The 57,148-nt window shown below is 72.5% G+C and carries 52 protein-coding genes and 4 pseudogenes (1 of these 56 cut by a window edge); 37 read left to right on the top strand and 19 right to left on the bottom strand.

The window, feature by feature from the left end:
* Positions 1-94, top strand: the 3' end of a protein-coding gene (locus tag Phou_RS34965; protein ID WP_173064378.1) for a flavodoxin family protein. Its footprint begins 512 nt before the window's first position; 94 of the gene's 606 nt are visible here — the last part of the coding sequence; its start codon lies off the left edge, out of view; the stop codon is at positions 92-94.
* A gap of 15 nt (positions 95-109) precedes the next feature.
* Here the strand turns inward: Phou_RS34965 and Phou_RS34960 are convergent, their stop codons facing one another.
* Positions 110-829, bottom strand: a complete 720-nt coding sequence (locus tag Phou_RS34960) for a MerR family transcriptional regulator (RefSeq protein WP_173064375.1) — start codon at positions 827-829, stop codon at positions 110-112.
* Between the two features lie 102 nt (positions 830-931).
* On the opposite strand from Phou_RS34960, the pseudogene Phou_RS56090 reads away from it, so the two are divergent.
* The 4 genes and pseudogenes from Phou_RS56090 to Phou_RS34950 form a co-directional block, all read left to right on the top strand.
* Positions 932-1,291 (top strand): annotated as a pseudogene (locus tag Phou_RS56090) (excinuclease ABC subunit UvrA); the annotation flags it as partial.
* 108 nt (positions 1,292-1,399) lie between these two features.
* Positions 1,400-1,747: a hypothetical protein gene (locus Phou_RS56085; protein WP_443094377.1), complete on the top strand. Its 348-nt coding sequence runs from the start codon at positions 1,400-1,402 to the stop codon at positions 1,745-1,747.
* A 5-nt stretch (positions 1,748-1,752) separates the two neighbouring features.
* Positions 1,753-3,444, top strand: coding sequence for an excinuclease ABC subunit UvrA (gene uvrA, locus Phou_RS34955; RefSeq protein WP_218579351.1), 1,692 nt, complete (start codon positions 1,753-1,755; stop codon positions 3,442-3,444).
* Positions 3,441-4,340, top strand: coding sequence for an SMP-30/gluconolactonase/LRE family protein (locus Phou_RS34950; RefSeq protein WP_173064372.1), 900 nt, complete (start codon positions 3,441-3,443; stop codon positions 4,338-4,340). The genes uvrA and Phou_RS34950 overlap by 4 nt, the downstream gene beginning before the upstream one ends.
* A gap of 22 nt (positions 4,341-4,362) precedes the next feature.
* Here the strand turns inward: Phou_RS34950 and Phou_RS51525 are convergent.
* From Phou_RS51525 to Phou_RS34920, 8 genes and pseudogenes are all read right to left on the bottom strand, one after another.
* Positions 4,363-4,913, bottom strand: a pseudogene (locus tag Phou_RS51525) (AbfB domain-containing protein).
* A 35-nt stretch (positions 4,914-4,948) separates the two neighbouring features.
* Positions 4,949-6,691, bottom strand: a complete 1,743-nt coding sequence (locus Phou_RS34945; protein WP_218579349.1) for a glycoside hydrolase family 2 protein — start codon at positions 6,689-6,691, stop codon at positions 4,949-4,951.
* A 26-nt stretch (positions 6,692-6,717) separates the two neighbouring features.
* A complete protein-coding gene (locus Phou_RS53510; protein WP_371872228.1) occupies positions 6,718-8,076 on the bottom strand; it encodes an RICIN domain-containing protein in 1,359 nt (452 codons plus the stop codon).
* 305 nt (positions 8,077-8,381) lie between these two features.
* A pseudogene (locus tag Phou_RS53505) lies at positions 8,382-9,503 on the bottom strand (beta-L-arabinofuranosidase domain-containing protein); the annotation flags it as partial.
* A 57-nt stretch (positions 9,504-9,560) separates the two neighbouring features.
* Positions 9,561-11,138 carry an ABC transporter permease gene (locus tag Phou_RS54710; RefSeq protein WP_281365116.1) on the bottom strand — a complete coding sequence of 526 codons (1,578 nt, stop codon included), beginning with the start codon at positions 11,136-11,138 and terminating at the stop codon, positions 9,561-9,563.
* On the bottom strand, positions 11,039-11,515 hold the full coding sequence (locus tag Phou_RS54705) for an ABC transporter permease (RefSeq protein ID WP_173058972.1): 477 nt from the start codon (positions 11,513-11,515) through the stop codon (positions 11,039-11,041). The genes Phou_RS54710 and Phou_RS54705 overlap by 100 nt, the downstream gene beginning before the upstream one ends.
* Positions 11,508-13,061: a sugar ABC transporter ATP-binding protein gene (locus Phou_RS34925; RefSeq protein WP_173064369.1), complete on the bottom strand. Its 1,554-nt coding sequence runs from the start codon at positions 13,059-13,061 to the stop codon at positions 11,508-11,510. The genes Phou_RS54705 and Phou_RS34925 overlap by 8 nt, the downstream gene beginning before the upstream one ends.
* A complete protein-coding gene (locus tag Phou_RS34920) occupies positions 13,061-14,125 on the bottom strand; it encodes an ABC transporter substrate-binding protein (RefSeq protein ID WP_246274060.1) in 1,065 nt (354 codons plus the stop codon). The genes Phou_RS34925 and Phou_RS34920 overlap by 1 nt, the downstream gene beginning before the upstream one ends.
* Before the next feature lie 199 nt (positions 14,126-14,324).
* On the opposite strand from Phou_RS34920, the gene Phou_RS34915 reads away from it, so the two are divergent.
* The 3 genes from Phou_RS34915 to Phou_RS34905 all read left to right on the top strand — a co-directional run bounded on the left by Phou_RS34915 (position 14,325) and on the right by Phou_RS34905 (position 18,712).
* A complete protein-coding gene (locus Phou_RS34915; RefSeq protein ID WP_218579345.1) occupies positions 14,325-15,137 on the top strand; it encodes a DeoR/GlpR family DNA-binding transcription regulator in 813 nt (270 codons plus the stop codon).
* Between the two features lie 156 nt (positions 15,138-15,293).
* On the top strand, positions 15,294-16,793 hold the full coding sequence (locus Phou_RS34910; protein ID WP_173064363.1) for a sugar ABC transporter ATP-binding protein: 1,500 nt from the start codon (positions 15,294-15,296) through the stop codon (positions 16,791-16,793).
* Between the two features lie 56 nt (positions 16,794-16,849).
* Positions 16,850-18,712 carry a glycoside hydrolase family 15 protein gene (locus Phou_RS34905; protein ID WP_173064360.1) on the top strand — a complete coding sequence of 621 codons (1,863 nt, stop codon included), beginning with the start codon at positions 16,850-16,852 and terminating at the stop codon, positions 18,710-18,712.
* Positions 18,713-18,730: 18 nt separating this feature from the next.
* On the opposite strand, the gene Phou_RS34900 is transcribed toward Phou_RS34905, so the two are convergent.
* Entirely contained in the window at positions 18,731-19,426 is a 696-nt protein-coding gene (locus Phou_RS34900; RefSeq protein ID WP_173064357.1) for an SDR family oxidoreductase, read from the bottom strand.
* A gap of 94 nt (positions 19,427-19,520) precedes the next feature.
* Between Phou_RS34900 and Phou_RS34895 the strand changes: the two genes are divergently transcribed.
* Both Phou_RS34895 and Phou_RS34890 read left to right on the top strand, forming a co-directional pair.
* Positions 19,521-20,078, top strand: a complete 558-nt coding sequence (locus Phou_RS34895) for a TetR/AcrR family transcriptional regulator (RefSeq protein ID WP_173064354.1) — start codon at positions 19,521-19,523, stop codon at positions 20,076-20,078.
* Between the two features lie 28 nt (positions 20,079-20,106).
* Positions 20,107-21,327 carry a beta propeller repeat protein gene (locus tag Phou_RS34890; RefSeq protein WP_173064351.1) on the top strand — a complete coding sequence of 407 codons (1,221 nt, stop codon included), beginning with the start codon at positions 20,107-20,109 and terminating at the stop codon, positions 21,325-21,327.
* A gap of 14 nt (positions 21,328-21,341) precedes the next feature.
* Here Phou_RS34890 and Phou_RS34885 read toward each other — a convergent pair whose 3' ends face one another.
* Positions 21,342-22,244, bottom strand: coding sequence for an RNA polymerase sigma-70 factor (locus tag Phou_RS34885; protein WP_246274059.1), 903 nt, complete (start codon positions 22,242-22,244; stop codon positions 21,342-21,344).
* A 65-nt stretch (positions 22,245-22,309) separates the two neighbouring features.
* Here Phou_RS34885 and Phou_RS34880 point away from each other — a divergent pair, with 65 nt between their 5' ends.
* A complete protein-coding gene (locus tag Phou_RS34880; protein WP_218579344.1) occupies positions 22,310-22,537 on the top strand; it encodes a Rossmann-fold NAD(P)-binding domain-containing protein in 228 nt (75 codons plus the stop codon).
* Positions 22,538-22,563: 26 nt separating this feature from the next.
* Here Phou_RS34880 and Phou_RS34875 read toward each other — a convergent pair whose 3' ends face one another.
* Entirely contained in the window at positions 22,564-23,121 is a 558-nt protein-coding gene (locus tag Phou_RS34875; protein WP_173064345.1) for a hypothetical protein, read from the bottom strand.
* Between the two features lie 55 nt (positions 23,122-23,176).
* On the opposite strand from Phou_RS34875, the gene Phou_RS34870 reads away from it, so the two are divergent.
* The 4 genes and pseudogenes from Phou_RS34870 (at position 23,177) to Phou_RS34855 (ending at position 26,885) form a co-directional block, all read left to right on the top strand.
* Positions 23,177-23,788, top strand: a complete 612-nt coding sequence (locus tag Phou_RS34870) for an acetoacetate decarboxylase family protein (RefSeq protein WP_246274058.1) — start codon at positions 23,177-23,179, stop codon at positions 23,786-23,788.
* An 87-nt stretch (positions 23,789-23,875) separates the two neighbouring features.
* On the top strand, positions 23,876-25,027 hold the full coding sequence (locus tag Phou_RS34865) for a M20 family metallopeptidase (RefSeq protein WP_246274057.1): 1,152 nt from the start codon (positions 23,876-23,878) through the stop codon (positions 25,025-25,027).
* Positions 25,028-25,080: 53 nt separating this feature from the next.
* Positions 25,081-26,199 (top strand): carboxylate-amine ligase, encoded by a 1,119-nt coding sequence (locus Phou_RS34860; RefSeq protein ID WP_173064339.1) that lies wholly within the window; start codon positions 25,081-25,083, stop codon positions 26,197-26,199.
* 120 nt (positions 26,200-26,319) lie between these two features.
* Positions 26,320-26,885: pseudogene (locus Phou_RS34855) on the top strand (nitroreductase family protein).
* Positions 26,886-26,895: 10 nt separating this feature from the next.
* On the opposite strand, the gene Phou_RS34850 reads toward Phou_RS34855, so the two are convergent.
* Positions 26,896-28,425, bottom strand: coding sequence for an NAD(P)-binding domain-containing protein (locus Phou_RS34850; protein WP_173064336.1), 1,530 nt, complete (start codon positions 28,423-28,425; stop codon positions 26,896-26,898).
* Positions 28,426-28,500: 75 nt separating this feature from the next.
* Positions 28,501-29,445, bottom strand: coding sequence for a hypothetical protein (locus tag Phou_RS34845; RefSeq protein WP_173064333.1), 945 nt, complete (start codon positions 29,443-29,445; stop codon positions 28,501-28,503).
* A gap of 268 nt (positions 29,446-29,713) precedes the next feature.
* On the opposite strand from Phou_RS34845, the gene Phou_RS34840 reads away from it, so the two are divergent.
* A complete protein-coding gene (locus Phou_RS34840; protein ID WP_173064330.1) occupies positions 29,714-32,695 on the top strand; it encodes a 3-keto-alpha-glucoside-1,2-lyase-like domain-containing protein in 2,982 nt (993 codons plus the stop codon).
* Between the two features lie 50 nt (positions 32,696-32,745).
* On the opposite strand, the gene Phou_RS34835 is transcribed toward Phou_RS34840, so the two are convergent.
* Positions 32,746-32,946: a hypothetical protein gene (locus Phou_RS34835; RefSeq protein WP_173064327.1), complete on the bottom strand. Its 201-nt coding sequence runs from the start codon at positions 32,944-32,946 to the stop codon at positions 32,746-32,748.
* Positions 32,947-33,044: 98 nt separating this feature from the next.
* Here Phou_RS34835 and Phou_RS34830 point away from each other — a divergent pair, with 98 nt between their 5' ends.
* The 9 genes from Phou_RS34830 (at position 33,045) to Phou_RS34790 (ending at position 39,359) form a co-directional block, all read left to right on the top strand.
* Positions 33,045-33,515, top strand: a complete 471-nt coding sequence (locus tag Phou_RS34830; RefSeq protein ID WP_173064324.1) for a VOC family protein — start codon at positions 33,045-33,047, stop codon at positions 33,513-33,515.
* Positions 33,516-33,528: 13 nt separating this feature from the next.
* The gene (locus Phou_RS34825; RefSeq protein WP_173064321.1) at positions 33,529-33,873 is read left to right on the top strand and encodes a YciI family protein; all 345 of its coding nucleotides are present in this window, start codon (positions 33,529-33,531) and stop codon (positions 33,871-33,873) included.
* Complete coding sequence (locus Phou_RS34820) at positions 33,870-35,066, top strand: RNA polymerase sigma factor (RefSeq protein ID WP_173064318.1); 1,197 nt, start codon at positions 33,870-33,872, stop codon at positions 35,064-35,066. The genes Phou_RS34825 and Phou_RS34820 overlap by 4 nt, the downstream gene beginning before the upstream one ends.
* A gap of 67 nt (positions 35,067-35,133) precedes the next feature.
* Positions 35,134-35,652 carry a hypothetical protein gene (locus tag Phou_RS34815; RefSeq protein WP_173064315.1) on the top strand — a complete coding sequence of 173 codons (519 nt, stop codon included), beginning with the start codon at positions 35,134-35,136 and terminating at the stop codon, positions 35,650-35,652.
* Positions 35,653-35,716: 64 nt separating this feature from the next.
* Positions 35,717-36,562 (top strand): DUF4097 family beta strand repeat-containing protein, encoded by an 846-nt coding sequence (locus Phou_RS34810; protein ID WP_173064311.1) that lies wholly within the window; start codon positions 35,717-35,719, stop codon positions 36,560-36,562.
* A 31-nt stretch (positions 36,563-36,593) separates the two neighbouring features.
* Positions 36,594-37,550 (top strand): ATP-binding cassette domain-containing protein, encoded by a 957-nt coding sequence (locus tag Phou_RS34805; protein ID WP_173064308.1) that lies wholly within the window; start codon positions 36,594-36,596, stop codon positions 37,548-37,550.
* On the top strand, positions 37,547-38,338 hold the full coding sequence (locus Phou_RS34800) for an ABC transporter permease (RefSeq protein WP_173064305.1): 792 nt from the start codon (positions 37,547-37,549) through the stop codon (positions 38,336-38,338). Before Phou_RS34805 ends, Phou_RS34800 begins: the two co-directional genes overlap by 4 nt.
* 20 nt (positions 38,339-38,358) lie before the next feature.
* Complete coding sequence (locus Phou_RS34795; RefSeq protein WP_173064302.1) at positions 38,359-38,700, top strand: hypothetical protein; 342 nt, start codon at positions 38,359-38,361, stop codon at positions 38,698-38,700.
* Positions 38,697-39,359 carry a nucleotidyl transferase AbiEii/AbiGii toxin family protein gene (locus Phou_RS34790; RefSeq protein WP_173064299.1) on the top strand — a complete coding sequence of 221 codons (663 nt, stop codon included), beginning with the start codon at positions 38,697-38,699 and terminating at the stop codon, positions 39,357-39,359. The genes Phou_RS34795 and Phou_RS34790 overlap by 4 nt, the downstream gene beginning before the upstream one ends.
* Before the next feature lie 611 nt (positions 39,360-39,970).
* Here the strand turns inward: Phou_RS34790 and Phou_RS34785 are convergent.
* Positions 39,971-40,357 (bottom strand): hypothetical protein, encoded by a 387-nt coding sequence (locus Phou_RS34785; RefSeq protein WP_173064296.1) that lies wholly within the window; start codon positions 40,355-40,357, stop codon positions 39,971-39,973.
* Between the two features lie 142 nt (positions 40,358-40,499).
* Between Phou_RS34785 and Phou_RS34780 the strand changes: the two genes are divergently transcribed.
* From Phou_RS34780 to Phou_RS34755, 6 genes are all read left to right on the top strand, one after another.
* Positions 40,500-41,324 (top strand): alpha/beta fold hydrolase, encoded by an 825-nt coding sequence (locus tag Phou_RS34780; protein ID WP_173064294.1) that lies wholly within the window; start codon positions 40,500-40,502, stop codon positions 41,322-41,324.
* A gap of 44 nt (positions 41,325-41,368) precedes the next feature.
* Positions 41,369-41,902: an AAA family ATPase gene (locus tag Phou_RS34775; RefSeq protein ID WP_173064291.1), complete on the top strand. Its 534-nt coding sequence runs from the start codon at positions 41,369-41,371 to the stop codon at positions 41,900-41,902.
* Positions 41,903-41,939: 37 nt separating this feature from the next.
* Positions 41,940-43,151, top strand: coding sequence for a hypothetical protein (locus Phou_RS34770; RefSeq protein ID WP_173064288.1), 1,212 nt, complete (start codon positions 41,940-41,942; stop codon positions 43,149-43,151).
* A 180-nt stretch (positions 43,152-43,331) separates the two neighbouring features.
* Entirely contained in the window at positions 43,332-44,240 is a 909-nt protein-coding gene (locus Phou_RS34765; protein ID WP_173064285.1) for a hypothetical protein, read from the top strand.
* Between the two features lie 78 nt (positions 44,241-44,318).
* The gene (locus tag Phou_RS34760; protein ID WP_173065024.1) at positions 44,319-44,666 is read left to right on the top strand and encodes a YciI family protein; all 348 of its coding nucleotides are present in this window, start codon (positions 44,319-44,321) and stop codon (positions 44,664-44,666) included.
* Positions 44,667-44,668: 2 nt separating this feature from the next.
* On the top strand, positions 44,669-45,868 hold the full coding sequence (locus tag Phou_RS34755) for an RNA polymerase sigma factor (RefSeq protein ID WP_178134990.1): 1,200 nt from the start codon (positions 44,669-44,671) through the stop codon (positions 45,866-45,868).
* Between the two features lie 124 nt (positions 45,869-45,992).
* Here Phou_RS34755 and Phou_RS34750 read toward each other — a convergent pair whose 3' ends face one another.
* From Phou_RS34750 to Phou_RS34740, 3 genes are all read right to left on the bottom strand, one after another.
* A complete protein-coding gene (locus tag Phou_RS34750; RefSeq protein ID WP_173064281.1) occupies positions 45,993-48,158 on the bottom strand; it encodes a glycoside hydrolase family 15 protein in 2,166 nt (721 codons plus the stop codon).
* A gap of 50 nt (positions 48,159-48,208) precedes the next feature.
* Entirely contained in the window at positions 48,209-48,466 is a 258-nt protein-coding gene (locus Phou_RS34745; protein WP_173064278.1) for a hypothetical protein, read from the bottom strand.
* A 164-nt stretch (positions 48,467-48,630) separates the two neighbouring features.
* Positions 48,631-48,882, bottom strand: coding sequence for an NHL repeat-containing protein (locus tag Phou_RS34740; protein WP_173064275.1), 252 nt, complete (start codon positions 48,880-48,882; stop codon positions 48,631-48,633).
* 142 nt (positions 48,883-49,024) lie between these two features.
* On the opposite strand from Phou_RS34740, the gene Phou_RS34735 reads away from it, so the two are divergent.
* The 6 genes from Phou_RS34735 to Phou_RS53495 all read left to right on the top strand — a co-directional run bounded on the left by Phou_RS34735 (position 49,025) and on the right by Phou_RS53495 (position 56,582).
* Positions 49,025-50,422: a cellulase family glycosylhydrolase gene (locus Phou_RS34735; RefSeq protein WP_173064272.1), complete on the top strand. Its 1,398-nt coding sequence runs from the start codon at positions 49,025-49,027 to the stop codon at positions 50,420-50,422.
* A 63-nt stretch (positions 50,423-50,485) separates the two neighbouring features.
* A complete protein-coding gene (locus Phou_RS34730; RefSeq protein ID WP_173064269.1) occupies positions 50,486-51,040 on the top strand; it encodes a protein-tyrosine phosphatase family protein in 555 nt (184 codons plus the stop codon).
* Positions 51,041-51,533: 493 nt separating this feature from the next.
* Positions 51,534-52,907 (top strand): ABC transporter substrate-binding protein, encoded by a 1,374-nt coding sequence (locus Phou_RS34725; protein WP_173064266.1) that lies wholly within the window; start codon positions 51,534-51,536, stop codon positions 52,905-52,907.
* A gap of 4 nt (positions 52,908-52,911) precedes the next feature.
* Positions 52,912-53,811: a carbohydrate ABC transporter permease gene (locus Phou_RS34720; RefSeq protein ID WP_173064263.1), complete on the top strand. Its 900-nt coding sequence runs from the start codon at positions 52,912-52,914 to the stop codon at positions 53,809-53,811.
* On the top strand, positions 53,808-54,635 hold the full coding sequence (locus Phou_RS34715; protein ID WP_218579343.1) for a carbohydrate ABC transporter permease: 828 nt from the start codon (positions 53,808-53,810) through the stop codon (positions 54,633-54,635). Before Phou_RS34720 ends, Phou_RS34715 begins: the two co-directional genes overlap by 4 nt.
* Positions 54,636-54,644: 9 nt before the next feature.
* Complete coding sequence (locus Phou_RS53495; protein ID WP_246274056.1) at positions 54,645-56,582, top strand: Ig domain-containing protein; 1,938 nt, start codon at positions 54,645-54,647, stop codon at positions 56,580-56,582.
* The last annotated feature ends 566 nt before the right edge of the window (positions 56,583-57,148 follow it).

Genomic DNA, 57,148 nt, shown 5'->3' with positions numbered 1-57,148 from the left:
GTGGTCGGACAGGACCGGCCGGGCGATGGCGGCCAACCTCGTCACCGTGGCGGAGGCGTTGCGGGCCCACCCGATGGGGCCGCCGCCGGACTGACGGGCCACAACCCGCTCACCCCGCGGGCAGCCACGCGGTGAGGTAGCCGCTGAGGCGCGCGGCACCCTCCAGCAGCGCCGCTGAGCGGCGGGTCAGCTCGGACCCGCGGCGGGCGACCGCCTCGCGCAGGGCGTCGCTGCTGCCGGTGCGGCGCAGGCCGTCGAGGACGGGTGCGATCTGCGGCAGCGGGTACCAGCTCTGCCGCAGCATCCGGATCACCCGGGCGTCGCGGACCTCGGCCGGGCCGTAGCGGCGGTAGCCGGTGACCCGCTCGCGCCGCGGCGACAGGAGCCCGGCCGCCTCCCACACCCGCAGCGCCGACGGCCGCACCCCGATCTCGGCGGCCAGCTCGCCCACGCTCAGCTCAGGCCCGCCCGCCACGGACCCCGTGACATCCGGACCTGCCACGCCCCCACCCGCCACCGCTTCCAGGGCGGCGGCCGTCGTGCGCAGCGCGGCCCGTTCCTGGTGGAGGGCGGCGTGACCGGCGTCGACAAGCGCGAGGGCCGCCGGCACGTCGCCGGCCAGCACCGCGTGCATGATGCGCCGCGCCGCCTCCGGGCCGTGCCCGGCGGCCAGGGCCCGGTAGGCGAGCACCGCGTGCAGGTGGATCTCCTCGAACGTGCGGTAGCCGCTGCCGGTGCGTGGGACCGGGGGCAGCACGCCGGCATCCTCGTAGTTGCGGACCTGCTGGGTCGAGACGCCCGCCGCGCGCGCCAGGTCGACCGTCCGCATCGCCCCTCCCCCTTCACCCCCGTGTTGAGGGTTTTGTGTGCAGCATACGAGCCCAGCCGGCGAGAAAGTCTCTACAGGAGGTTCAATGAGAAACTTGAAGGCATGGAGTGGATCACGGTTACCGGCGCTCGCCTGCACAACCTCAAGAACGTCACGCTCGCCGTGCCGAAGCGCAAGCTCGTCGTCCTCACCGGGCTGTCCGGCTCGGGCAAGTCCACACTCGCGTTCGACACCCTGCACCGTGAGGGGCAGCGGCAGTACATGGAGTCGCTCGGGATCGTCACCGCGTTCGTGAGCAAGCCGGCCGTCGACTCGATCACCGGCCTCTCGCCCTCCATCAGCATCGACCAGCACCTCACCAACCGCAGCCCGCGCTCCACAGTGGGCACCGCCACCGAGGTGTTCACCTACCTGCGGCTGCTCTGGGCGCGCATCGGCCACCGGCCCTGCCCGGCCTGCGGTGCGGACGTCCCGCCGGCGTACGACGTCGCGAGCGAGGACGACTGGGACGAAGCGGCCGTCGACGCGCTCCCCTGCCCGCACTGCGGCGCGGCGGTACCCAACCTGGTGATGGGCGACTTCTCGTTCAACAAGCCGGCCGGCGCCTGCCCGACCTGCACCGGCATCGGCACCGTCCACCGCGCGAACGCCGGCCGCCTCGTGGACGAGGAGCGCAGCGTCGAGGGCGGCGCGGTCCTCGGCTGGCCGCCGGCCCTCGTCGCGCACAACATCCGGGTGCTGCGGGCCGCCGCCGGACACTACGGCTTCGCGTTCGCACCGGGCACGCCGGTGAAGGCTCTGGCACCCGCCGCCCGCGACCTGCTGCTGCACGGCGTCGGGAGCGCCGAGTTCGACCGCTACTTCCCGGACACGCCACCGCCCGCGACGGCCGCCAAGGGCCGCTTCGAGGGGTACTGACAAACGTGCTGCGCCGGTACGCGGACCGGGTCGAGGACACCGCCTACCGCGAGAAGATGGAGCAGCTGCTCACCACCGAGACGTGTCCCGACTGCGAGGGCACCCGGCTGCGGCCGCAGAGCCGCCAGGTCACGGTCGCCGGCATGTCCATCGTGGACGCCGCCCGGATCCCGCTCGCCAGCCTCGTCGCGTGGATCGACCGGATACCGGGCCAGGTGTCCGAAGAGGAGCACAAGTTTGCCGAGCCGGTCATCGACGACCTCCGCGAGCGGGTGCGGCGCCTCGTCGACGTCGGTGTGGGGTACCTGACGCTGGAGCGCGCCACACCCACCCTCTCGGCCGGCGAGGCGCAGCGGCTCCGGCTCGCCGCCCTGCTCGGCTCCGGCCTGACCGGCGTGCTGTACGTGCTCGACGAGCCCACCATCGGCCTGCACCCCGCCGACACCGAACGGTTGGTCGAGGTGCTGCGGCGGCTGCGCGACCTCGGCAACACGGTGCTGGTCATCGAGCACGACCTGGACGTGCTGCGCGCGGCCGACCACGTCATCGACGTCGGCCCCGGAGCCGGGCGGGACGGCGGGCGGATCGTGGCCGCCGGTACCCCGGAGGATGTCGCCGCCACCGCGGGCTCGGTCACCGGCGACCACCTCGCGGGCCGGCGGACCGTGCCGGTGCCCGCGCAGCGGCGGGTGGCCGGCGACCGCGCCCTCACCGTCCGCGGTGCGAAGGCCCACAACCTCAAGGACGTCACGGTACGGCTGCCGCTCGGCCTGCTCGTCGCCGTCACCGGCCCGTCCGGCTCGGGCAAGTCGTCGCTGCTGCTGGACATCCTCGACCGCGCGGCCCGCCGGCATTTCCACGGCGCCGGCGACCCGCCCGGCCCGCACGACGGGATCGACGGGTGGGAGCACCTGGACAAGGTGGTGACGATCGACCAGCAGGCGATCGGCCGGGTGCCGAGGTCGAACGCGGCGACGTACTCGGACCTGTTCACCCCGATCCGGGAGGCGTTCGCGGCGACGGCGGGCGCGCGCCGCGGGAAGCTCACCGCCGGGCACTTCTCGTTCAACGTCGCGGGCGGGCGGTGCGAGCGGTGCACCGGCGCGGGCGTGCTGAGCGTGTCGATGCACTTCCTGCCGGCGGTGGAGGTGCGCTGCCCGTCCTGCCGCGGCCGCCGCTTCAAGCGCGAGGTGCTGGACGTGCGGTACAAGGGGCACGACATCGCCGAGGCCCTGGACATGACGGTGGCCGACGCGCTCGACGTGTTCGCCGACGTGCCCGGCGCGGCGACCCGGCTGCGGCTGCTCGCCGACGTCGGGCTCGGCTACCTGCCGCTCGGGCAGCCGGCCACCACGCTGTCCGGCGGCGAGGCGCAGCGGATCAAGCTGGCCAAGGAGCTCGCCAGGAGGTCGACCGGCCGGACCATCTACCTGCTGGACGAGCCGACGACCGGACTGCACCCGGCCGACACGGCCCGGCTGCTCGGCGTGCTCCAGCGGCTTGTCGACGCGGGCAACACCGTGCTCACCATCGAGCACGACCTCGACGTGATCCGCGCCGCCGACTGGGTGATCGACCTCGGCCCGGGCGGCGGATCGGCGGGTGGCGAAGTGGTTGCCGAAGGCACGCCCGAGCAGGTGGCGGCCAGCGGGTCCCGGACCGGCGGGTACCTGGGCGTGGCAAGCTCGGAAAGATGAACGACAGGGTGGAGGCACGTTTCGAGGTCCTGGACGAGCGCTTCGCGGGTTACGGCGGGGACGCCTGGCTCACCAGCCTGCACACCGGCGGGCGCTGGCTGGAAGGTCCGGCGTACTTCGCCGCCGGCCGTTACCTGCTCTTCAGCGACATCCCCAACAACCAGCTGCTGCGCTGGGACGAGACCACCGGCGCGGTGGGCGTCTTCCGCGCGCCGTCCGGCTACGCCAACGGCAACACCGTCGACCGGCACGGTCGCCTGGTCACCTGCGAGCACGGCGCCCGGCGGGTCACCCGCACCGAGCACGACGGCACGGTCACCGTGCTCGCCGACCGGTACCTCGGCAAGCGGCTCAACAGCCCGAACGACGTGGTGGAGCGCGCGGACGGCTCGATCTGGTTCACCGACCCCAGCTACGGCATCGACAGCGACTACGAGGGCTACCAGGCGGAGAGCGAGATCGGCGCCTGCAACGTCTACCGGGTCGACCCGGGCGGCGGCGAGGTGCGGCTGGCCGCCGGCGACTTCGTCCGGCCGAACGGGCTCGCGTTCACTCTCGACGAGCGCCAGCTGTACATCGTGGACACCCGCGAGAAGCACGTGCGGCTCTTCGACGTGGACGACGAGGGCGCGCTCAAGGACCGGGGCGTCTTCGCGACCTGCGCGGCGGGCAGCTTCGACGGCCTGCGCCTCGACCACCGGGGCAACGTGTGGATCTCCGCGGGCGACGGCATCCACGTCTTCGCACCCGACGGCACGCTCATCGGCAAGCTGCTGGTGCCGCAGGTCGTTTCCAACCTCACGTTCGGTGGGCCACGACGCAACGACCTGTTCATCACCGCCACGAGCGCCGTCTACACGCTGCGACTCAACGTGACGGCGGGCCGCTACCCGTAGGCGGCGGCCCGCCGTTTCACGCTTACGGGGCCCAGGGCGCGACGATGTTCCAGGTCGCGTCCGCGGCCCACGGCGTCGGCCCGTTGTACGCGGCGCCGCCCGAGCCGTCACTCAGCCACACCTCGGCGTTCGCGTGCCGCAGGTACGAGCCGCGGAAGTTGTACGACTCCAGCGACACCCCGCCCCGGTCAGCCCGCTCCGCGCGCACCAGGTGGCGTCGGCCCGCAGCAGCGCGCTGCCGTCGTTCACCGCGTTCTGCACCCGCGAGTTGGCGTGCCGCAGGAACTGGCCCGGGAAGTTGACCGACTCGAACGAGTAGCAGTTGCCGTCCGCGAGGCCGGCCCGCACCGTGTACGTAGCGTCGCTCTTCAGCACCGCCGCGCTGGCCGCGTCGACCACCTCCGTGTACGCGAGGCTGTTCTGGTGGCGCAGGTACCGGTTGGTGAAGCCGGGCGTGGTGACCTGGAACGACACGCGGCCGTTGACCGGAAGCTGCACCCGCGCGGTGCTCGGCAGCGCCCGGGAGGCGTTGACGAGCGCCTGGTTCGCCGCCCGCACCCGGGCCTGGTCCATCTTGACCACCTGCCGGTCGTACGTGACGAAGCCGTTCAGCTCCCCTCCAGGTCGGTGATCTCGGTGTAGATGGCCGCGCTCAGCCCCTTGCCGATCATCAGGTTCTGCACGCCCTGCACCAGGCCCACGTACCGGTTGGTCAGCGCGGTCGAGTCCGGCTGCCACTCGTACGCGAAGAAGCCGCCACTGGGGCTCCACTCGTGGCCCGGCGTGTGCAGGCCGAGCCCGCCGAACTCGCCGAGCACCGCGATCCGCGACCCCGACGGCAGCGGGGAGGCGGGACCGAGGTACATGTGCCAGTCGTCGATGTCGCCGTTGCCCGGGTTGCCCAGCGACTGGCAACAGTTGTACCCACTGTGGACGTTGACGAGGCGGGTCGGGTCCAGTGACTTGATCGCGTTGCCGACCCGCTGCGTGTCGCCGAGGGCCCGCTCGCCCCAGCCCTCGTTGTAGACGGTGTACGCGACGACCGACGGCGAGCTGCGGTGCTCGTTGACGATCTCGCGCGCCTCCGCCTCGAACTGCGCCTGCTGCGCGTTGTCCGGGTTGATGTCCTGCGCGGTCAGCGACGGGACGTCCTGCCACACGAGCAGGCCGAGCCGGTCGGCGTGGTAGAACCACCGCTGCGGCTCCACCTTGATGTGCTTGCGCACCATGTTGAAGCCCAGGTCCTTGTGCTTCTGCAGGTCGAAGGCGAGCGCCGCGTCGGTCGGCGCGGTGTAGACGCCGTCCGGCCAGTAGCCCTGGTCGAGCGTGCCGGTCTGGAAGACGAACTGCCCGTTCAGCAGCGGCCGGAGCACCCCGTTGACCATGCCGACGCTGATCTGCCGCATGCCGAAGTAGTGCGTCGTCCGGTCCACCTGCGCGCCGGAGGCGTTGCGCAGCGTGACCCGCAGGTTGTAGAGGAACGGGTCGTCGGGCGTCCAGCGGCGGGCGTTCGGCACCGGTACGGCGAACTCGGCGAACCCGCCGGTCGCGCTGCCCACGACGGTGGTGCCGTTGAGCGCCTCGGCGAGCACGGTGTGCCCGGTGACGTCGCCGCGGGTGAAGACGCGTACCCGGATGGTGTTGTTGGAAAGGTTGGGGTAGAGGTCGACGCTGCTGATCGACGAGGTGGGCGTCGGCTCCAGCCACACCGTCTGCCAGATGCCGGAGCTGGGCGTGTAGAAGATGCCGTTCGGCGTCTTGGTCTGCTTGCCGATCGGCGGGAGGCTGCCGTTCTGGCGGGTGTCGCTCGGGTCCCACACCTTGACGACGACCTCGTTGGTGCCGCCGTTGAGCTGCGGAGTGACGTCGAACGTGAACGCGTCGTAGCCGCCGCTGTGCGTCCCGACCTGCACGCCGTTGACCCAGACGGTGCTCTGCCAGTCGACGGCGCCGAAGTGCAGCTGCACCCGCCGGCCGGACCAGCCCGCCGGCACCGTGAACGTGCGGCGGTAGAACAGGTAGTTGCGGTTGTCGTTGGCGGCGCGCATCACGCCGGAGAGGGCGGACTCGACCGGGAACGGCACGTTGACCCGCTCGGGCAGGTTGGTGTTGAACTGCGGTGCGTCGTTGGTGGCCGACTGGCGCAGCTGCCACTCGCCGTTGAGGTTCAGCCAGTCGGGGCGGGTCATCTGGGGGCGGGGGTACTCCGGCAGGGGCGTGCCGTTCAGTGCCTGGGCGGTCCAGGGGGTCGTGAGGGGCGGGGTCTTGGCCGGGGCGGCCTGTGCGGGCGATGGGACAGCCAGCAGGCCGGCAACCAAAGTCATGACCGCGAACAAGGGTCTGCGTCTCATGGGGAAGTCCTTAAAGGGGCTCAGTCTTAGAGGATCAACCAGTTGTGGTCGGGGGTCCCGTTGTCCTGGTACTGCTCCACGTCGGCCGAGTCCAGCGTGGACATGTCGTGTACGGCCAGCACCTTGCCGCTGTGCCGGTTTTCGATCCGGAGGGTGCCCGGGCCGCCGGCGACCACCCGCAGCCGCCACTGGTGGTCCGCGGTGCCGTTGTCGTCGAACTGCACCACCTGCGCCGCGTCCGCGGTGGACATGCCGGCGACGCCGAGCACCTTCCCGGAGTGCTGGTTGCGGATCCGGTACCACCCGTCGCCGTCGGGCAGGAAGGACCAGACGTGGTCCGCGGCGCCGGTGTCCGCGTACTGCTGCACCCGCGCGGAGTTCACTGTGGACGCGCCCTCCACGGCGAGCACCTTGCCCGAGTGCCCGTTCAGGATCTTGACCGGGCCGTCGGGTACGAGCCGCCACTCGTGGTCGGCGGTCCCGTTGTCGTCGAACTGCACCACCTGCGCCGAGTCCGCCGTGGACATCCCGGCGACGCCGAGCACCTTGCCGGAGTTGGCGTTGCGCAGGCGGAAGTGGCCGTCGCCGCTGTCGACGAGCTGCCACCGCTGGTCCGCCGAGCCCACGTCGGCGAACTGCTGCACGCGGGCGGAGTTCGCCGTGGACATGCCCTCCACGGCGAGCACCTTGCCCGAGTTGGCGCATTGGAGCTTGACGTGGCCGCCGCCGGCGTCGACGATCCGCCAGAGGTGGTCGGCGGTGCCGCTGTCGGCGAACTGGACCACGTTCGCCGAGTCGCCGACGGACATGCCGTCGACGCCGAGCACCTTGCCCGAGTGCTTGTTCCAGATGCGGAAGGCGGCACCCGGCCGCCGCCACGCCGCCGTGCCGCCGGTCTGCGGAAAGCTGCTGATCCGCAGCCGGGCCGCACCCATCGGGATGAGCGTGACCTGCTCGACCGGTGCGGTCGAGGCGACCGGGCCGTCCTGGAGCGGCCCGACGACCCGCTGCTGGTCGGCCTGCCAGGAGGCGATGCGCCGCGCGCTCGTGGTGAGCCGCACCGGCGCGTTCGCCACGGTGAACGGGTCGGCCAGGCTGCCGCCGGTGGCGACCGTGATCGCGGCGCCCGGCACGAGCCCGTAGTTCCACGGCGAGCCGGCGTGCACGTCGTACTCCGGGAACTGGTCGGTGCCGCCGGTCCGGCTCCAGCTCTCGGTGATGCGCAGCGAGAACGCGAGCGCGCCGTAGTGGACGGACACCGCGTTGTGCTGGCGCGGCCAGGTGCGCACGACCGGCCGCATCGGCAGCCGCAGCGTGATGGTGTCGCCGTCCCGCCAGGTGCGGTGCACCCGGACGTAGCGCGGTCCGGGGCCGGCCGAGACCACCGCGCCGTTGATCCGCAGCTCGGGGTCGATGCACCAGCCGGGATCCGCGCGGAGAAGGGGAAGCCGACGGCCGCCGGCGTGCGCAGCCGGAACGTCACGGTGTCGCCGAACGGGTAGCCGGTCTCCTCGGTCACCGTGACGGGGACGCCCGTGCCGACCCGCGCGGTCACCGTGGACGGGCCGAGCAGGGCGGCGCACAGGCCGCCGTCGGGGGTGCCCAGCCACATCTCCTCGACGTAGTAGGGCCAGCCCATGCCGTAGTTGTGCGGGCAGCAGCGGTACTGGTCGACGCCGGCCCGGTACGACTGCATGGCGAACGCGTTGCTGTACTGGCCCTGCGACTTGGTGACGTTGTCGAGGTCGACGCTGTTGGCGCTGGTGACGTAGTGGACGGCGCGGCCGGACGGGTCGAGCGCGGCGGGCAGCGAGTTGAACGCCAGCTCCTCGGTCCGGTCGCCCCACACCGGGTCGCCGGTGATCCGGGTGAGGATCTCGTGGCTGAGCATGTACTCGACGATCCCGCAGGTCTCGAAGCCCTGGCGCGGGTCGACGAGCGCCGGCCGCATGTTCTCGTCGCCGGCGAAGCCGCCGCCGGGAAACTGGCCGTAGTCGCGCTGGATCGTGTCGTACAGCGTGTAGGTGGCGGCCCGGTCGGCGTCCACTCCGGACAGCACCCAGTACTGCGCCGGCTCCCGGAAACCCTGCGTGACGTTGACGTTGTGCAGGTTGGGCAGGCCGCCCGACCAGTTGGCCGAGTTGGCGTGGATCTTCCGGACGAGGTCGAGCAGGAACGCGGCGCCGGTGCGGTTGTAGAGCCAGTAGACGACGTCGATCGTGTCGCCCCACCGCCAGGTGCCCCAGCCGTCCCGGAAGACCGCCGCCGGCTGGGCGTACGTGTACTGGAAGAAGCGGGTCAGGAACCCGTCGACGCGGGTGTCGCCGGTGTACTCGGCGTGCGAGCGGAGCGCGGCCAGCATCGGCATGTGCGGCCACAGGTCGGCGTGGCCGGCCAGCGACGTGCGCAGCGCGTTGGGGCCGAAGAAGCCGTCCGCCGCCTGGGTGGCGAGCACGCCGTCCATCCAGCGGCGGGCGGTCGCGAGGAGGGTGGGGTCACCGGTGACGTAGGCGAGGTCGACGAGGCCGCGCAGCCAGTACGGCACCTCCTCCCAGCCGCCCAGCGACGGGTTGGTCCAGCCGGTGCCCTCGTACCGCAGGAAGTGCGAGACCTGGTCGAGGCGGCCGCCCAGCCCGGTCACCTGGCGCGCCAGCTGAGTGCTCAGCCAGCCCTGCGCCCGGACCGCGCCGGGCGGCAGGCGGTGGAAGGCGGCCGGACGCAGCGGGGACCGGTTCGCGGCGGCGGGTGTCGCGGGCAGGGCGGTGGCGGCGAGGCCGGCGGCGCCGACCACGAGCAGCTGACGTCGATTCATTGACATGTCCAGATCCCTTCGGGAGAGGGCTCCGCCCTGGTGGGCGGAGCGGCTGGGTCAGGACAGGCGCTGGGCGCGGTGCAGCACGCGCTGCACGACGACGACGAGCGCGAGGAAGGCGCCGCTGACGACCTGCTGGAACGAGGACGTGAGCGTGCCGACCTGGTTGATCAGGCTCTGGATGACGCCGAGCAGCAGGACGCCGGCCATGGTGCCGGTGAGCCCGCCGGCGCCGCCGGTGAGCAGCGTGCCGCCGATGACCACGGCGGCGATGACGTCGAGCTCCAGCCCGACGCCGAGGATGGTGACGCCGGAGGAGAGGCGGGCCGCGTTGAGCGCGCCGGCGAGGCCGGCCAGGAGCCCGGAGATGAGGTACACGAGGGTCTTGACCCGCGCGACGGGCACGCCCATCAGGGCGGCCGCCTCCTCGTTGCCGCCGATCGCGTACACGCTCTGGCCGAAACCGGTGCGCTGCAGCAGGATCGCGCCGAGCGCGAAGAGGCCGAGCGTGATGTAGACCGGCACGGTCAGGTTGAACAGCGACGCCTGCCCGAGCGCGGCGAAGGCGTCGTCCTCGACGAGGTACGTGTTGGCGCCCTCGCCGGAGACGGCGAGCATGAGCCCGCGCATGCCGAGCAGCCCGGCGAGCGTGACGATGAACGGCGCCATCCCGGTGCGCGCGATGATCAGGCCCTGGAGCAGGCCGATGGTGCCGCAGACGGCGAGCGGGAGCAGCAGCGCGACGAGCACGCCGTAGCGGGAGCCGTAGGCGGCGAGCACGCCGGCGAGCACGAACGACGAGCCGACCGACAGGTCGATGCCGCCGCTGACGATGACGAAGGTCATGCCGATCGCGATGATGGCGATGAACGAGGACGAGACCGCGATGTTCGCCGCGTTCTGCGGGGTGGCGAAGGAGTCGAACGCGATCCCTCCGACGAGGACGGTCGCGGCGAGCACCATCAGTGCGCCGTGGTGCTGCAGGATCTGGCTGGCCCGCTCCCCTTGGCGGGCGCGGCCGGCGCCGACGCCGTGTCGACTGTGGTGGTCATTGCTTCCTCCCCGGGCGGCGTAGACGGCGGCGAGGATGATCACGGCCTGGACCATCTGGGTCCAGGACTGCGGCAGGTTGTGTTTGATGAGCGTGGCCTGCAGCAGCTGGATCAGCAGGGCGCCCATCACGGTGCCGAGCACCCGCACCCGCCCGCCGGTCAGCGGGGTGCCGCCGACCACCACGGCGGTGATGGCGGACAGCTCCATGAGCAGGCCGAGCGAGGTGGGGTCGCTGGCCTGCAGGCGGGCGGTGGCCAGCACGCCGGCGACGGCGGCGAGCAGTCCACTCAGGACGTACACGGTGACGAGGATGCGGCGTACCGGAAGGCCGGAGAGCTTGGCGGCGGCCCGGTTGCCGCCGACGGCGACCAGCTGCCGGCCGAAGATCGTGCGCTTGACGACGAACGCCACGACGGCCGTGAGCGCCGCCGCGATGATCACCACGAGCGGCAGCCCGAGCACCGAGCGGCTGCCCAGCGTGATCAGCGTGGGGTTGCGAAACTCGGTGAGCTGCGGGACCAGCACGTTGGCCAGGCCGCGGATGCCGACCAGCAGCGCGAGCGTGGCGACGATCGGCTGCACCCCGGCGTACGCGACGAGCGCTCCCCGCCGGCGCCCACCGCGGCACCGGCGGCCAGCGCGGCGACGATGGCGACCGGCGCGCCGTACCCGAGGTAGAGCACCACCATCGCCGACGACAGCGCCATCACCGAGCCGACCGACAGGTCGATCCCCTCGGTGCCGATGACCAGCGCCATGCCGAGCGAGACGATGACGATCGGCGCGACCTGGATGAGCTGGGTGCGGAAGTTGGCGACCTCCAGGAAGTGCGGGGTGAACGCCACGTTGAACAGGAACAGCGCGAGCACCGAGGCGTACACGCCGTACCGCTGCAGCCACGCGAGCACCCGGGTGCGGCTGCCGAGCGGCTGCGGCAGGCGGGCCGCCGTCTCAGCCATCGCCGGTACCCCCGTCCGCGATCGCTTTCATGATCGCCTCCTCGGTCACCTCGTCGCCGGCGAGCTCACCGACGACCGCGCCGTCGCGCAGCACGACGACCCGGTCCGAGCCCTCGACAAGCTCCTCCAGGTCGGAGGAGATCAGCAGCACGCCCAGCCCTTCGGCGGCGAGCTCGTCGATGAGCGCCTGCACCTCGGCCTTGGCGCCGACGTCGATGCCGCGGGTGGGCTCGTCGAGCAGCAGCACCTTGGCGCCGGTGGCGAGCGAGCGGGCGAGCAGCACCTTCTGCTGGTTGCCGCCGGACAGCTCGGAGACCTTCTGGTGCGGGCTGGTCGCCTTGATCCGCAGGCGGCTCATCAGCGTGGCGACGACGCGGTCGACCCTGGCCTCGGAGACGATCCCGGCCCGGGACAGGCGGGGCAGAGCGGCGAGCGCGATGTTGTCCCGCACCGACATCGTCGGCACGATCCCCTCGGCCTTGCGGTCCTCGGGCAGCAGGCTCGCGCCGGCCCGGATCGCGGCCGCCGGCGAACCTTTGCGCAGCGCCTGCCCGGCGACGACCACGGCTCCGCCGTCGAACGGCAGCGCGCCCGCGATCGCCTTCGCGGTCTCGCTGCGCCCGGCGCCGAGCAGGCCGCCGAGGCCGACGACCTCGCCGGGGCGTACCCGGATGGAGACCTCGTGCAGCTGGTGGCGCCGCGACAGCGCGCGGGCCTCGACCACCGGTTGCCCGTTTTTCGCGGTGTGCTCGCCCGAGAACTCGGTCTGGCCGTGCAGCCGCACGTCCACGGTGTCCCGGCCGAGCATGAGCGCGATCAGCTTGACCCGCTCCAGCTCACCGAGCGGGCCGGTGTGCGCCACCCGCCCGTCGCGCAGCACGGTGACCCGGTCGCAGATGCGGTACAGCTCCTCCAGGCGGTGGCTGACGTACACGACCGCGATGCCGCCGGCCCGGAGCTGGTCGATCACGCCGAAGAGGGTGTCGACCTCGCGCGGTTCGAGCGCGGAGGTGGGCTCGTCCATGATGACCACGCGCGCGTCGACGGAGATCGCGCGGGCCAGCGCGACCATCTGCTGCGCGCCCATGCCGAGCGAGCGCAGCGGCCGGCGCACGTCCAGCCGCAGCCCCAGCCCGGTCACGAGGACGGCGGCGTCGGCGTACAGCCGGCCCACGTCGATGACGCCGAGCCGGCCGCGCGGCTCCCGGCCGAGCAGCAGGTTGTGCGCCACGCTCATCTGCGGGACGAGGTTGACCTCCTGGTAGATGGTCGAGATGCCGGCCCGCTGCGCCTCAAGCGGCGTGCCGAACGACACCTGGCCGCCGTGGAGGCACAGCTGCCCCCGGTCCGGTTGGTGCACCCCGGTGAGCACCTTGATGAGCGTGGACTTGCCGGCGCCGTTTTCGCCGACCAGGGCGTGCACCTCGCCCGCCGCGAGGCGGAAGGAGACGCCGTCCAGGGCGAGGACGCCGGGGAACCCTTTCGAGATTCCCCGGGCCTCGAGTACGGGAGCGTCACCCTCCCTGTTAATGGTTCGACCTTCCATCAGTACGCGTGCCCCAGGCTGTCCTTGGCGTTCGCGGTGGTGTACTCGCGGTCGCTGATGATCGTCGTGGCCGGGATGGCCTCGCCCGCGACGAACTTCTGCGCGGTCTGGAAGGCCAGCGGGCCGAAGCGCGGGTTGGACTCGATCACCGAGTACAGCCAGCCGTCCACGATGCCCTGCACCGCCGCGCGGGTGCCGTCGATCGACACGATCTTGACCTGGCCGGCGGCCTTGCCGGCGCCCTTGAGCGCGGTCACCGCGCCGAGGGCCATCTCGTCGTTCTCGGCGTAGATGCCGCTGGTGCCGGGGCGCGACTGGATCAGCTGCTCGGTGACCTGCTGACCCTTCTCCCGGGTGAACTCGCCGGTCTGCTCGAACGTGATCTTGATGTTCGGCGCCTTCTCGGCGATCCGGTCCTTGAAGCCGGCGGTGCGGTCGGTGGTGACGTTGTTGCCCGGCGCGCCGAGCAGGATCGCGACCTCACCGGTGCCGTTCAGCGCGGCGACCATCTGGTCCGCCGCGCGCTTGCCCTGCTCGTAGAAGTCCGAGCCGATGAACGTGAGGTAGTCCGTGCACGGCTTCGCGTTGATCTTCCGGTCGATCGTGATGATCGGGATCTTCTTCTCCGCCGCCTGCTTGAGCACCGGCTCCCAGCCGTCGGAGTTGAGCGGGGCGATGACCAGCAGCTTCGCCCCTTGGGCGATCAGCTGCTGCACGTCGGAGATCTGCTTGGAAAACTGGGACTGCGCGTTTGTCACCCGCAGGTTCGTCACGCCCAGCGCCTTGGCCTCGTCCTTGATCGACTGGGTCTCCGCGATCCGGAACGGGTTGGCCTCCTTCTCCGACTGCGAAAACCCGACCGTCGCGGTCTTCACGTCGAACGCCTCGCCGCCGAACGCCTGCAGCGTGCAGGTGGGACCGTCGGCGGCGGCGCTCTGCGCCACCTGCTGGCCCTCGGAGCCGGCGGGAGCCGGGGTGCCCGCGCCGTCCTCACTCTTGGCGCACGCACCGGTCACGAGCAGGGCGGCCACCGCCAGCGCCGCCCATCCACGCCTTCTGCCCATGATCATCCTTTCGTGGGTGGGACCGACGCGCGCCATCGGTTGGTCTCAATCAAGCACCCGGCGCCGAACAAAGTCAATACCAACTGATCAGGTTCGGTCGCGAACTCGATCCGAAACGGTCACGACCGAGGTTGCGCACTCTTTCGACCAAGCCTGAGTACGATCAGATCCGAAGTCATCCGATCACAAGGGGTGGAGCGTGGCGGCGGACGACTCCCGAGGACACGTGGAGACGCGGCGGGCGATGTTCGCCGCGGAGCGGCGCCAGCGCATCCTCGAGGTGATGCGGGCCAACGGCGCCGCCTCCCTGCGCGACCTCGCCGAGGCGGTGCAGTCCTCGGAGGTCACCGTCCGGCGGGACCTGCGGGTGCTGGAGGCCGACGGCCTGCTCAACCGGCACCACGGCGGCGCGACGCTGCCCGGTGCGCTGTCCCGCGAGCCGACGTACGCGCAGAAGGCACACGTCGCCTCGTCCGAGAAGGCCGCGATCGGCGAGCTCGCGGCGTCGCTGGTCGAGGACGGCGACGCGATCGTGATCGGCGCCGGCACGACCACGCAGGTCTTCGCGCAGGCCCTGGCCAGGCACAACGAGCTGGCCGTGGTGACCAACTCGCTGCTCGTCGCCCAGGCCCTCGCCTCCGCGCCGCGGATCGAGGTGGTGCTCACCGGCGGCACGCTGCGCGGCTCGATCCACGCGCTCGTCGGCAGCGCGGCCGAGCGGTCGGTGGCGGGGCTGCGGGTGCGGCGGGCGTTCATCTCGGGCAACGGGCTCACCCCCGAGCGCGGCGTCTCCACGCCGAACATGCAGGTCGCCAGCGTCGACCGGGCCCTGGCGGCGGCCGCCGAGGAGATCGTCGTCCTCGCCGACCACACCAAGATCGGCGTCGACACGATGGTGCAGACGGTACCGACGGACGAGATCGACCACCTGGTCACCGACGACGCCGCACCCCGCGACGTGCTCGACGAGCTGGCCGGCCGCGCCGTCCGCCTCCATGTGGCACGCATTTAAAGGGCTCTTTACGATTCCGCGGTTGTAGGGAATCATCGCGGTCGGCTCACCTTTTTCAACCTCTCCTCGCGGTCCGCGTCAGCGCAGGCAAGGGTCGGGCTCAAGCGACGCGCGGTTCAGGTTGAAAAAAGTTCGGTCTTCTGCGAGGGGGCACCCGTGGTGGACGCGATACTCGACCTGGCGGGCGTGGTCCGGGACTTCCCGGGCACCCGCGCGCTCGACCACGTCTCCTTCAGCCTCGGCCGCGCCGAGGTGCACGCCGTCGTCGGGGAGAACGGGGCCGGCAAGTCCACATTGGTCAAGGTGCTCGCCGGCATCCACCAGCCGGACGCCGGCATCCTGCGGGTCGGCGGCGAGCGGGTCCGCTTCGGCTCGCCCCGCGACGCCGAGCGGGCCGGGATCAGCGCCGTGCACCAGGACGCCAACCTCGTGCCGCAGATGTCCGTCGCGCGCAACCTCTTCCTCGGCCGCGAGCCGCGCCGCCGCGCCGGCCTCATCAACGTCGCCCGGATGAACGCGCTCGCCGCCGACATCGTCGCCGGCCTCGGGCTGCGTGTCGACGTGCGCCGGCCGCTCGGCGCGTACGAGCCGGGCGTGCGGCAGATGGTCGCGGTGGGGCGGGCGCTGTCCGCCGGTACCCCCGTCGTGGTTCTGGACGAACCCACGGCCGGGCTGGAACCCGCGGAGGCCGACCGCCTCTTCGCCGCGATCGCCGCGCTTCGCGCGGAGGGCCGCTCGGTGGTCTACGTGACGCACCGGCTGTCCGAAGTGGAGGCCGTCTGCGACCGCGTGACCGTGCTGCGGGACGGCCGCATCGTCCACACCGGACCCGTCGCCGGCCTCGACCGGCTGCGCCTCGTGTCGCTGATGCTCGGCCGCCGCGTCACGCCCGGACCGACCGCGGTGCTCGGCGCCGCCGCCGACGAGCCGGCGGACGAGCCGATCCTGCAGGCGACCGGCCTCACCCGCCGGCACGTGCTGACCGACGTCTCGATCAACCTGCGCCCCGGCGAGGTGGTCGGGCTCAGCGGGCTGCTCGGCGCCGGGCGCACCGAGACCGCGCGGGCCATCGCCGGCGCGCTGCCGCTGGACTCCGGGCAGGTCACCGTCTCCGGCGCCAGCCTGCGCAAGCGGTCGATCGCCGGCGCGATCCGGGCCGGCGTGGGGCTGCTGCCGGACAACCGCAAGGCCGAGGGGATCGTCGGCACGCTCTCGGTCCGCGACAACATCGCGCTCGCCGCGCTGCCCCGCCTCGCCCGCGCCGGCATCGTCTCCGAGGCCCGGCTCGACAAGGTGGTCGGCGCGCTGATGAGCCGGCTGCGCATCAAGGCGACGAGCCCGCACCAGCCGGCGGCCGAGCTGTCCGGCGGCACCCAGCAGAAGGTGCTGCTGGCCCGCTGGCTGGCCACCCATCCGAGAGTGCTGATGCTGGACGAGCCGACCCGCGGCATCGACGTGGGCAGCAAGGCCGAGGTGCAGTCGCTCATCGACGACCTGGCGGTGGACGGGCTCGCGGTCATGCTCATCTCATCCGACCTGGACGAGATCGTGAGCACCTGCGACCGCGTGGTGGTGCTCCGCGACGGCGCGATCGTCAACCAGCTCACCGGCCCCGACATCACCGAGAAGAACATCATGGCCCTGCTGGCCGGCTGACCGTCGTCTCCGTCGATATCCGCACCGGTGCATCCCGCAGCCGTCACGCTCGGAAGGTGGATGACTACACCGCGATCGAGGATCACGGCATCATCGGTGACCTGCAGACCGCCGCCCTCGTCACGAACGACGGCAGCATCGACTGGCTCTGCCTGCCCCGCTTCGACTCCCCCAGCGTCTTCGCGGCGCTGCTCGACCGGAAGAAGGGCGGCTACTTCCGGATCGCACCGGACGGCGTCCCCTACACCAGCAAGCAGCTGTACCTGCCGGGCACGCCGATCCTCATCACCCGCTTCCTCAGCGCGGACGGCGTCGGCGAGGTGGTCGACTTCATGCCGATCGCCGGCGGTACGGCCACCGACCGCCACCGCGTGGTCCGCCTCGTGCGCGTGGTGCGCGGCGAGATGCGCTTCCGGGTCGAGTGCCAGCCGCGCTTCGACTACGGGCGGGCGACCCACGAGACCGAGCTGACGCCGGACGGCGCGGTGTTCCGCGGCGGCGACGTGACGCTCACCGTGCACGTCGCCCACCGCTCCGACCGCGACCTGCCGGCCGGCACGGTGCGGCGGGAGGACGGCGGGCTCACCGCGGTGGTACCGCTGGCGGCCGGCGCCATCGGCGGGCTGATGCTGGAGAGCGCCTGCGACGGGCCGCCCCGGACGATGACCTCGGACGAGCTGCTGCACCTGTTCGAGGAGACCCGCGACTTCTGGCGGAACTGGATCGGGCGCTCGCAGTACCGCGGCCGGTGGCGGGAGATCGTGGAACGGTCCGCGATGACGCTCAAGCTCATGACGTACGCGCCGACCGGTGCGCTGGTCGCCGCACCCACCGCGGGGCTGCCCGAGCAGGTCGGCGGCGAGCGCAACTGGGACTACCGCTTCACGTGGGTGCGGGACGCGTCGTTCTCCGTGTACGCGCTGCTCGGCCTCGGCTTCACCAGCGAGGCGCAGGCCTTCCTGCGGTGGCTCAACGACCGCGCGCGCGAGGCCCGCGAGCGGTCGGCGCCACTGCAGATCATGTACCGGATCGACGGCTCCTCCGACCTCGACGAGCAGGTGCTCGACCACCTGGAGGGGTACCGGGGCTCCCGCCCGGTCCGGGTCGGCAACGGCGCGGCCGACCAGCTCCAGCTCGACATCTACGGCGAGGCGCTGGACTCGGTGCACCTGGCCGACCTGCACGGGCTGCCGATGTCGCACGAGGGCTGGCACAACGCCCAGTACCTGGTGGACTGGCTCTGCGACAACTGGGACCGGCCGGACGACGGCATCTGGGAGACGCGCGGCGGGCGGCAGGACTTCACGTACGGCCGGCTCATGTCGTGGGTCGCCTTCGACCGCGCGGTCCGCGTCTCCCAGCGCCGGGGCCGCCCGGGAGACACCACGAGGTGGACCGCCGCCCGCGACGCCGTCTACGAGCAGATCATGCACCGCGGGTACCACCCGGGCCGCGAGGCGTTCGTGCAGCACTACGGCACCGACGTGCTCGACGCCGCGCTGCTCTACATGCCGCTCGTCGGCTTCGTCACCCCGAGTGACCCGCTGTGGCAGTCGACGCTGCGCGCGATGGACGGCGAGCTGGTGTCGGACAGCCTTGTGTACCGCTACAACCCCGCCGCCTCACCCGACGGCCTGCGCGGCTCGGAAGGGACGTTCACGATGTGCTCGTTCTGGTACGTCGACGCGCTCGCCCGCTCCGGCCGCCTCAACGACGCGCGCCTCACGTTCGAGAAGATGCTCACGTACAGCAACCACCTGGGCCTGTACTCGGAGGAGATCGCGCCGACCGGCGAGCAGATCGGCAACTTCCCGCAGGCGTTCAGCCACCTCGCCCTGATCAGCGCCGCGATGAACCTCGACCACCAGCTCGACCACGGCACCCACAGCCTCGAACCCGTCCTCGAGGTGACGCTCTAGGCGACGGCCCTGACCGGGTCAGGCGGCGAGCTGGGGGTAGAGGGCGGCGACGTCGGCGGCCAGGGCCTGCTTGACGGTGCGGCTGACGTCGTCGGCGAGGACCTCGTGGGCGCCCGCCTCGACGCCGTCCAGGGCCTGCCGCGCCACGTCGGCCGGCGCGGACTTGGGGGCGTCGACGGCGGCGGCCATGTCGGTGTCGACGTAGCCCACGTGCAGGCCGGTAACGCCGACGCCCTTCGGGGCCAGGTCCAGGCGCAGCGCGTTGGTCATCGACCACAGGGCGGCCTTCGTCGCGCTGTACGAGCCGCTGATCGCGAGCCAGGACAGCACCGAGTGGACGTTGAGCACGTGGCCGCCGCGCGCGATGAGGGCGGGCGCGAAGGCGCGGGTGACCAGCAGCGGGCCGTAGAAGTTGACGTCGAACTCGCGCCGCACGTCGTCGACGGGTGAGGTGAGGAAGTTGGCCTTGACCAGGCCGCCGGCGTTGTTGACCAGGATCTGCACGTCGCCGGCACGGGCGGCGGCCGCGGCGATGGAGTCGGGGTCGGTGACGTCGAGGGCCAGCGGGACGGCGCCGGGCGTGGTGACCGTGCGCGGGTCGCGGGCGGCGGCGTAGACGGTGGCGGCGCCGCGGGCCAGCGCCTCCTCCACGAACGCCTTGCCGAGGCCGCGGTTGCCGCCGGTGACCAGGACGACCGAGTTCTTGATCTGCATGTCGGGGCTCCAGCCTTGAGGTAAACCGATCGGTTTCCTCTCGACCGTAAACCGATCGGTTTCCAACCGCAAGAGATCGCGTTACGCTCCGGGAGTGACCTCGACGACCCGCGACCGGCTGCTCGCCACCGCCGCCGACCTCTTCTACGCCGAGGGCGTCGCGCCCGTCGGCGTGGAGCGGCTGTGCCAGACGGCGGGGGTGTCGAAGCGGTCGATGTACCAGCTCTTCGCCACCAAGGACGACCTCGTCGCGGAGTGCCTGCGCACGCACGGGCCGGCGATCGTCACCGGCTACTTCCCCGCCGCGGACGCCGAGCTTGGCCCGCGCGACCGGATCCGGTACGTGTTCGAGCGCCTCGACGAGCAGAGCGGCACGCCCGGCTTCCACGGCTGCCCGTTCGTCAACACGGCGGTCGAGACGCGCGACCCCGACCATCCGGCGACGGTGGTGGCCCGGGCGTTCAAGGACCGGCTGACGGGGTACTTCGCCGCCCACGCCACGAGCCTCGGCGCCGCCGACCCGGAAGGGCTCGCGGTGCAGCTCACGATGGTCTTCGACGGCGCCGCGGTGCGCGCGGTGATGCGCGGCACCAGCCTCGACGGCGCGGCCGCCCGTACCGCTGACGCACTCCTGGCCGCGGCCGGCGCCTAGACGCTACGACGCCCGTTCGCATCTGGCCATGAACGGCTTGTGGAACCGGGTGGGGTCGCCGGGGCTCCTACCCGGCATGGTGAAGCAGTGGGGTCGGGTCCTGGCCGGCGCGGCGCTGTCCCTCGGGATGCTGACGGCGGCCGCCGCCTGCGGGCCGGACGCGAAACCGGCGTCGAACCCGCCACCGCCGCCCGCGGCACCGACGGCCGCCACCGCGCCGCCGGCGGAGGAGGTCGCCGTCGACGTCGGGTTACCGGACGGGTTCGAGCCGCTTTCGGTCGAGTTCGCCGACGCGCGCCGCGGGTACGCGCTGTTCGTCCGCTGCCGCGCGCTCTGCGAGGCGCGGTTCTTCCACACCGCCGACGGTGGCCGCAGCTGGCGGCCGCGCGAGCACCCGCGGCCCGAGGCGAAGAACCACCAGCTCTACACCGGCGCCGACGAGGTCGTCGTGCTGCTGGCCGAGCCCCACTCCTGGTACGTCTCGCGGGACGCCGGCGCCTCCTGGCAGTCGCGGCCCTACGACGCCCGGGGCTTCGCGCCGGTCGAGTACCACTCCGCCTACGGCCGGTACTACCTGGACTGCCCGGACGGCGCCGGCCCGTGCGCGGTCCGGGACTGGACGGCGGCCGGCTGGCGGCGGGACGTGCCGGCCGAGCTGTCCGCCGCGCGCCTGCTCACCAACGGCCGCGACGGCCGCGTGTGGCTGTCCGGTGTGGACGGTGGGCGGATCGTGACAGCGGTGGGGACGGCCGGCGGCGGGTTCACCCGGATCCCGGTGCCCGAGCAGCGCGGCCGTCCGGTGTGGAACGCCCACGTCCAGATCTCCGCCGACGGCCGGGACGTGTGGCTCGTCGCCGACCAGGAGCCGCTGGGCGGCACGGGCGGCGCGGGCGGCGGCCGGCTCGCGAGCCTCGGCCTGGCCCGCAAGGGCACCGGGCTTCCGCTGCTGTGGCGGCTGCGGGGCGAGACCTGGACGCCGCTGCCGGTCACCGGCGTCGAGGAGAAGCCGAACTGGCCGTACTCGGTCGCGCCGGCCGGCGGCGGGATCCTGGTGCTGGCCGGGCCCGAGCGCACCGGCTACCTCGACGGCGGCGCCTACTCCCCCGCGCCGGGTGTGCCCCGGCTCGACTGGGTGGGCCAGCTTCCGGACGGCACGCTCCTCGGCCGCGACAACGAGCCCGGGGTCACCCACCTCAGCGCCGGCAACGGCGCGCCGCGCGCCTGGCACACCATCGAGGTGAACGCCTGACGGCGCCCGGGCGCTCAGCGGCTGACCGCGGTCTCCTGGCCCACGCGCAGGAGCTTCTCCGGGTTGCGCACCGCGTACACCCCGCTGATCAGGCCGTCGTCGATGCGCACCGCGAGCACCGTGTCGACCTCGTCGTCGAGCCGCAGGATCAGCGCCGGGTGGCCGTTGACCTGTACCGGCTCCATCGTCATCAGGCCGGCGACCTTGCCGGCGCCGGCGGACAGCAGGCGGGCCACCTTGTCGGCGCCCACGATCGGCCGGGGCACCGCCTGCACGACACCGCCGCCGTCGCCGAGCAGCACCACGTCCGGCGCGAGGATGTCCAGCAGGCTCTGCAGGTCGCCGGTCTCGATCGCCCGCCGGAACGCCTGGAGCGCGTCCCGCGTCTGGCCCGGCGAGACGGCACCGCGGGGGCGGCGGGCGGCCACGTGCGCCCGGGCCCGGTGGGCGATCTGGCGTACCGCCGCCGGTGTCTTGTCGACCGCGCCGGCGATCTCGTCGTACGCCAGGTCGAAGACCTCGCGCAGCACGAACACCGCCCGCTCGGTCGGCGTGAGCGTCTCCAGCACCAGCAGCATCGCCATCGAGACGCTGTCGGCCAGCTCGACGTCCTCGGCCACGTCGGGCGCGGTCAGCAGCGGCTCGGGCAGCCACGGCCCGATGTAGGACTCCTTGCGGCGGCGCAGCGTGCGCAGGCGGTCGAGCGCCTGGCGGGTGGTGACCCGCACCAGGTACGCCCGCTGGTCCAGCACGGTGTCGAGGTCGACGCCCACCCACCGCAGCCATGTCTCCTGCAGCACGTCCTCCGCGTCGGCGGCCGAGCCGAGCATCTCGTACGCGACCGTGAACAGCAGGTTGCGATGCGTCACGAAGGCGTCGGTGGCGCGGTCCATGGACCGCTCGCCGCGCTCGTTCATCCCTGCCTCCTGCTTGGTCGTCTTCGACGGTCCCATACGCACAGGACGTACGCCCGCGCGAGCCTGTGACAGCAGCGGCCCGTGGCGGTGGCCACAGCTCACGTCCGTCACGCGAGGCGGATCATCGCCATCTCAACGCCGCCGCGCCCGGCTTCGTCACCACGGACATCAACCGGCACACCGGGCACCTGACGGCGGCGGAGGGCGCCGCGGTCGTGGTGCGCCTGGCCACGCTCGCCGCGGACGGACCGACCGGCGGCTTCTTCGGCGCCGAAGGCCCGGTGCCCTGGTAAGCCGGGCACCCGGGCCGGACCCGCCGTCAGATGGCCGCCAGGAAGCGTTTCATAATCGCGGCCCAGCGCTCTTTGGCCTCGACATTCAGCTCGTATGTCGCGAGCCCCATCTGGAGCATGACAAGCGACGCCGTGCCATTCTTCTTGTTCGGCTCGCTGGTTATCGTGACAGCCGATCCGTCCTTGGCCTTGGTGCGCCAGGTAATGCGGTTTTCGGTGCCGCTCACCTTGAGGTCGCCTTCGACGATGCCCTGCACGTCCCTGTCCTTCTCGGCGAAGGCGACCCACCTGTCCATCAGCTCTTTCATGCTGAGCTTGGTCGCCTTGCTCTGCTGGGTCTGGAACGTGCCGTCCGGGCGCTGTCCGGGAATGCGGCGGCCGATGTACTGCTCATAGGCGACCGTCACCGCCTGCGTCCACCAGCCGAGATTGTCAATCTTTCCGTCGAGCTCCTCGAAAACCTTTACCGCGATCGCGTGGTGGTCGAGGCTCTTGGCGTCAATATCGTCCATGAACTTCAACCACTCGTCCCACGTCCGGTTAGTGGCGCGCTCCACCGGTTTTATTCGAGAGTTCTCGGCCATGGCGACCATTAAAGCGTACTTTGCACGGTTGCGCACCCGGCGTCAGCATGGAGGGGTGAGCTACCCGCCCGAGCCGTGGCACCTGCGCGGCCAGATGTACGTGTCGGTCTGGCCGGTGCCCCGCGCCCAGCTGCCGCCGCTGCCGCCCGCACTGGCCGCGCGGGTGCGGCCGCTGACCGTCGCGGGGCGCGGCCTCGTCGGCACCGCCTGGGTCGACTACGGGCCGGGCGGCGTGCTGCAGTACCGCGAGCTGCTCTCCGCGGTGCTCGTGCGCCGCGCCGGCCGGCCGCTGGTGTCCATCGTGGACATCTGGGTGGACAGTCCCGCCTCCCGCGACGGCGGCCGCGCGCTGTGGGGCATCCCCAAGGAGCTGGCCGAGCTCGACTTCCGGCCGGCGGGCGGCGGGCTCGACGCGCGGGCCGGCGCCATCGCGCAGGCACGGCTGGCACGGGGCCCGCGGCTGCCCGGGCGGTGGCCGGCGAGGTTCTCGGTGGTCCAGGTGGTGGGCGACGGGACGCGGACCACGCCGGTACGCTCCCGCGCCGCCGTCCACCTCGCGAAGGCCGGCTGGCAGGTGCCGGCGGACGGCCCGCTCGGCTACCTGGCCGGCCGGCGCCCGCTGCTCACCGTGGCGCTGCGCGACTTCCACCTGACCTTCGGCCGCTGACAGCCGCTGACAGTCCGCGACGGCGAGCGGGGGAAGTGCGCAACCTCAGAGTGGAACGTCAATGGACCCCGGCCGAATGATGGACGGGTGGTTACGGCTACGGGGGGTACCCGGCTGGGGGCGGCCCGTGACCGCGCCCCGGCGATGATGGATCGGCTCAGGGACCTCGTGTCGTGCGAGTCGCCGCCCGGCTCGCCCTCCCACCTGCGGGACTGCGCCGACCTGCTGGACGGCTGGGGTGCCCGGGTGCTGGGCCGGCGCGCGCGGCGGCTGACCCGCGACGGGGTACCGCATCTGCTGTGGCCCGCACCCGACCAGCGGGTGCTGCTGCTCGGGCACTACGACACGGTGTGGCCGGCCGGCACGGTCCGGGACTGGCCGTTCCGCGTCGACGGCGGGTGCGCGACCGGCCCTGGCGCCTGCGACATGAAGGCCGGCATCGTGCAGCTGTTCGCCGCGCTGGGCATGCTGGCCGACACCGGCCGGGTGGGCGTGCTGCTGACCGGCGACGAGGAGACCGGGTCGGTCACCTCGCGCGACCTGATCGAGCGGGAGGCCCGCCGGTCCGGAGCGGTGCTCGTGCTGGAACCCGGCACCCCGGACGGCGCACTCAAGATCGCCCGCAAGGGCGGCTCGGTGTACCGGCTCGGCGTGCGGGGCCGGGCCGCGCACGCCGGTGTGGAGCCGCACCGCGGGGTCAACGCCGGGATCGAGCTGGCGCACCAGATCCTGGCCGTCCAAGGGCTGGCCGCGCCGGCGACCGGCACCAGCGTCACGCCGACCGCGCTGTCCGGCGGCACCACGACGAACACCGTGCCCGAGGCGGCGGCGGTCAGCGTGGACGTGCGGGCCTGGACCGGCGAGGAGCTGGACCGGGTGGACCGCGCGATCCGGTCGCTGGTGCCCCGGCTGCCTGGCGCGGCGCTGACGGTCGAGGGCGGGATCAACCGGTACCCGCTGCGGCCGGCCGTCGCCGAGCCGCTGCTGGAGGTCGCGCGGTCGGTCGCGAAGGACCTCGGCCTGCCGGCGCCGGACGGCGCGTACGCGCCCGGCGCCTCGGACGGCAACTTCACCGGCGCCCTGGGTGTGCCCACTCTGGACGGACTGGGCGCGGTGGGCGGCAACCCGCACGCCCGCGGCGAGTACGTCGACGTCACGCTGATGCCGGAACGGACCGCGCTGCTCGCCGGTCTGGTCGAACGGCTTGTCGCCGAGCCGGGCGGCGCCGCCGGGCCCTAGCCTGGTCACGGTCGCGGCGAGCGCGGCCGTCACCGGCGAAGGCGAGGGTGCAGATGGGATCGGTTGTCCGGTTCGGCGTCGAGGAGGAGTTCCTGGTGGTCGACCCGACAAGCCGTGGGGTGGTGCCCGAGGCCGCGGCCGTGGTGGACCGCGCCCGGGAACGGCTCGGCGAGCGGGTCGCCGGGGAGATCACCAAGCTGCAGGTGGAGTGCCGGACCGACCCGTGCGAGAGCCTCGACCAGCTGTACGCCCAGCTGCTGGAGGGCCGGGCCGAGCTGGCCGCCGCCGCGGCCGGGCAGGGGCTGCGCGTGGTGGCGACCGGCAGTCCCGTGCTCGGCCGGCACATCCCGCCGCCGATCACCGAGGGACCGCGCCAGGACAAGGGCAACGCCACCTTCCGGGGGCTGCACGACGAGGTCTGCGTGTGCGCGGTGCACGTGCACGTCGAGCTGCCCGACCGCGACCGGGCCGTGCTGGTGAGCAACCACCTGCGCCCGTACCTGCCGGTGTTGATCGCGCTCGCCGCCAACTCGCCCTACTGGGGCGAACGGGACACCGGCTACGCCAGCTGGCGCGCCCTGTCGTGGCAGCGCTGGCCGGTGGCCGGGCCGCCGCCCCACCTCGCCTCGGCCGCCGACTACGACCGGCTCGTCGCCACCCTCCTGCAGGCCGGCGCGCTGGTCGACACCGGCACCGTCTTCTGGGACATCCGGCCGTCCGCGCACCTGCCGACCCTGGAGGTGCGGGTCGCCGACATGCCGGTCACCGCCGAGGAGTCCGCCCTGCTGGCCGCGCTCGTCCGCGCCCTCGTGACGGTGATCCTGCCGGCCGTGGACGCCGGCGACCCGGGACCGGTCGTGCCGGCCGAGCTGCTGCGCGTGGCGTACTGGCGGGCGGCCCGCGACGGGCTGGGCGGCGACGCCGTCGAGCCGGACACCGGCCGGCTGGTACCGGCGGCCACCCTCGCCCGCCGCCTGCTGGACACCGCCGCGCCGGCCCTCGCCGGCGGCGACCTCGCGCGGGTCACCGGCTGGCTGGACCGCCTCGTCGACGGCGGTGACGGCGCCACCCGCCAGCGCCGCGCGGCCGCCGCCGGCGACGGGCTGCGCGGCGTCGTCGACCACCTGATCGCGCAGACCGCACCAGCACCCGCGGGTGAGCCCGAGCGCTGACCCGCCACCGAGAGGAGTCCGCCGTTGACCGAAACCGCACACTCTCCGACGGTCCCTCTCGACCATCCGCGCCTCACACCGGGCGACACCGTCCGGGCCGCCCGCACGTTCGCCGACCGGATGGCCCGGCGCCGGTCGGTGCGCGACTTCTCCCCCGAGCCGATCCCCCACGGGGTCCTGGAGGCGGCGATCCGGGCCGCGGCCAGCGCACCCAGCGGCGCCAACATCCAGCCGTGGCGGTTCGTGGTGGTGACCAGCCCGGACCGCAAGCGGCGGCTGCGCGCCGCGGCGGAGGCCGAGGAGCGCGAGTTCTACGCCCGCCGCGCCCCGGCCGAGTGGCTGGACGCCCTGGCACCGATCGGTACCGACTGGCGCAAGCCGTTCCTGGAGACGGCGCCGGCCGTGATCGTGGTGTTCGAGGTGCACCAGGGCCGCACAGCCCCAAGCCGTACTACGTCAAGGAGTCCGTCGGCATCGCCGTGGGGCTGCTGATCGCCGCCCTGCACCACGCCGGACTGGCCACCCTCACCCACACGCCGAGCCCGATGCGCTTCCTCAACGAGGTCTGCGAACGCCCGCCGGAGGAGCGGCCGAACGTGGTGATCCCGGTCGGCTACCCGGCGGCGGACGCGCGGGTGCCCGCGCTGACCCGCAAGCCGCTCGGCGAGGTGCTGATCGAGTGCTGACCGGCGCCGGTCACGGCAGGTCCGCGGCGAAGAACGCGCGCAGCGGCTCGACGTGCCGGTCCGGCCGCCGCCACTCGGCCAGCAGGTCCTCGAGCAGGTGCTGCTCCAGGACGAGCTCGCGGCCGCGGTAGCGGCGCACCACCGGGTGGATGAAGGCGCTCTCGCCGGCCCGGGTCGGGTCGGGGTGGCGGGCGATGTTGAACACGTCCGCGTACTCCTCGCGTCCCCAGCGCAGCGTCACCGAGTACCAGTGCGGCTCCTCGCCGAAGCGCTCCACCGCGTGGTCCTCGGGCAGGTCCTGGTAGTGGCGGACGAGTCCGGTCGCCGGGTCGACGACGAGGGCGTCGCACAGGTACTCGAACTGGGTCCACAGCGCCGAGCTCCAGTTGACCCGGTCGAGGACGAGCGTGGTCAGGCCGTCCGCGCTCGCCGGCACCTCGTCGACGGCCAGCGGCACCCCGTCGTAGCGCTCCCGGAGCAGCGCGGTCAGCGTGCGCAGGTTGTACCGGAAGCCGTCGATGAACGCCGACGAGGCGCGCTTGAAGTCGCGGGCCTGCGCGAGGGTGCCGGCGAAGTACAGGCCGTCCACGTTCGCCGACTGCCAGTCCGGCCGCAGCGAGGGGATCCGCCCGTCGCGCTCCAGGTCGGGCAGGCAGGACGGGTCGAACATGTCGGTGCTCATCCGGAAGCCGGTGCACCGCAGCACCGTGTCGTACGCGAGCGTCGCGGTCTCGCCGTCGGCGTGGGTGTACGTGATGTCCACCTCGAAGTGGTCGCCGACCGGCCGGATCTCGTCGATCTCGCAGTCCAGCACCGAGTGGAGGGTCTTGAACTGGTAGCTGTCCAGCAGGGCGCCGTACTGGCCGCGCACGTCGCCGGGGTGCTTGGTGTTCCACGCCAGCCGCAGGGCCCGCCGGCTGGCCAGGTGCACGATCGCGGCGTGGCCGAGGATCGCCGAGGCGGTCTCGAACGCCGAGTTGCCCTTGCCGATCACCAGGACCCGCTGGCCGGCGTAGCTGGCCGGGTCCACCCGCATGTCCTCGTACCCGATGGCGTGCTCGATGCCGCGCACCGGCGGCACGTACGGCCGGCCCCACCCGGCGGCCACGATCACGCACTCGCCGTGCACCGTGCCGTCGCCGGTGTGCACCGCGAAGCCGCCGTCGACCTTCTCGATCCGCCGCACCGCCGTCCCGTACCGCACCGCGAGCTGGTGGTGCGCCTGGAAGTCGGCCAGGTAACGGACCAGGTCGTCGGGGTCGGGAAAGTAGTCGGTGCTGTACTTCGGGAACATCAGCTCCGGCTCGTCGTTGAGCAGCGAGTTCCAGTCCCAGCGCAGCCGGATCTCCGGGTCGGTGCTGACCGTGTGGACCTTGTTGAGCGAGATGAGCCGGCGGTGCCGCGGGTAGGTGCGGAAGAACCGCCCCGGTTCGGTGTCCCGCTCCAGCGTCACGTAGTCGGCGCCGGCCCGCTGCAGGAAGTAGCTCAGCTGGAGACCGGCCGGCCCGGCTCCGACGACCACGTACCGGTGACTGTCCACAGTGGCTCCCACGTCTCTCCCGATCGGACGGTGCACGCGCGCGTGCCCGGCACAGTCTTCCGGAGAGGACCCGGATCATCCAGCCGTACCTGCCCTTCCCGCCGCCAGCAGCCCGGCCAGCTCCACGACCCGGGGCTCCGCGGGCGGCTCCGCCCGGGGCTGGGCGCGGACGACGACGAGGTGGACGTGGACGCCGGCCGCCTCCACGTACGGCTCCGGCGGCGTGCGCAGCAGGTGGCCGGTCAGGTTGAGGACCACGAGGTACGCCACCGTGCGTTCGTGCTCCCGCGCGGCCGCGACGAGCTGGTCGAAGCCGGCGGCGACGGCCGCGCCGTCCGGGCCGGCGTATACCGCGCCCCGGCAGATCAGCGGGTCGGCGGTGTCCAGCGGCCGGGATCCGGCGTGCGCCTGGGTGACGAGCCCGCCGTCGAGGAAGAGGAACCGCTGCAGGTCGCGCTCGTACACCTCCTCGCCGGCGTCCCCGCCGGAGCGGGCCGCCTCGAAGTCGGCGTACAGGCGGTCCCGGTCGAACCACTCCACGCGGGCGGCGTACCGCTCCAGCCGGTACAGCGCGACGCCGCCGCGGCCGACCCGGTCGGCGAGGTGGTCGAAGAGCGGCTGGAAGATCCGCTCGACGAAGCCCTGGGTCATCGAGGTGAGGCTCCGCAGGCCGCTGCCGCCGTACATCTGGCTGGCGTAGCCGAGCACCTGCTGTACCGCCCCCGCCCGCTCGGCCTCCGCGATGTCGTTCATCAGCCGCCAGATCAGCCACGCCCGGCCGGCTTCGGTGCGGGCGGGCCACCGGAAGTCGCGGGGCTTGCCGAGGCCCGCGCGCCACGCCTCGTAGTCGAGGTCGGGTTCGGCGGCGGCGGCCTCCGCCAGGACGGCCCGCACCATCGGCTGGGTGTCGATCCAGTCGCGGGTGAGGGCGACCTCGTGGTCGACGGTGTCCTCGTCACGGTCCGCCAGCCTGCCGTACCGGCCCGTGACATCGCCCTGCAGACGCTCCAGGTAGCTCACGTCGTCCCCCGTCCCCCTATTCCACCCCCCGTGGAACACCGGCTGCCGAGTATCCAAGGGCTCCGCAACCTGGCGTGGCGCGAACATCAACACCGCGTTTTGTTCAAGCAGATAAAAGTTTGAAGATTTCCATCAAAAGATCTAGGCATGCCGACGAATGTACTTGATGATGGTGCCTGTCGCCATGATCGAGCTATATCTCCGCCACCGGGCAGGCACCCTCGGCGCGGTCTCGATCGCCCGCGAGCACCGTCGAAGGAGGAACCCCATGCCCCCTCGCCCCCGCCGCGCCGCCGCGCTCATCGGCGCCGCCTTGCTCGGCCCGCTGCTGGCCGCCGGCGCACCGCCGCTGGCCGCCCGGGCCGCCGACCCGCCGCCCCAGGAGCCCGGCGTCACCCTGCGCACCTACGACGTACGGGTGCCGCTCAGCCAGATCTGCACGCTCAAGCCCGGGCAAACGCCGAACGTCGACAAGCTGATGCCGGTCATCGACTGGTCCAGCGCGGCCGACTTCGGCTTCGAGGACAACTTCCTCACCCACGCGCTGGGCAACATCGACATCCCGGCCGGCGGCGCCTACACGTTCCGGCTGACCAGCGACGACGGGTCCCGGCTGTACATCGACGACGCCCTCGTGGTCGACCACGACGGGCTGCACGGCGCCACGTCCAAGGACGGCACGGTCACGCTGACCGAGGGGTACCACGCGCTGCGCGTGGAGTACTTCGAGGCCGGCGGCGGCCAGCAGCTGACCCTGTCGTGGCAGCCGCCCGGCGCGGCCGGGTTCACGGTCGTGCCCACCTCGGTGCTGAGCACGGACGCCGGCGTCGTCCGCGTGACCGCACCCGGGTACAAGGCGTGCCAGGGCGTCGCCGACGCGCCGGGAGACGGCCTCCCGCTGGAGTCGGTGCACCCCGGCTACACGCTCACCGACCTGCGGCCGGCCGGCTTCGAGCCGCAGGTGACCGGGATGGCCTGGACCGCCGACGGCCGGCTGGTCGTCAGCACCTGGGGCGGCAGCGACGAACTGCTCGGCGAGGTGTACATCCTGGACGGCGTGACCACGGCGACGAGCCCGGACCAGGTCACGTACAAGAAGATCGCCGGCGGGCTGAAGGAGCCGATGGGCGTCGCGGTCGTCGACGGCATCGTGTACGTGTCGCAGAAGCACGAGCTCACGGAGCTGCGCGACACCGACGGCGACGAGGTCGCCGACGAGCGGCGCACGGTGGCCACCTGGCCGTTCGGCGGCAACTTCCACGAGTTCGCGTTCGGCCTGCTCTACAAGGGCGGCAACTTCTACCTCAACCTCTCCGTCGCGATCGACCTCGGCGGCGCCACCACCAACCCGCAGCCCGCGCCGAACCGCGGCACGAGCATCGTGGTCAACCGCCGCACCGGCAAGGTCAGCTACGTCGCCGGCGGCCTGCGCACCCCGAACGGCATCGGCTGGGGCCCGGAGGGCGAGCTGCTCGTCACCGACAACCAGGGCGGCTGGCTACCCGCCTCCAAGCTGGTCCGGATCGAGCAGGACCGGTTCTTCAACCACTACACCAACCCGGCCGGCCCGTTCGACGCCGGCCCGGTCACCCGCCCGGTGCTGTGGCTGCCGCAGAACGACATCGCCAACTCCCCCAGCACTCCGGTGCTGCTGAAGAAGGGGCCGTTCCGCGGGCAGCTGCTGATCGGCGACGTGACCTACGGCGGGCTGCAGCGGGCGTACCTGGAGAAGGTGCACGGCGTGGACCAGGGCGCGGTCTTCCGGCACACGCAGGGCCTGGAGGCCGGCGTCAACGAGGTGAGCCTCGGCCCGGACGGGTCGATCTACATCGGAGGGCTCGGCGCGGGCGGCAACTGGGGCCAGACCGGCAAGCTGTCGTACGGCCTGCAGAAGCTGACCCCGAACGACGTCAACGCGTTCGACATGAGGTCGATGAGCGCGACCCGCGACGGCTTCAAGATCGAGTACACCCGGCCGCTGTCCACCGCCACGGTCGAGAACCTCGCGCAGGCCTACCGCCTGTCCCAGTGGCGGTACGCGCCGACGCCGGCGTACGGCGGCCCGAAGGTCGACGAGGAGAGCCTCGCCGTCACCGGCGCGACGGTCTCCGCCGACCGCCGCACCGTCACCCTCACCGTCGACGGGCTCAAGCGCGACCGGGTCGTGCACCTGCGCTCGCCGCGACCGTTCACCGCGGCCAACGGTGCGGAGCTGTGGAGCACCGAGGCCTGGTACACGCTCAACGAGATCCCCGGACCGCAGCCGGACCGCGTCTTCTACGAGGCCGAGGAGGGCCACCGCGAGGGCGGCGCCGGGCTCAACACCGACCACCGCGGCTACTCCGGCGTCGGCTTCGTCGACGGGTACGGCGCGCTGAACGCCTCCACCACCATCCACGCCGACGTGACCAAGGCCGGCGAGTACGAGGTGGGGCTGCGGTACAGCAACGGGCCCAACCCGTTCTCGGGCGACAAGACCGTCAGCGTGTACGTCAACGGCCGCAAGGTCCGCCAGACCGTCCTGCCCAGCACGGTCACGTGGGACGAGTGGGCCACCAAGACCGAGCGGTTGACGCTGCGCCGCGGCGTGAACGCCATCCAGTACCGGGTGGACGCCACCGACACCGGCCACGTCAACCTCGACCTGATCTCGGTGCGCCAGCCCGCCGGCCGGATAACCCTCTTCGACGGCGGCGACCTGTCGGAGTGGCAGCACACCGACGGGCGCATGGCCTCGTGGGCGCGCCTGCCCGGCGGCGTCATGCAGGTCCGCAACGGCGACCTGCGCACCAAGCAGGCGTTCGGCGACTTCAAGCTGCACGTCGAGTTCAAGGTGCCGCTGCTGCCGCCGGACGTCACCGGGCAGAACCGCGGCAACAGCGGCGTCTACCTGCAGGAGCGGTACGAGATCCAGGTCCTGGACTCGTACGGCGACCCGACGCTGGACAACAACGAGGCCGGCGCGATCTACCTGCAGAAGCCGCCGGACGTGAACGCGTCGACGCCGCCCGAGACCTGGCAGACCTACGACATCGAGTACCGGGCGCCCCGCTACGCCGCCGACGGCACCAAGACGGAGAACGCCCGGGTGACGATGGTCTGGAACGGCACGCTGGTACACGACGGCGTGGCCATCACCGGGCCGACCGGCGGCAGCATCCCGGAGGGCCCGGCCACCGGGTCGATCCGGCTGCAGGACCACGGAAACCCTGTGCAGTACCGCAACATCTGGATCGAACCGCTCACCTGAGCGGCGGGCATGCGCGTGCCGGGTCGCCCCGCGCGACCCGGCACGCCGCCCTACCGGCTGCCGGTCACGACCATGCGGCGGCTCTCCATCGTCAGTGGGGCGCCGCCGTCGCCGTACCCGCGCACGTCGCCGAATCCGGCGCCGGCCGGAGCGCCTTGGCGACCTCGCCGAGCACCCGCCGGGTGCGCGGCGTCCAGCCGTTCGGCGTAGAAGTACAGGTAGTCGTCGTTGAACACGGCCTCGGTATCCACCCGGCGATGCTCCCAGAAAAATCTCGCGCCGCTGTCGGATCCGGCGGGTCGCCGGTCGTCTCAGTGGTGAGCAACCGACCGATGAGGAGACGACCCGCATGCCAGAGCAGACCAAGCCCCACCCGATTCCGGACGACTACCGCCGGATCACACCGTGCCTGATCGTGGCGGGAGCGGCCAAGGCCATCGACTTCTACGCCGAGGTGTTCGGCGCGACCGAGCGGATGCGGTTTCCCGGCCCGGACGGCACGGTCGCGCACGCCGAGATCGTGATCGGCGACTCGGTGCTGATCGTCGAGGACCCGCACCCGGGCACCACCCCGCCGCCGCCGGGCGGGCTGCCCGGGACGCCGGTCTTCCAGTTCATCTACGTCGAGGACGTCGACGCCACCGTCGCGCACGCCGTCGCGCTCGGCGCGACCCTCGAGCGGGAGCCGGTGGACCAGTTCTACGGTGATCGGGACGCGTTCGTCATCGACCCGTTCGGGCACGGCTGGACCGTCGCCTCCCACGTCGAGGACGTGGACGCGCGGGAGCTGGAGCGCCGCCTGAGCCAGTGGATGGGATGACCGGAGGATCGCGATGAAGTACGTGCTGATGTTCGCCGAGACCGAACAGTTCGCCGCCGACCTGGCCGCGATGGACGACGCCGAGCGGGAGCGCGCCTACGCCCGCGTCGGCCAGTGGTTCGCCGACAACCGCGAGCAGATCACCCGTCACGTGCACCTGATGCCGCCGGAGACCGCCACGACCATGCGGCTCGGCGGCGGCGAGCCGGTGGTGACCGACGGCCCGTTCGTGGAAGGCAAGGAGGTGGTCAGCGGCATCGCCGAGGTCGACGTCGACGACCTCGACGCGGCGCTGCGGCTGGCCCGCAGCTGGCCCGGCTGCCCGCTCGTGGAGATCCGCCCGATCGCCTCCACGTGACGACAGCCACCGAGGTCGAGCTGGCCCGCGCGGTACGCGACCACGCGGGCCGGCTCGCGGCCGCCCTCGTCGGCCTGACCGGCGACTTCGCCACCGCCGAGGACCTCGTGCAGGACGCCGTCGAGGCGGCGCTCACCCACTGGCCGGTCGAGGGCATCCCCGAGCGGCCGGACGCGTGGCTGTTCACCGTGGCCCGCCGCCGCGGTCTGGACCTGCTCAAGCGGCGGGCCCGGTACCGCACGAAGCTCGCCCTGCTGCACTGGCCCGCCCAGCCCGAGCCGGACGACCGGCTGCGGCTGCTGTTCACCTGCTGCCACCCGGCCCTGCCCCGCACCGGGCAGATCGCGCTCACCCTGCGCGCCGTCTGCGGCCTCACCACCGCGCAGGTGGCGCGCGCCTTCCTGGTCACCGAGGCGACCGTCGGGCAGCGGATCACCCGCGCCAAACGCAAGATCAGCGAGGCCGGCATCCCGTACCGCATCCCGGACCCGGACGAGCTCGCCGGGCGGCTCTCCGAGGTCCTCGCGGTCATCTACCTGCTGTTCAACGAGGGCTACCTGACCACCGCCGGTACCGCCTCGCACGACCGCGACCTGGCCGACGACGCCGAGTTCCTGGCCGACCTGCTGCACCGGCTGATGCCGACCGAGCCCGAGGTCATGGGGCTGCTCGCGCTCATCCGCCTGCACCAGGCGCGCGCCGCCGCGCGCTTCGACGCGGAGGGGCGCATCATCCCGCTGCCCGCGCAGGACCGCGGCCGCTGGGACCGGGACGCGATCGAGGAGGCCGGCGCCCTCATCGCCCGCGCGGCGGCGCACCGCCGTCCCGGCCCGTACCAGCTGCAGGCCGCGATCGTCGCCTGTCACGCCGAGGCGGCGCGGTGGGAGGACACGGACTGGCCGCAGATCCTCGTGCTCTACACGATCCTGCTGTGCGTACAGCCGTCGCCGGTCACCCGCCTGCACCGCGCGGTCGCCCTGCGCTACGCCGACGGCCCCGCCGCCGCGCTGGCCGAGCTGGACCAGCTCGAGGACGCCCTCGACGGCTACCACCTGTACCACGCCACCCGCGGCGAGCTGCTGCGCGCCACCGGCGACCCGGACGCCGCCCGCGCGGCCGACGAGCGGGCGCTCGCGCTGGCCGCCAACCCCGCCGAGATCGACCTGCTCCGGGAGCGGCTGCGCTGGCGATGAGCGCCGTGGCACACATGTGAGCCAGATCGGTGTTGTCATGGCGCCATGATGGTGCCATCATGGTGCCATGGACTTGAGGCCGTACATCGAACAGCTGCGCACCGAGTTCGCGGTGGCCGCCGAGGGCGCCGACTCCGAGGGCCGGGCGCTGGCCGAGCGCCTTGTCACGCAGCTGGAGGCGGCGACCCGGCTGACGCTGCTCGACGCGCTGTCCGACGCGGCCGACGAGATCACCCGCGAGCTCGCCCCGGGGTCGGTTCACGTGCAGCTGCGCGGGCGGGAGCCCACCTTCGTGGTGACACTCCCCGGCCCGGGCGACGACGAGCCGCCCGCCGTGCCGGCCGCGCCGCCGGCACCGGTGGCCGCGCCCGAGGGTGACGACGGCGCCACGTCGCGGATCAACCTGCGGCTGCCCGACCACCTGAAGGCGAGCATCGAGCAGGCCGCCGGCCGGGCGGGGCTGTCGGTCAACGCCTGGCTCGTCCGGGCCGCCGCCGCGGCGGTCGAGGCCGGCGACCCGCAGCGCCGGCCGCCGCGCCGCGCCGAGCCGACCTCCGGCCAGCACTTCACCGGCTGGGCCCGCTAGCCGCCCCGCCGCCCCACCCCCTGACCAGCAACGACATCCATCGGGTACCTCTCGGGAGACCACCATGCCTGTTTTCGACACGCCGGAGCCGATTGCCGTCCAGATCGAGCTGCCGGTCGGCGACGCGTGGATCGCCGCCACCGACCGCACCGACACCGTGGTGCAGGTCCGTCCCCGCAATGCGTCGAGCAGGTCCGACGTGAGCCTGGCCGAGCAGACCACCGTCGAGTTCGCGGCGGGCCGGCTGCTGGTCCGGTCGCCCAAGAGCTGGCGCCGCTTCGGCCCCGGCCCGGGACCGTCGGTCGACATCCTTGTCGAGGTGCCGTCCGGATCGGCGGTGCAGGCGGAGTCGTCCTGGGCGACGTTCCGCTGCGAGGGGCGGCTCGGCGAGTGCCGGTTCAAGACCGGCGGCACGGTCCGGATCGACCGGACCGGGCCGCTGGAGATCGACAGCAGCCACGGCGAGATCGTGGTCGAGCGGGCCGAGGGTCCGGTGCGGGTCACCAGCTCGTCCGGCAAGGTGCGCATCCGCGAGGTCGACGGCACTACCGAGATCAAGAACTCGTCCGGCGACTGCTGGATCGGCAGCAGCACCGGGGACGTCCGGGCCCGGACGGCGTACGGCGACGTCACCGTCGAACGGGCGCTGGCCTCGGTCACCGCGCGCAGCAACCACGGCAGCGTCCGGATCGGCGAGATCGTGCGCGGGGCCGTGGAGGTGCAGACCTCCTACGGCGGCATCGAGATCGGCGTCCGCCGCGGCACCGCCGCCTGGCTCGAGCTCAGCTCCCGCCACGGCCGGGTGCACAACGCCCTGGAGGCGGCCGACGGCCCGGCCCAGGACGACGACACGGTCGAGGTCCGGGCGAGCTCCAACTACGGCGACATCCTGATCCGCCGCGCCGCCTGACCATCCCTCCGTCACGGAAGTGAGGACTCCCATGACCAGCCCCTCCCCGGCCGCGATCACCGTCACCGGCCTGCGCAAGTCCTACGGCGACAAGGTGGTGCTCGACGGCGTCGACCTGCGGATCGCCGAGGGCACGATCTTCGCGCTGCTCGGCCCCAACGGCGCCGGCAAGACCACGACGGTGCGGATCCTGTCCACGCTCACCGGAGCCGACGGCGGCGAGGCCGCCGTCCTGGGCCACGACGTGTCCCGCGAGCCCGACGCGGTACGCGGGTGCATCGGCGTCACCGGGCAGTTCTCGGCCGTCGACAACCTGCTCACCGGCCGGGAGAACCTGAACCTGATGGCCGACCTGTGCCACCTGGACAAGGCGGCCGGCCGCCGGCGCACCGAGGAGCTGCTCCAGCAGTTCGACCTGGTCAAGGAGGCGGGCAAGCCGGTCTCCACGTACTCCGGCGGCATGCGGCGGCGGCTCGACCTCGCCATGACGCTGGTCGGCGACCCGCGGGTGATCTTCCTCGACGAGCCCACGACCGGGCTCGACCCGCGCAGCCGCCGCGGGATGTGGGACGTCATCCGCGACCTCGCGGCCGCGGGCGTCACGATCTTCCTCACCACGCAGTACCTGGAGGAGGCCGACCAGCTGGCCGACCACGTCGCCGTCCTCGACCACGGGCGGGTGGTGGCGCAGGGCACACCCGACGAGCTGAAGCGACTGGTCCCCGGCGGCCACGTCCGGCTCCGCTTCGCCGACCCCGACGAGTTCCAGTTCGCGGCGCAGGTGCTCGAGGCACCGGCCCGCGACGAGGAGGCGCTCACCATCCAGGTGCCCAACGACGGCAGCGTGCGGTCCCTGCGCGCCCTGCTCGACCGGCTCGACAACGCCTCCATCGAGGCCGTCGGACTCTCGATGCACCTGCCCGACCTCGACGACGTCTTCCTCGCCCTCACCGGCCGACCCGACCGCGAAAGGACCACCGCGCCATGACCACCCTCGCCCTGGCCGTCCGCGACTCCGGCACGATGCTCCGGCGCAACCTGCTGCGGATGCGCCGCTACCCGTCCCTCACGTTCATGTTGATCGGCATGCCGGTCATCTTCCTGCTGCTGTTCGTGTACGTGTTCGGCGGCACCCTCGGCAACGGCCTCGGCGGACCGTCGGGCGGCCGCGCGGCCTACGCCAACTACGTCGTCCCCGGCATCCTGCTCATGGCCATCGCCGGCACCGCGCAGGGCACCGCCCTGTCGGTCGCCATGGACATGAGCGAGGGCATCGTCGCCCGCTTCCGCACCATGGCGATCTTCCGCCCGTCGGTGCTGACCGGCCACGTGCTCGGCGCCGTCGTCCAGACGATGCTCGGGCTGGCCGTCGTCGTCGGCGTCGCCCTGCTCGTCGGCTTCCGGCCCGACGCCGGCGCGGTCGAATGGGCCGCCGCGGCGGGGGTACTGGCCATGACCGCCTTCGCGCTCACCTGGCTGTCCGTCGCGCTCGGCCTGGTCGCCGACAGCCCCGAGACGGCCAGCAACCTGCCCATGCCGCTGGTGCTCCTGCCCTTCCTGGGCAGCGGCTTCGTGCCCACCGAGTCGATGCCGACCGCGGTGCGCTGGTTCGCCGAGTACCAGCCCTTCACGCCGATCATGGAGACGCTGCGCGGCCTGCTGCTCGGCACCGGCGTCGGCCACCACGCCATCGCCGCCGTCGCCTGGTGCGCCGCCATCACCGCGGTCTGCTTCTGGTGGGCGAAGGCGCTGTACAACCGCGACACCACGAGCTGACCTGCCGGTAAGCTGGGGCCATGGCGGGTGGCCCCAGCACCGGCCGCGTCGTCCACCTGGCGCGGCCCAACAGGCCTGTGCTGGTCATCGACAGCCTCGACGAGCTGGTCGGCCCGGAGCACGGCGTGGTGGAGCTCCCCCAGCGCCTGATGTGGAGCCCCAACCGGCGCTTCGACCTCGACGACCCCGACCTGCTGCTGTGGATGTACGAAAACGTGCTCCGCGAGGCGATCCGCCGCGACGAGCTGCGGCGCTGGATCAACGGCCGGGTGCTGGCCCGCGTCTGGTCGCGGCTCAACCTGCCCCGGCCGGTGCGGCAGGCGTGGGAGGCCCGGCACGCGCGCCTTCGTTCCGCGGCATGACCTCGGACGAGCCCGACCCGTTCCACCTCGACGTCGCCCGGGTCGCGCTCGCCGTCGCCCGGCGGTACGGCTTCGTCCTCGGCGGCGGGCTCGCCTGGGTGCTGCGGGGCCTGGTCCACCGGCCCACCGAGGACGTCGACCTGTTCAGCACGGTCGGGGGCGCCGCCGCCGCGGCCGCCGGCGGCGTGCGGGCCGCACTGCGCGCCGCGGGGTACACCGTGGTGGACGAGGACGGCGACGGCGACCTCGGCTCCCTGTTCGCCGGCTTCACCGCCGACCAGAAGGAGTTCGTCGTCGGCGACGGGCGGCGGACGGTCCGGCTCAGCCTGTCCCGCCTGGACCGGCGCCGCAGCCCGGTCGTCATGGAGGTCGGCCCCGGGATGCACCTCGACGACCTCGTCGCCACCAAAGTCGCCGCCCTGGTCAACCGGCGCGAGGTCCGCGACTACATCGACGTCGCCGCCGCCCTGGACCGCTATCCGGTCGAGCGGCTGCTCGCCCTGGCCCGGCGCCAGGACCCGGGCCTGGACCAGGAGGACATCCTGGACGTCGGCGCCTACCTGGACCGGCTCGACGACCGGCGGTTCGCCTTCTACGGCCTCACGCCGGACCAGACCGCGCAGGTGCGCCGGCAGCTGGCCCGCTGGCCGCGCCGCTAGAGACCTTTCAGGGTTGGGGTGCGCATCCGTCCACAGTGCAGCACCGCCCGACGCGGCCCGGTGCGGGCGGCGCATGACCGTCGAGATCTCGACGGTCATCCCAAGAGATGTGGGCTACCGCGACGTCCGTGGTGGTCCGGACCGTTGCTCCCGCGGCCTCACCCTCCGCAGTCGCCCAGCTCACCCCCACAAGCATGCTCCCGCAGACCCACGGGAGTTGGTGCTGTAACAGCGCACCAACCCACCCCGCAGGGCCAGGCCCGCACAGCCCCGGCGACACGGCCAAGCCGCAGCGACCAAGCCCCCTGGACCCCAGCCCGCGGCAGCGCGTAGCTAACGGCGCTGGTCCATCGGCGCGCCGCGGGTTCGTGGGCGCATTCGTGCGCCCAGCTTCAGAGCCACTCCCGGCAACCCCATGGGACCGGTCTGCCGGAGCTGGCTCTTCGGGGTGACCGCGACCGAACGCGGAGGGTGAGGCCGCGGGAGCAACGGTCCAGACCACCGCGGACATCGCGGTAGCCCGGAACTATCTCAAATGTGAATCTGACGTTCGCACTCACCCTGACCACGAAGGTGTCTAGAGCGGGGCCACCAACGTTTCCGGGTCGGCGTCAGCCGACCGGCCGGTCGAGCGCCGCGACCAGCGCGTCCGGGTCGGTCACCGTCACCGTGAGCGCGGGGTGGCGCAGCCATCCGCCGGGCGCGAGCGCGGGCACCGGGGTGGCGAAGCACACGCAGACGCCCGGACCGGTCGTGGTGCCGAACGTGGCACCCCGGTCGGCCATCGACAGCCGTGGACCGAGGGCGCGCCACCACCGGTACGGGCCGGTCCGGCGGGCGGCCCGCACGTTCGCCCGGCTGGTCCGCAGGTGCCACGGGCCGAAGCGGACCTCGAACTCCTCCGGCGAGACCGCCACCCAGGCGCGCGCCGGCGTCACGCCGACCAGGGCGAGCGCCCAGCGGGCCGGCGCGCGGAACGCGAACGGAAACCGTGCCATCCCGGCCGCGGTACCCGCCCCGCCGGGTGTTCAACCGCGCCGCGACTCACGCACCTGGCGTGTAGATCTTGGCGTGCTCGGTGTTGGATCTCCGGCGCCCGCGCGGGCCACGATCAGGTCATCGCAAAGTGAGGAGAACCCGATGACCACGACGACCGCGACACACACCCTCCAGGTTTCGGACGGCACGCTGTACTTCGAGATCCGCGGCGACGGCCCGCTCGTGGCGCTCGTCGGCTCGCCGATGGACGCCGACGCGTTCGCGCCGCTCGCCGACGCGCTCGCCGCCGACCACATGGTGCTCACGGCCGATCCGCGGGGCATCGGCCGCAGCCCGCTCGCCGACCCCGAGCTGGACTCGACGCCACCGCTGCGGGCCGGCGACCTGGCCGCGCTGCTCCGCCACGCCGGCGGCGGGCCGGCCGCGGTGTTCGGCACCAGCGGCGGGGCGTGCACGGTGCTCGCGCTGGCCCAGGCACACCCGGAGGCGGTGCACACGGTGGTCGCGCACGAGCCGCCGCTTGCCGAGCTGCTGCCCGACCGGGACGCGCTGGCCGCCGGTACCGACGACATGATCGCCACCTACCTGGCCGGCGACCCGCTCGGCGCCTGGCGCGCGTTCATGGCGCAGGCCGGCATCGACCTGCCCGAGGACGTGCTGGAGGCGATGTTCGGCGGCGAGCGCGACCCGCGGCGCGCGGCCGACGAGCGCCGGTTCTTCGCGCACGAGGTACGCGCCAGCACGTTCTGGCGGCCGGACCTCGCGGCGCTGCGCGGCGGCGGCGCGCGCATCACGGTGGGCATCGGCGAGGAGTCGGCCGGCCAGCTCTGCGACCGCGCCTCCCGGGCCCTGGCCGAGGCGCTGGCCGTCGAGCCGGTGCTGTTCCCCGGCGACCACACCGGTTTCGTCGACGCGCCGGACGCGTTCGCCGCCCGCCTGTCGTCCCTCCTCGGCCCGCCGGCGTAGCGGCCGGACCCGCCGCCGGTCGCCGCGCCGATAGGGTCGGTCCCGTGACGGGTGTGATCATCGTGACCGGGGCGATGGCGGCGGGCAAGTCGACGGTGGCGCAGGGCATCGCCGAGCGGCTTCCCCGGGCCGCGCACGTGCGCGGCGACGCGTTCCGGCGGATGGTGGTCTCCGGGCGGCGGGAGATGGCGCCGGACCTCCCGGCGGAGGCCGTGGCCCAGCTGTGGCTGCGGTACGAGCTGGCCGCCACGGTCGCCGACCGGTACGCGCGGGCCGGCTTCACCGCCGTCGTCCAGGACATCGTCATCGGACCGGAGCTGGCCCGCTTCGTCGACCTGTTCGCCACCCGGCCGCGCCACCTGGTGGTGCTCGCGCCTCGCCCGGACGTGCTGGCCACCCGCGAGGAAGGGCGGCCCAAGACGGGCTACGGCGGCGGCTGGACGGTCGAGGCGCTCGACCGCGAGCTGCGGGAACGGACGCCGCGTCTCGGCCTATGGCTGGACACGTCCGACCAGACCCCGGATGACACGGTTACGCGGATACTGGCGAATCTCCCCGCCGCCCGACTACCCGACTGACATTGTCCTTTGTCGATGCGCTGCCTATCGTGGCGGGATGCGTCGCATGTGGACAGGTCTGGCGGCCGTGCTGCTGCTCACCGGCACCGCCGTCGTCGCGTCGGGGCACGCCTCCGCCGCCGTGGTATTCGCGCACGACTTCGAAAGCGGCTCCACCGCCGGGTGGCAGCTCGCCGGCGGCCAGTGGGGCGTCTCCACCGACGGCTCGCGCGTGCTGCGCCAGTCGCGCAGCGGGGCCCCGTCGGCCCGGGCCACCGCGGGCGACGCCGGGTGGGCCGGCTACACGCTGTCGGCGCGGGTCAAGCCCACCTCGCTGTCCGGGCCGTCGGCCGCGGCGGGCATCGTCGCCCGCGCGGGGTACACGCTCACGCTCCGCCCGGGCGACCGCGTGGAGCTGGCGCGCGTGTCCGGCGGGCAGCGCACCGTGCTGGCCTCCGGGAGGCTCGCGGTGCGGACCGGCCGGTGGTACGACATGACGCTGCGCGCCGACGGCGACCAGCTGAGCGGCACCGTCACCGGCGCGGCCGGCAGCGCGACGCTCACCGCCACCGACGCCACCTTCGCGGCCGGCGCGATCGCGCTGGTCACCGAGCGGGCGGCCGCCTCGTTCGACGACGTGTCGGTGGACACCCTCCCGCCGCCGCGCGACACCACGCCGCCGTCGGCGCCCGGCCGGCCCGAGCTGCTCGAGGTCACCCCGACGACCGCGACGATCACCTGGCCCGCCTCGACGGACAACGTCGGCGTGACCGGCTACCTGATCTACTTCGGCGGCCAGTTCTACGAGGACTACTTCCTGCGCCAGGTCACCAGCAACGCACCGGTCACGGTGCCGATCGGCGGCAACACCGGCGCGACGTACCACTTCTCGGTCCGCGCCCTCGACGCCGCCGGCAACATGTCCGGCTTCGGCTCGCGGACCAACTTCCCGCACCCGCCGACGGTCCCCCGGGTCGCCGGGGACGCCACGGCACCGACCGCGCCGGGCACGCCGGTGCCGGTCAGCGGCGGCATCTCGTGGGCGCCGGCGACGGACGACACCGGGATCGTGGAGTACCACGTCGTGCACGCCTTCAACATCGACGAGGTCCGCGTGCGCGCGATCGTCCCGGGCAACGTGACCACGGCCCCCATCTCGCCGGCCTCGACGCCCAACACGGTGTGGGTCATCGCCTACGACGCCTCGTGGAACGCCTCCCGCAGCCCGTCGATCACCCTCACCCCGCCGCCCACGCCCGCCCCCAACTAGGCCGGACCCGGTTGATCAGGGACTTCGTGGGCCAACACGCCGACCGACACGCCCACCAGCTCCCTGATCAACCGCGTGAAGCGGGCCGGTTGCGGGGGGTGCGGAGACTGGGGGATGTGGGAGCGCTTGGCGGGGTGGGTCCTCTCTCGACGGTTGCGGCGGGGCGGTACCCGGTCTGTCGTGCGGTTGATGGTCGGGGCGCGGGACGGTCGGGTCGCGGCGGCGGCCGAGCGGGCCCTGGCCGCGGCCTGGACCACCGACCCGGCCGCACGCCGGCGCATCTGGGCGGCGCTGCCCGGCACGCCGGAGCCGGCGCTGCGGTTTCTGCTCGCGCCCGCGCCGGACAGCCGGCACCAGCCGCGGGTACGCCTCGTCGCCGCGCCACCTGACGGCGGCCGGGTCCTGCGGACCGCGCTCGAGTCGCCCGACGCCAGCGTGCGTAAGGCCCTGGCCGCGATCCTGCGCGCGACCGACCATCCGCTGCTGCTCGGCGACCTGGAGTCCGCCCTGCGCGAAGGGCCGCCCGCGCCCTCGGCGGTGCTCGACCTCGCGCTGGACAACCCGCACGCGCTGCGGCCCGCGCCGCTGGGACGCCACCGCACCGGGTTCGCCGCCGTGGCGATCCTGAAGGGGCGGCCCGACCTGCTCGACGGCTACGAACCGGCGTCGCTGGTCTCGGCGCTGGCGCGGCTCGCGGGCGGGACGCTGCCGGCACCGGTCGCCGAGGTGTGCCGCCGCCGGCTCCGCGAGCTGGGACCGGGGCCGGGCCGCGAGCGGCTGTGCCTGCTCGCCGGCGAGGGCGACGCCGAGGCGCTCGCCGCCGCGCTGGACAGCGGCCAGGAGCCGGACACGCCGGGCGTGCGGGCGCTGTTCTTCTTCCGCACCGGGCAGTGGGAGCGGTACGACGCCGAGGACCCCGACGGCGCCCTCCTGGAGGACTACTCCCGGCTGGCCGACGAGGACGTGTGGGACGAGCTGGTGCGGGTCGCGCGCGGCGCCGGGCGGCAGGCGCCGAGGGCGGGGTGGGTCGCGCTGACCGGCCCCGACCCGGACGTGCCCAGCCCCAGCTCCGGCCCCGGGATCTGGTAGGGCGCGCTTTTCCGGCGGTGTCGAAGTGGGCCCGGGTCCTTCGTGTAGATGATGAGACCCGAAGAGAGGACCACGACAATGCCGCAGTACCTGCTCAGCATCTACCAGCCCGACGGGGAGGCGCCGCCGCCGGAGTTCCTGGAGCCGATCATGCGCGAGCTCGACGTGCTGAACGCCGACCTCAAGGCCGCCGGCGCCTGGGTGTTCGCCGCCGGGCTGCACGACCCGAGCACCGCGACCGTCCTGCGCGCCACCGACGACGAGGTGCTGATGACCGACGGGCCGTACCTGGAGGGCAAGGAGCACCTCGGCGGGTTCACGATCATCCAGGCGGAGGACCTCGACGCCGCCCTGGCCTGGGGCCGCCGCCTCGCCACGATCGTCAAGCCGCTGAACATCGAGGTGCGGCCCTTCCAGCCGCACTGACCGTGTCGGTCGAGGAGGTCTTCCGCGAGCAGTACGGCTACGCGGTCGCCGTCCTGGTCCGCGCCTTCGGCGACATCGACATCGCCGAGGAGGCGGTCCAGGAGGCGTTCGCGGTGGCGGTGCGGCGGTGGCCGGAGACGGGGCCGCCGCCCAGCCCGCAGGGGTGGATCGTCACCACCGCGCGCAACCGGGCCATCGACCGGCTGCGCCGCGAGGCGACCCGCGCCGACCGGCACGCCCAGGCGGCCCTCCTGCACGACCCGGAGCCGGCACCCGAAGAGGAGGGGCCCGTGCGTGACGAGCGGCTGCGGCTGATCTTCACCTGCTGCCACCCCGCGCTGGCGCCGGCCGCCCGGGTCGCGCTGACCCTGCGGCTGCTGGGCGGTCTCACCACGGGGGAGATCGCCCGCGCCTTCCTGGTGCCCGAGCCGACGATGGCGCAGCGGATCTCCCGCGCCAAAGGCAAGATCCGGGACGCTCGCATCCCCTACCGCGTGCCCCGCGAAGCCGACCTGCCCGACCGCCTCCGCTCGGTGCTGGCCGTGCTGTACCTCATCTTCACCGAGGGCCACACGGCCAGCTCCGGCGACCGCCTCGTCCGCGCCGACCTGTGCGCCGAGGCGATCCGCCTGGCCCGTGTCCTGGTGCGGCTGATGCCGGACGAGCCGGAGGCGATGGGGCTGCTCGCGCTGATGCTGCTCACCGAGTCCCGCCGCGCCGCGCGCACCACCCCGGCCGGCGACCTCGTGCCGCTGGCCGAGCAGGACCGCGCCCGCTGGGACCGCGCGCTGATCGCGGAGGGGCAGGGCATCGTCCGCGCCTGCCTGCGCCGCGGCCGGCCGGGACCGTACCAGCTGCAGGCCGCCATCAACGCCGTGCACAGCGACGCGCCGGCGGCCTCGGCCACCGACTGGGTCCAGGTGCTGCGCCTGTACGACCAGCTGCTGGCCGCCACCCCCACCCCCGTCGTGGCCCTGCACCGCGCGATAGCACTGGCCGAAGTGGACGGTCCGGCCGCCGCACTGGCCATCGTGGACACTCTCGACCTCGACCGCTACCACGTCTACCACGCCGCCCGCGCGGACCTGCTGCGCCGCCTCGACCGCCCGCGCGAGGCCGCGTCCGCCTACGACGCCGCGATCGCGCACACCGCCAACGCGGCCGAGCGCGCCTTCCTCCAGGCCCGCCGCGACTCGCTGTAGACATCTTTGAAGGTCCAACCCAAACGAGATCTGAGCTGCCGCGATGTCCGCCGTGGTCCGGACCACCGCGGACATCGCGGCAGCTCAGATCTCGTTCTGGGTTGGACATTTACCGGGGCGGCGCTCAGCGGTACCGGGCGGCGACCACGGCGGGCTGTTCCAGGATGCGGCCGGCGGCGAGGTTGTGGGCCAGCCGCACGTACTGCGCGTGCGTCCAGGTCAGCGGCGTTGCGGAGAAGGTGGGCGTGCCGGGCTCGAACGTCCCGGGCGGCTGGTGGTCCCAGACCTGCTCGGGCAGCATGTGGCCCGGCCCGGCCGCGCGCGCCATCGCGGTGAGCTGGCGGCGTGCGCCGGCCGTGTCGCCGGCCGCGATCTGGTACTCGCCGCGCTCGCCGTTGAGCAGCGGCCACGCCCGGCCGAGCGTGATGCGCGAGTCGTCCGGCAGGCCGAACTCCCAGCGGCTGCCGTCCCGCTTCTCGCCGTACCCGTCGAACGAGGCGCGGTGCCAGTAGAGGCCGCGGGCCGTACGGACGCCGAGCTGCTCGTCGATGACCGGGAGCGTGTTGACGACGGCCGGGTCGTCGGCGGGCAGCACGCCGAGGCGCACCAGGTCCAGGAAGCTGGGGTCCACCACGCGCCGCTGGTCGACATTGGACGGTCCACTGTCGCCGATCGTGTACGTGGTGCCCGCGTCCGGGTTTCCGTCCTTGGTGAGGCGCAGGAAGTACGGTCCGGAGGAGTACGGGCCGGTGGTGGTGACGGTCCACGACTTCACGCTCGCCTGCCACTCGTCGGCGGTGGCCAGGTAGCGGGTGGCGGCCGCGGAGTCGCCGTTGGCCCGTGCGATGTCGGCCGCGCACACCAGCGCGGCGATCTCGCTGGCGATGGTGGCCGGTGAGTAGCCGGACTGGTTCTCCCACCGCTCCTGCGGCGTGACCGGCCCGGCGCCGAGCAGGAAGTCGGCCGCCCGCCGCACGTGGTCCCAGGTGCCCGCGTCGGCGCGGCCCAGCTGGTGGGCCAGCACGATCGGGAAGGCCACCTCGTCCAGCTGGAGCCCCTCCCAGACGGGGGTACCGTCCACATGCGAGTTCTGCGGGAACGAGCCGTCCGGCTTCTGCTGCACGGTGAAGAGGTAGTCCAGCGCCCGCCCGGCGCCCGCGACGTCGCCGGCCGCGATCAGTGCCGTGGCGATCTGGTAGAGGTCGCGGGACCACACGAGGTGGTACGGCCCGGACGGCTCCTCGGCGCCCCACACCCACGGCATGCTCGGCGAGGCGATGTAGGCGCCGCGGTGCGTCTTGTCCTCGCTCGCGGCCAGCACCATCACCGACACCCGGTAGAGCCGCCGCTGCTCCGCGCCGCCGAGCACGCGGGGCGGGGCGGGCAGGCCGGCGAGGTAGCGGTGCCAGCCGCCGGTGTACCCCCGCGAGACGGCGGGGAACCCGGCCGTGAGGGACCCGCGGGCGGCGCCGAGCGCGGCGGCGGCGTCCGCCCCGAAACCGAGGGCGAGAGTGGCCTGCCCACGCCCGGTGAAGCGCAGCGACGCGGTCTGCACGAGGTTGCCCGGCGCGGCCGCGGCGCGGTAGCGGTGGTCCAGGCGGCCGTCGGCGGCCAGGTCGGTCCAGCCGTCGCTGGCGCCTCGGTACCCGCTGGACGTGGCGGCGAACGGCGGCCAGCCGGCGAACGCGCTGGCCACGCGGCCGTCGGTGGCGACGAGCGCGTCGCGTTCGGTGCGCCCGGTGTCGTCGCCGCGGGTGTTGGCGAGCGCGGGGTCGTAGATCGCGTGGACGTCGTAGTGCCGCCGGTCGAACGCGACGAAGCGCACGTCGGCCAGCACCGTGTCCCGCGAGGGGTCGGTCAGGTACGTCGCGGTGAGCCGCCACCGCCCGGCCCGCTCGGTGAACACCTGCCGGTACCCGAGGCTGCGCTCGTCGACGAGCTCGGTGCGCACGCGGGCGGCCCGGTTGGCGTCGGTGGCCGTGCGGCCGTCGGATACGGCGAAGCGGAGCAGGCGGGCGCTCGGTGTGCCCAGGTCGGGGTAGAAGATCTCGCCGAGCCCGCCCTCCTTCTGCACGGTCAGCCACACCCGGCTGCGGGTCGAGGTGGCGGTGCCGTAGCCGGACTTGTCGGCCGGCAGGAAGTCCTCGACGGTGCCCGGCGCGCCGGGGCGGCGGCGGGCGGGCCTTGCGCGGCGGCGGATGCACCGGCCGGGGCCGGCACGACGAGCAGGCTCGCGCCGATGGCGAGGAGCATGGTGAACGTGCGCATGGCCGCCCCCAGATCGAGACATCTACACGGGCGTTCTTTCCCCGCGCGTCCGGTCCCAAACGGAGTGTCCGGTTAACAATCCTGACCATTTACCGGCGCGGAAAGGGCCTCGCGTAACCGCGCGGCTGAGCCGTCGGTCAGGTGCCCGAAGGTGACGACGCCGCGCCGGCCGTCGCGTTCCACGGCGATTCTCCGCTCGGCGAGCGCCACCGGGCCGCCCACGATGGCGGCGATCGTCGACTGGAACTCCTGCCAGGTCAGCAGGCCGTCGATGGCCGCCAGAGGGCCGTCCCTCTGGACCCGCACACCGAGCCTTTCGACGAACAACATGCTCTGTGACATGGCCGCCTCGGGGATCGCGCCGACAGTTCCTTCACCGATAGTGAATAGATCTCACGTGAGCGTTAACAGCAGCAACTTAGCGATCTTCGCCGCCGCGGGCAATGGCGCAATTCGTTGTGCGTGGTCGCGAATACCGTTTTGACCCCGGTCGATCAGACGCGGGCGACCTCGCCGGTCTCCAGCGCCGCCCGGACCCCGCCGTCGGGACCGACCGTGACGCCGTGCGGCTCCGAGCCGGAGCTGGGCAGGTCGTGGTGGCGCAGGCCGCCGTCCTCACCCACGGCCGTGGTCACCCGGGCGAAGCCGCCGGCGTGCACGAGCGTGACCCACAGCGCGCCGTCCGGGCCGGCCGCGACGCCGTACGGGCCCGCGCCGGGCTCGGCCACCGCGAGCTCAACGATCATCCAGCGACGCTAGGCGCCGCCGTTGCGTCCCGCGACTGCATTGATCTACGCTGATGGCCGCTGTGAGCCGGGCAGAGAGCAGCGGGTCCTTCACGGACCCCTTCCTGCCCCGGGCTTCCGGGGCCTTCCCCTGAGGTAGGTCATGAGAAGACAGCTCACCGTCCTCGGCGTCGCCCTGGTGGCCGCCGCGGCATCCGTCCTGATGTTCGTCAGACCGGCGGACGCCGCCGTCGGCCTGCACATCAGCGGCACCAACATCGTGGAGGCCAACGGCCAACGGTTCATCATGCGGGGGGTCAACCACCCGCACGTCTGGTACACCGGCCAGACGAGCGCGTTCGCGAACATCAAGGCGCTCGGCGCCAACACGGTGCGCGTTGTGCTGGGCAGCGGCAAGCGTTGGGGTCCCTCCACCGATGTCGCCAACGTCGTCAACCTCTGCAAGGCCAACCGCATGATCTGCGTCCTGGAGGTGCACGACACCACCGGGTACGGCGAGGAGGGCGCGGCCGCCAGCCTCGACGAGGCGGTCAACTACTGGGTCAGCCAGAAGAGCGCGCTGGTCGGCCAGGAGAACTACGTCGTCATCAACATCGGCAACGAGCCGATCGGCAACACCAACGCGGCACAGTGGACGGCGGCGACCACCGCGGCGATCCAGAAGATGCGCGGCAACGGCTTCGAGCACCTGCTGATGGTCGACGCGCCGAACTGGGGCCAGGACTGGCAGTACGTCATGCGGGACAACGCGCAGACCATCCTCAACGCCGACACCCAGCGCAACACCGTGCTCTCCATCCACATGTACGCGGTGTTCAACACCGCCGCGAGCATCACCGACTACCTCAACCGTTTCCAGACGAACGGTTGGCCTCTTGTCGTCGGCGAGTTCGGCTGGCGGTTCAACGCGGGCGAGGTGGACCACGACACGATCCTGGCCGAGGCGCAGGCGCGTGGCATCGGCTACCTCGGCTGGTCGTGGAGCGGCAACACCGACCCGATCCTCGACATGGCCACCAACTTCGACCCCACCCAGCTCACCACGTGGGGCCAGCGCATCTTCAACGGCGCCAACGGCATCAAGGCGACCGCGCGCGAGGCGACCGTCTTCGGCGGCGTCCCGCCGACCACGACGCCTCCGGTCACCACGCCGCCGGTGACGACCCCACCCGTCACCACGCCGCCGGTCACCACGCCGCCGGTCACCACGCCTCCCGTCACCACCCCGCCGCCGGGCACCCGGGCCTGCACGGCCACGTACTCGTCGACGGGCCAGTGGCCGGGCGGCTTCCAGGGCGACGTCCGCGTCACCGCGGGCGGCAGCGCGATCACCGGGTGGACCGTCACGCTGACGTTCCCCAGCGGCCAGCGCGTCACCCAGGCGTGGAACGCGACGGTGACGACAGGCGGCGCCACCGCCACCGCCCGCAACGTCAGCTACAACGGCAACCTCGGCGCGGGAGCCAGCACGAACTTCGGCTTCCTCGGCTCGTGGACCGGCAGCAACGGCGCGCCCGCGCTATCCTGCTCGGCCACCTGACCCGCACCGACGCGGCGGGCGCTTCGGCGCCCGCCGCTTCGCCGCCCGGCTTAACCTGGGTCCATGGGGGCGTTCCAGGAGCGGTACTACGACATCATCACCCGGCTGTACCGGCCCGACCGGCGCGCGGCCCCGCTGAGCTGGATCGGCGAGGAGCGCATCGCGGTCGGCAACCTGCCGCTCGCCACCGCCCTGCCCGAGCTGCCCGCGCAGGGCGTCACCCACGTGGTCAACTGCCGGTCGCGGGCACAGATCTGGCTGTCGCGCGACCTGGCCGCCGAGCGGGCCGTCTTCGGGCCGGGCCGGGTGGTGCACGTGCCGCTGCTCGACTTCGGCCAGCCCCAGCGCCCGCGCCTGTGGTCGGCCGCCGCCCACTTCGCCGCCGGGGTGCTCGACGGCGACCCGGACGCACGCCTGCTCATCCACTGCCACCAGGGCCGCCGCCGCTCGGTGATGCTGGCGTACGCGGTGCTGCGCCTGCGCGGCCACTCAGCCACAGCCGCCACCGAGCTGATCACCGGCCACCGCGCCGAGGCGGTGATGGTCGCGGCCTACGCCCGCAGCGTCGAGGGCTGGCTCGCGACCGGCGGCCTGCCGCTCGGGGTGGTCCGGGTCTGAAGTCTGAAGCCGTACCCGCGTCCGCGTCACCTGCGGACCGCACGCTCCCGCGGGCACCGCGGAGGTCGGCGGGCCAAGCCCGACCTGCGACGGCCGGCGAGGCCCGGTCCAGGTCCGAGACCGCGACCGACCGCGGAGGGTGAGGCCGCGGGAGCGACGGTCCGGACCACGGCGGACGTCGCGGTAGCCCGCATCCGGGTCTTCGTGACGCCGCCGCCCCGCGCCGCGTCGCCGATCATCTGTCCGAAGTGGACGGGCCTTCCGCTGCGCACCGCGGCGGCGGTGGGCAACGTGCGCACCTGGGTGACGAGCGAGTACGAGCACGACGCGCCGCGCACCCACGGCGAGCGCGTGCCGCGGCGCCTGATCGACATGGCCGACGGTCGCCGACAGGTTGACAGCGATCAATCGACGTCCTACGGTTTTCCCCACGACGGTCCGGGCGACCGCGTAGCAAGGCACACCCCGTTCGCGTTGACGACCTGGGAGTCCCATGTTCACGCCGCCCGTGACGATGAAACGACGTCAGCTTCTCGCCCTCGGTGCCCTGGCCCCGCTGCTGGCCGCCTGTGGCGACGAAAGCTCCTCGGCCGATCTGCAGCTGCAGTTCATGTACTGGGGCTCGACGTTCGAGCAGAAGGCCGTGGAGAAGATGCTCAAGGCCTTCGAGCAGAGCAAGCCTGGCACGAAGGTCAAGCCGCTGTTCACGCCGGACGAGTACGACGTCAAGCTCAACACGCTCGTCGCCAGCGGCGGCGTGCCCGACGTCGGCTACGTGCCGATGGCGATGTCGTTCCGCCTGGCCGAGCAGGGCAAGCTCGTCGACCTCTTCCCCTACCTGGACAAGTACCCGCAGCTGAAGGGGTACCTGCCGGACGCGTACCTCTGGAACGGCCCGGACAAGCTGCACGGGGTCGCGACGGCCAACGAGATCGAGCTGTTGTGGTACAGCAAATCCGCGGTCGAGGAGGCCGGCATCCCCGCGCCGCCGGCGCAGGCGTCCAGCGCGTGGACGTGGGACGACCTCGTGCGCCACGCGTACAAGCTCACCGTCGACCAGAGCGGCAGGCACCCCGACGAGTCCGGCTTCAACCCCAAGCGGGTGCGGCAGTTCGGCATCTCCAGCAGCATCACGTACGCCGCGGCCTGGTACGGCTTCCTGCGCAGCAACGGCGCCGACCTCGCCGACCCCACCGGCACGAAGTGCCTGCTGGACACGCCGGAGGCGATCCAGGTCTTCCAGAACCTGCAGGACCTGATCTACGAGCACCGGGTGGCGCCCGGTCCGGGGCAGCTCGCGGCCACCGGCGACGACGTGCCGGGCACCAACATCCTGCTCAAGACCAAGCGGGTGGCCATGGTCGTCGACGGCCACTGGAGCCTGCTGGACATGAACGAGAGCAAAGTGGACTACGGCATCGGCGTGCTGCCGCGGTACCAGCAGCCGTTCACCACGAGCCAGGTCGCCGGCGCGTCGGCGGTCTTCGCCGGCGGCAAGCACCTGGAAGAGGCGGTCGAGCTGTTCGCGTTCCACCTCGACCCGCGCCACGTCGACCTGTACGCGCAGGGCCTGTGGATGCCGCAGGAGCGCCGGTACTACGAGGACCAGGCGGCCGTGGACTCGTGGACGAAGAACGGCGCGCACCCGCCCGAGTTCCGCACCGCGGTGGTGGACTACGCGCGCGACCACAGCGTGCCGGACCTGCGGGTGCGGCTGAAGAACCTCTCGGCGATCAACAGTGACGTGCTGACGCCGGCGCTGCAGGAGATCGAGACCGGCAAGCGCTCCGCCGCCGAGGTGCTCAAGGCCGTCACCCCGCAGGTCACCAGCAGGATGCGGGGCTGGCAGCACACGCAGGAGCTGTGACGCGATGCCGGCTCTTTCCGGCCAGCGCCGCCTGGAGCGGCGCTGGGGCCTGCTGATGGCGGTACCGGCGATCCTCGGCTTCGCCATCTTCACCGCCGGGCCGATGGTCGCCTCCCTCGCGCTCAGCCTCACCGACTGGCAGGTCGGCGGCCGGCCGTCCTTCGTCGGCACCGAAAACTACGCCACGCTCGCCGACGACGCGCTCTTCTGGAAGTCCCTGAGCGCCACCACCTACTACACGCTGGGCGCGGTACCGCTGTCGCTGGTCGTCGCGTTCGCCGTGGCCATGCTGCTCAACCAGCGGGTGCGCGGCCTGCCCCTGTGGCGGACCGTCTTCTACCTGCCGACGCTCGTGCCCGCGATCGCCAACGTGGTCCTCTGGATCTGGATTTTCAACCCCGACTTCGGCCTGCTCAACTCCCTGCTGCGCCAGGGCGGCCTGCCCACCGGCATGTGGATCTACGACGAGAGCATGGCCGTCCCTTCGCTGATCGTCATGAGCACGTGGGGCTTCGGCAACACGATGGTGATTTTCCTGGCCGGTCTCCAGGGCGTGCCGCAGCACCTCTACGAGGCCGTCTCGGTGGACGGCGGCGGCCCGTGGCACCGGTTTCGGCACGTGACCGTGCCGATGATGACTCCCACCATCTTCTACAACCTGGTGGTCGGCGTCATCGGCACGTTCCAGGTCTTCAACCAGGCCTACGTGATGACCGAAGGAGGTCCCCACAACGCCACCCTCTTCTACGTCTACTACCTGTTCCGCAAGGCGTTCCGGGAGAGCGAGATGGGCTACGCGAGCGCGCTCGCGTGGGTGCTCTTCATGATCATAATGGTGGTCACCTTCCTGCTGTTCCGCAACGCCCGGCGCTGGGTCTACTACGAGATGGCGGGCGCGCGGTGAGATCCAGGGCGCCGCTGTACCTGGCGCTCGGCGCCGGGGCGGTCACGACGCTCCTGCCGTTCGTGTGGCTGGTGCGCAGCGCGCTGATGCAGGACGCGCAGATGTTCGTCTCGCCGCCGAAGTGGATACCCGACCCGTTCCAGTGGTCGAACTTCACCGAGGCGCTCACCGCACAGCCGTTCGGGCGCTACTTCCTCAACACGCTGGTCATCGCGGTCATCAGCGTCCTCGGCACGGTGCTCACCTGCTCGGTGGCCGCGTTCAGCTTCTCCCGCCTGCGCTGGCGCGGCCGCAACGTCGCCTTCGCCGTCCTGCTCAGCAGCGTGATGCTCCCGTACGCGGTGACGCTGATCCCGACCTTCGTGATGTGGCAGGAGCTGGGCGCGGTCAACACGATCGCCCCGCTGACCGTGCCGAGCTGGTTCGCGGGTGCCGGCGGCGGCGTGCTCAACGTCTTCCTGCTCCGGCAGTTCTTCCTGACCATCCCGTTCGAGCTGGACGAGGCGGCCTACATCGACGGCGCCTCGCCGTGGCGGGTCTTCTGGATGGTCGTCATGCCACTGTCCAAACCCGCCATCGTCGTGGTCACCATCTTCACCTTCATCGGCACCTGGAACGACTTCCTCGGACCGCTGATCTACCTCAACGACGAGGAGAAGTACACGCTGTCGCTCGGGCTGGCGTCGTTCCAGAGCATCTACATCACCCAGTGGGGCTACCTGATGGCCGCCTCCGCCGCCGTCATCGCCCCGATCATCGCTCTCTTCTTCTTCCTCCAGCGCTACTTCATCGAAGGGGTAACGCTCACCGGCATCAAGAACTGAGGTCCGATTATGAGACGCGCCATCCTGCCCGCCGTGCTCGTGCTGGTCGCCACCCTGCTCGTCGCGACACCGGCGCACGCGGTCGGTACGGCCACGGTGGTCGACAGGTTCGGCCGGGTCGTCAACGACTACGGCGTCAAGCTCGTCGACTGGGAGGGCTACCTGGCCAACCCGTACATCGAGCTGACCGTGCGGCCGCCGACCGACGTGCCCTTCCCGGTGACCATCGACCTCAAGGCCGAGGGCACCTCGCGCCTGATGATGGATCTGCCGAGCCAGCTCACCGCGACGGGGGCCACCAAGCAGCTGACGTTCGCCAACTCCTCGGAGGCGAAGACCTTCAAGCTGGCGATCCACTCCAAGCGCGCGCCCGGCGCCGACGAGCTCTACACGATGCGGCTCACCGTCCGCGCGGGCAACGGCACGAGCTACGTGCAGACCATGCCGATCCGGGTCCAGCAGGACCAGAAGACCGCGCTGGAACCGACGATCCCCGTCAACTTCGACTACCGGTACGACACCATCACCGGGTACTTCAACAACGCCGCCTTCCGCACGGCCGCCGAGGAGGGGGTGAAGGACTGGTTCCGGTTCTTCAACCTGCAGCCGTTCGACACGGTCGCGGCCGGCGCCGAGTCCAACCACCTGCCCGGCAACGACTGGCAGAACACGGTCAACGTCACCAACAACGTGGCCTACAACGGCATGTACGTGTACTTCCGCGGGATCCAGACGCCCTACTCCACCGGGTATCCGGCGCGCAACGGCCAGTACCACACCCGCGGCGGGCAGCAGGTGGCCGGACCGATCCACCGATCCACCGCCATGATCTTCGAGTACGACGAGGCGGGCAAGCAGCTGTTCACCTCGCTCGCGGACGAGGACTGGTACCGGACCGAGATCGCCGGCTCGGTGCTGGACGTGCACGGCCTCGTCATGCACGAGTACGGCCACGCGGTCGCCTTCCACAGCGACTGGGCCGGCATGCGCAACTACGTCAACACCAGCGGCGCGAACGACCAGGAGGTCATCGCGTACCAGGGCCGCACCGTGCCGCTCGACAGCAGCTACCACATTCCCGGCACGTCACCGTACTGGGACCGCCTCAGTGGACAGAGCGGCGGCTGGACCCACCTCTTCCCCACCCGCCGGTGGATGCTGACCAAGCTCGCGCTCCTGGTCGCCGAAAACGCGGGGTGGCCGCTCAACCGCAACCTCACGCCGTTCCTGGCGCCGTCGATCGTGACCACCAGCCTGCCCGACGCGCCGACCGGCCAGGCGTACACGCAGACCCTCGCGGCCCGCGGCGGCGTGCCCTTCTACGACTGGCGGGTGACCGGCGGCGCACTGCCGGCCGGGCTGAGCCTGGACCGCTTCACCGGCACGATCAGCGGCACGCCCAGCGCCGCCGGGACGTACTCGTTCACCGTCGAGCTGCGCGACTACGACGCGCTCAGCACGCCGGTGACCCGCACGTTCCAGCTCACGGTCGGGGGCGGCGGCACCGGCGGCGGCAACCTGGCCACGGCGGCGACCGCGTCCTGCTCGTACACCTCCACGTGGGAGAGCTGCGCCGCCGTCAACACCGGCGGCGACCCGGCCAGCTCCAACAGCGGCGCACCCAACCAGGGCAGCCGCTGGGGCACGTGGCCGCAGCAGGGCGAGCAGTGGGCCGAGCTGACGTGGCCGTCGGCGCAGGCGCTGAGCCAGGTCCAGGTGTACTTCTTCGACGACAACCAGGGCATCGACCTGCCCGCCTCGTGGCGCCTGCAGTACTGGACCGGCAGCTCCTATGTGGACGTACCGGGCGCGGGCGCGTACACCCGCAACGCCAACGCCTACAACACGGTCACGTTCTCGCCGGTCAACACGACCCGGCTGCGCGTGGTCCTGCAGAGCGCGCCCAACCTGTCGGTCGGCCTGCTGGAGGTGAAGGCGTTCAGCTAGAGACCTGTGGCGTCAGGGTGGGGTGCGATCGTGGTAGGTAGCCGGTTCAGAAGCTCCAATCCGAAACAGATCCGGGCTACCGCGACGCCCGTCGTGGTCCGGACCGTTGCTCCCGCGGCCTCACCCTCCGCGGTCGCCCACCTCAACCCCGGGTGCTGTTGAGATCGTGGAGCTTCCGGTGTCTTCCCAGCTCACGGTGTCTGCACGGGAAGGCATTGACCAGGCAGGACGCATACCCGTGCTTCTGCAGATCAAGCCGGGAGTGCACGAGTCCGCCGGCACCGTCATCGCGGTCTGTGACTGCCGATCGGGCGCGGGCGGCGTGAGCGTCGAGATCTTGGTGAGTTGGCGCGCCATCTCGACGCCAACTTGCCAAGATCTGCCGGAGCGGGCTCCTGGGTCGAGCCGGGCGACCGCATAGGGTAAGGCCGCAACCGCCGGCACAGCGGCAGCTCCCATCCAACTCGGCGCCGGACTCAAAGAAGGCTCACCCGGACCGCGATCCGTTGTGACGCTTGCGGGTGATCGACAGGGATGGCGGGTGTCGGGTCGGCCGGTCTCATGCG

It is taken from the genome of Phytohabitans houttuyneae, from assembly GCF_011764425.1.
GTDB lineage: Bacteria > Actinomycetota > Actinomycetes > Mycobacteriales > Micromonosporaceae > Phytohabitans > Phytohabitans houttuyneae.
This window is presented reverse-complemented; position numbering and strand designations above follow the sequence as displayed.

Coding starts and splice junctions, on each gene's coding strand:
- Phou_RS34960 (WP_173064375.1), bottom strand. CDS start 829: ATGCGGACGGTCGACCTGGCGCGCGCGGCGGGCGTCTCGACCCAGCAG.
- Phou_RS56085 (WP_443094377.1), top strand. CDS start 1,400: ATGGGCGACTTCTCGTTCAACAAGCCGGCCGGCGCCTGCCCGACCTGC.
- Phou_RS34950 (WP_173064372.1), top strand. CDS start 3,441: ATGAACGACAGGGTGGAGGCACGTTTCGAGGTCCTGGACGAGCGCTTC.
- Phou_RS34945 (WP_218579349.1), bottom strand. CDS start 6,691: ATGAGACGCAGACCCTTGTTCGCGGTCATGACTTTGGTTGCCGGCCTG.
- Phou_RS54705 (WP_173058972.1), bottom strand. CDS start 11,515: ATGGCTGAGACGGCGGCCCGCCTGCCGCAGCCGCTCGGCAGCCGCACC.
- Phou_RS34925 (WP_173064369.1), bottom strand. CDS start 13,061: ATGGAAGGTCGAACCATTAACAGGGAGGGTGACGCTCCCGTACTCGAG.
- Phou_RS34920 (WP_246274060.1), bottom strand. CDS start 14,125: ATGGGCAGAAGGCGTGGATGGGCGGCGCTGGCGGTGGCCGCCCTGCTC.
- Phou_RS34900 (WP_173064357.1), bottom strand. CDS start 19,426: ATGCAGATCAAGAACTCGGTCGTCCTGGTCACCGGCGGCAACCGCGGC.
- Phou_RS34890 (WP_173064351.1), top strand. CDS start 20,107: ATGAACGGCTTGTGGAACCGGGTGGGGTCGCCGGGGCTCCTACCCGGC.
- Phou_RS34885 (WP_246274059.1), bottom strand. CDS start 22,244: ATGAACGAGCGCGGCGAGCGGTCCATGGACCGCGCCACCGACGCCTTC.
- Phou_RS34875 (WP_173064345.1), bottom strand. CDS start 23,121: ATGGCCGAGAACTCTCGAATAAAACCGGTGGAGCGCGCCACTAACCGG.
- Phou_RS34860 (WP_173064339.1), top strand. CDS start 25,081: ATGGGATCGGTTGTCCGGTTCGGCGTCGAGGAGGAGTTCCTGGTGGTC.
- Phou_RS34840 (WP_173064330.1), top strand. CDS start 29,714: ATGCCCCCTCGCCCCCGCCGCGCCGCCGCGCTCATCGGCGCCGCCTTG.
- Phou_RS34830 (WP_173064324.1), top strand. CDS start 33,045: ATGCCAGAGCAGACCAAGCCCCACCCGATTCCGGACGACTACCGCCGG.
- Phou_RS34825 (WP_173064321.1), top strand. CDS start 33,529: ATGAAGTACGTGCTGATGTTCGCCGAGACCGAACAGTTCGCCGCCGAC.
- Phou_RS34815 (WP_173064315.1), top strand. CDS start 35,134: ATGGACTTGAGGCCGTACATCGAACAGCTGCGCACCGAGTTCGCGGTG.
- Phou_RS34810 (WP_173064311.1), top strand. CDS start 35,717: ATGCCTGTTTTCGACACGCCGGAGCCGATTGCCGTCCAGATCGAGCTG.
- Phou_RS34805 (WP_173064308.1), top strand. CDS start 36,594: ATGACCAGCCCCTCCCCGGCCGCGATCACCGTCACCGGCCTGCGCAAG.
- Phou_RS34800 (WP_173064305.1), top strand. CDS start 37,547: ATGACCACCCTCGCCCTGGCCGTCCGCGACTCCGGCACGATGCTCCGG.
- Phou_RS34795 (WP_173064302.1), top strand. CDS start 38,359: ATGGCGGGTGGCCCCAGCACCGGCCGCGTCGTCCACCTGGCGCGGCCC.
- Phou_RS34790 (WP_173064299.1), top strand. CDS start 38,697: ATGACCTCGGACGAGCCCGACCCGTTCCACCTCGACGTCGCCCGGGTC.
- Phou_RS34785 (WP_173064296.1), bottom strand. CDS start 40,357: ATGGCACGGTTTCCGTTCGCGTTCCGCGCGCCGGCCCGCTGGGCGCTC.
- Phou_RS34780 (WP_173064294.1), top strand. CDS start 40,500: ATGACCACGACGACCGCGACACACACCCTCCAGGTTTCGGACGGCACG.
- Phou_RS34770 (WP_173064288.1), top strand. CDS start 41,940: ATGCGTCGCATGTGGACAGGTCTGGCGGCCGTGCTGCTGCTCACCGGC.
- Phou_RS34760 (WP_173065024.1), top strand. CDS start 44,319: ATGCCGCAGTACCTGCTCAGCATCTACCAGCCCGACGGGGAGGCGCCG.
- Phou_RS34750 (WP_173064281.1), bottom strand. CDS start 48,158: ATGTCTCGATCTGGGGGCGGCCATGCGCACGTTCACCATGCTCCTCGC.
- Phou_RS34745 (WP_173064278.1), bottom strand. CDS start 48,466: ATGTTGTTCGTCGAAAGGCTCGGTGTGCGGGTCCAGAGGGACGGCCCT.
- Phou_RS34740 (WP_173064275.1), bottom strand. CDS start 48,882: ATGATCGTTGAGCTCGCGGTGGCCGAGCCCGGCGCGGGCCCGTACGGC.
- Phou_RS34735 (WP_173064272.1), top strand. CDS start 49,025: ATGAGAAGACAGCTCACCGTCCTCGGCGTCGCCCTGGTGGCCGCCGCG.
- Phou_RS34730 (WP_173064269.1), top strand. CDS start 50,486: ATGGGGGCGTTCCAGGAGCGGTACTACGACATCATCACCCGGCTGTAC.
- Phou_RS34725 (WP_173064266.1), top strand. CDS start 51,534: ATGTTCACGCCGCCCGTGACGATGAAACGACGTCAGCTTCTCGCCCTC.
- Phou_RS34720 (WP_173064263.1), top strand. CDS start 52,912: ATGCCGGCTCTTTCCGGCCAGCGCCGCCTGGAGCGGCGCTGGGGCCTG.
- Phou_RS53495 (WP_246274056.1), top strand. CDS start 54,645: ATGAGACGCGCCATCCTGCCCGCCGTGCTCGTGCTGGTCGCCACCCTG.